The sequence below is a fragment of the Geobacter hydrogenophilus genome, assembly GCF_018501225.1.
Classification (GTDB): domain Bacteria; phylum Desulfobacterota; class Desulfuromonadia; order Geobacterales; family Geobacteraceae; genus Geobacter; species Geobacter hydrogenophilus.
In genome coordinates, this window is record NZ_JAHCZI010000001.1 from 747,225 (window position 1) to 788,862 (window position 41,638).

The window sequence follows — 41,638 nt, forward strand, 5'->3', positions numbered from 1 at the left end:
CAGACTCCTATGGTCTATTTCTTCTTACCTGCAACCGTTCTGGCGGGACCTTTGCGCGTACGGGCATTGGTCTTCGTCCTCTGTCCACGAACGGGAAGTCCCTTCCGGTGACGGAGTCCACGGTAGCACCCGAGGTCCATGAGCCGCTTGATGTTCATGGATATATCACGACGAAGGTCACCTTCTACCTTGACATTCTTATCGATATATTCCCTGATCTTCGCGACTTCGGCCTCGGTCAGGTTGTCTGTTCTCGTATCCGAGTTGACCCCTGATTCAGCCAGGATCTTTTGCGCTGTTGTACGCCCGATCCCGTAGATATAAGTGAGCGCGATTTCTATCCGCTTGTTTCTTGGTAGGTCAATGCCTGCGATGCGTGCCAATGCGCGGTCCTCCTCTGTAGTCTCTTAGCCTTGTCTCTGGGTATGCTTGGGGGTTTCGCAGATTACACGAACAATTCCCTTGCGCTTGATTATCTTACATTTGTCACAAATTTTCTTTACTGACGCCCTAACTTTCATTGTCAATCCTTTCGATGCCTCGAATGCGACTAGAGTATACTGAGTATTTCCGGACCATGCTCCGTTATAGCAACAGTATGTTCAAAATGAGCAGACAGACCACCATCACATGTGACGGCCGTCCAGCCATCATCCAACACCTTCACCTGATAGCCCCGTTCATTGATCATAGGCTCTATGGCGAGAACCATTCCCGGCTTCAACCTGACCCCCCGGCCAGGCTCGCCAAAATTCGGAACCTGTGGACTTTCGTGAAGTTTCTTTCCGATCCCGTGCCCCACGAAATCCCTGACGACCGAAAAGCCGTGGCGTTCTACATAGCCTTGAACTGAATGCGAAATATCAGATAGTCTATTGCCAGGAACTGCCGCCTCAATTGCACAATAGAGAGACTCTTCAGTTACCTTGACAAGGCGTTCCGCTTGGGCAGTAACCTTCGAAACGGGCACTGTTATGGCGGCATCAGCGTAATATCCGCCGTAAACAACACCGAAATCGAGGCTGACTATGTCCCCCTCGACTAATTCACGCTTACTTGGCATGCCATGAACAACCTGCTCATTGAGAGAGCAGCAAAGAGCATAAGGAAACCCCCCATACCCCTTGAATGCAGCCACCGCTTTGCGCTTTCGCGCTTCCGACTCTGCAAGTCCGTCAAGAAATAGAGTGGTAACGCCGGCCCGTACCTCAGACCTCAAAATTTCGAGAATCTCCGCCACGATCTGTCCAGCGGAGCGCATTTTTTCAATTTCCTGGGGTGACTTTAGAACAATCACCCTACCTACTCGCCACAATGTTCTGGATTGATTGAGAAACGGATTCTATTGAGCCGAGAGCATCGATCTTCCTCAGCAGTGATGCACGCTCATAATACAACTTAAGGGGAACAGTCTGCTCGTCATAAACATCAAGACGGCGGCGGATTGTCTCCACCCTATCATCATCTCTCTGATACAGTTCCCCGCCGCAACTATCACAGCGTCCTTCCACGGATGGCCGATCATACAGAACATGAAAACCACGACCACACGCCCTACACATGCGCCGTCCCGTCAGACGATCAACCAACACCGCATAGTCCACTTCAAACGATATAACATGGGCAATCGACCGACCAGCCCCCTGCAGCATGCCACCCAGCGCATCAGCCTGGGCCACAGTCCGCGGGAATCCGTCAAGAATAAAACCAGCGGCACAATCATCAGCCGCAAGCCGCTCATTAACAATACCCACAACAACTTCATCAGGAACAAGAGAACCGGCATCCATATAGGACTTAGCCTTGATCCCCAGCAACGTCTGATCCGCAACGGCCGACCGCAGGATATCGCCGGTCGAAATCTGTGGGATGCCATATTTACGAACAAGAAGGTTAGCCTGCGTTCCCTTGCCTGCGCCAGGAGGACCAAGGAAAATCAAATTCATCGCATTTTCATTCCCAGACACTACTTCCTCCCCCTAACCCTTACCCCCTTCATAAACCCTTCATAACTCCGGGTTATCAAATGGGACTCAATCTGAGCAGCGGTATCCATCCCTACACCCACCGCAATAAGGAGCGCCGTTCCTCCAAAGTAGAAAGGCAAATTAAATTTACCTATAAGTATAGAAGGTAGAACGCAAACAGCTGAAATATAAATCGCGCCTGCAAACGTCAACTTCGTGAGGACTCGATCCAAATACTCGGAGGTTTCCTTACCGGGGCGAATGCCCGGTATATAACCGCCGTGCTTTTTAACATTATCGGCCACATCGACGGGGTTAAAAGAAACAGCCGTGTAGAAATAACAAAAGAATACAATAAAAGCAACATAAAATATGTCATATACCCAGTTACCGGGCGTCAGACTCTTTGCTGCGGATTGGACCCAAGGAATATTAATAAAGTTTGCCACTGTTGCTGGGAACATAATTATCGAAGAAGCAAAGATCGGCGGTATTACCCCCGCCATATTTACCTTGAGAGGCAGGTGGGATGTCTGACCACCGTAGGTCTTCAGACCTACGACACGTTTAGCATAGTGTATTGGCAATCGGCGTTGGCCGCGCTCGACAAATACAATCGCAGCAATAACCAAGAACATAAGAACAGCTATAAACAAGATTACAAAAAGAGAAAGTTGCCCCGTCTTGAGCAGGCGCACCGAGTTGCCCAGCGCAACCGGAATCCTTGCAACAATACCGGCAAAAATGATCAAGGAAATACCGTTACCAATGCCCTTCTCCGACATCTGTTCGCCAAGCCACATAATAAAGGCTGTACCAGCTGTCAGAGTGATGACGGTCATAAATCTAAAACCCCAGCCAGGACTCGGCACAACGAGCTCACCTGCTGGTCCACGCATGCTCTCAAGACCGATACTAATGCCCAGAGCCTGGACAACGCTCAACACGATAGTTCCATACCGCGTATACTGAATAATCTTCTTACGGCCAGATTCGCCTTCTTTAGAAAGTTTTTCAATGGCAGGAACAACTACCGTCAACAGCTGAAAGATAATAGAGGACGAGATGTACGGCATAATGCCCAGAGCAAATACCGTGAGTTTCTCCAGTGCACCACCCGAAAACATGTCGAAAAGCCCGAGGAGTGTACCACGGGCTTGTGCAAAGAAGTGAGCAAGTGCGGTGCTATCGATACCGGGAGTCGGAATATGGCACCCTACCCGATACACAGCGAGCATTCCTAATGAAAAAAGCACTCGCTTTTTAAGTTCAGGTATTCTGAAGATGTTTTGAAACGCCTCTATCAAAGCGTGATCTCCTCAATTTTACCGCCTACTGCTTCTATCTTCTCTTTTGCTTTTGCACTGAATTTGTGCACTTTGACAACGAGAGGCTTGGTGACATCGCCATCAGCAAGGACCTTGATCCCGTCCTTAACGCCGCTTATCAAACCGGCATTCAGAAGAGCCTCTGCATCCACTGTAGACCCGCTTTCAAATACGTCCAGCTGACCAATGTTGACGATGGCATAATCCTTACGCGTAAGCGGAGTGAAGCCGCGCTTGGGAAGACGACGTTGCATCGGCATCTGCCCTCCCTCAAAACCGGCTTTTATGCTCCCGCCGCTCCGGGCTTTTTGGCCCTTATGGCCTTTCGTCGCAGTTTTACCATGACCGGAACCAGTTCCACGGCCAATTCTTTTCCTATCTTTAGTCGCACCGATCGCCGGCTTGAGATTATTCAGTTCCATCACAGACACCTCTGAGTAGATTACTCTTCAACCTTAACCATATGGGAAACCTTGGCAATCATGCCAACGATCTCTGGCGTATTCTTCAAGACAACAGTTTTATTGAGCTTATTGAGCCCCATCCCGTTCAGAACAGCTTTCTGTGCCGTGGTGGCTCCAATTTGACTCTTGACCAGTGTTATTTTCAGTCCGGCAGACATGCTTACCCTCCGTGAATGTGTCCTATTCAGCCATTCCGCGCCGCGCCATGATTTCTTCTGGGCTCCGAAGTTGTTTTAGCCCGTCAAAAGCAGCCTTCACGACGTTGTGCGGATTGTTTGAGCCAAGGCACTTGGAGAGGACATTGTGAAGTCCCGCTGATTCGAAAACTGCACGGGCTGCGCCACCGGCGATAACACCAGTACCTGCGGAAGCCGGTTTGATAAGCACACGACCGGCACCAAAGTGTCCTAAAACTTCATAAGGAATTGTCTGGCCTTCAACAATCGGTACCTTGATCAGATTTTTCTTTGCCTGTTCCACGCCCTTGCGGATGGCTTCGGGAACTTCATTAGCCTTTCCCAAACCATATCCAACAAAGCCACTTCCGTCGCCGACAACAACAAGCGCCGAAAAGCTGAACCGCCTACCACCTTTAACAACCTTCGCGACCCGACTGATATGGACAACTTTGTCAGTAAGGTTCAATTCATTTGGATTGATCTTCTGCAAGTTCACGCCTCCTTGTTGTTCCTTCTAGAAGGACAAACCGTTCTCACGAGCTGAATCAGCAAGGGCCTTGACCCTTCCATGATACAAAAACCCGTTACGGTCGAATACAACGGAAGTAATATTCTTTTCCAGTGCCTTCTTTGCGATCATAGCACCGACACATTTCGCCGCCTCGACGTTGCCAGTGTACTTGAGGGCATCACTTTCATCTTGTACAGTTGATGCAGATACAAGTGTTACACCCGTTGCATCATCAATTATCTGTGCATAGATGTGACGGGCGCTCTTATATACATTCAACCTTGGCCGGTCAGTCGTACCACGAATTTTCTTCCTCACCCGCGTCTTCCGCTTGAGGTGAGCCACTTTCTTCTGAGCGAGAGGACTCACGTTACTTCTCCTTAAGGCTATTTTTTGCCGGTCTTGCCGGCCTTTCTCAGAATTCTCTCATCGGCATACTTTATACCCTTGCCTTTATAAGGCTCGGGACCGCGGAAAGAACGAATCTTAGCTGCAGTCTGGCCGACGAGCTCTTTATCAATCCCTCTGACAAAGACCTTGGTCATTTTATCCACCTCAACCGTTATGCCTTTAGGGAGAGGAAAATTAATTGGATGAGAGTAACCAAGGCTAAGGCTAAGAACATCACCCTTTGCTTCTGCCCTATAACCAACGCCGTTTATCTCAAGTATTTTTTCGAACCCTTTAGTGACACCAACGACCATGTTATTGATCAGCGTTCTTGTCAAGCCATGGGCTGAACGTGACTTTATAGCATCATCGGCTCTATTAACACTGACACTCTTCTCCTCTATCTCGAGGGCGATGTCGCTCATGATCTCGCGTGAAAGCGACCCCTTCGGCCCCTCGACTTTCAGAATAGGAGTTACGAACGAAACCTTTACCCCGCTTGGTATCTCAATAGGACGTTTGCCGATCCTGGACATGACTTGTATGCTCCTTGCCTTCTCTGTTATTACCAGACAGTACAGATAACTTCACCGCCGACGCCCGCCTCGCGAGCAACCTTGTCGGTGAGGATACCCTTGGACGTTGACAGAATAGCGACCCCCATCCCACTCTTCACGCTGGGAATCTCATCACAACCAACGTACACCCTACTACCAGGTTTACTCACACGCTTTATCTCTCTGATAACAGGTTCTTTCTCATCAATAAATCTGAGATAAACACGCAAAACGCCTTGTTTATTATCAGCGATCACCTTAAAATTCTTGATAAAACCTTCTGCCTTAAGGACATTCGCCAAGCTCACTTTCAAGTTAGAAGACGGAATATCCACCTTCTGGAGCTTTGCCATGCTGGCATTTCGAATCCTTGTGAGCATATCGGCAATAGGGTCAGTCATCGACATTGAGCGTACTCCTCTTTCTTAACGAGTTTACTGCATTACCAGCTTGACTTGATTACTCCCGGAATCTGACCGGTAGTAGCCAGCTTTCTGAGGCAAATCCTGCACATATCGAATTTACGATAATAGGCACGGGGCCGTCCGCAGAGGGGGCAACGGTTATACTCACGGACCTTGAATTTGCTTCCCCGTTGTGCCTTTATGATCATCGATGTTTTAGCCACTGACGTCCTCCAAATATATTAGTTCCTGAAAGGCATCCCAAGTTGCTTGAGCAGTGCCTTGCCTTCTTCATCGCTTCGCGCTGACGTTACTATGGTTATGTTGAGCCCTTTGATCTTGTCGATCTTATCGTATTCGATCTCAGGGAAAATAAGCTGCTCTTTGATGCCAAGGGAATAATTGCCACGACCATCAAAACCCTTGCCCGACACACCCTTAAAGTCTCGCACGCGTGGAAGCGCTACATTTATGAGCCGATCAAGGAATTCGAACATCTTTTCACGGCGAAGCGTAACCATGCAGCCGATAGGCATCCCTTGGCGCAGTTTAAAACTTGCAATGGACTTCTTTGCTTTTGTAATAACCGACTTCTGCCCAGTTATCATAGCGAGCTCTTCAACAGCTGAATCCAGAATCTTGACATTCTGAATTGCCTCTCCGAGGCCCATATTAACAACTATCTTTTCAATCTTGGGGACCTGCATTATGTTCGAGTATCCAAAGTCCTTCGTCAACTGAGGGACGATCTCGTTCTTGTAAACCTCATTCAGCCTGGCCATCTCTTCCTCCGTTCCTATTTATCAAACGAGTCGCCGCATTTGATACAAACACGAACTTTCTTGCCGTCCTCAAGCACGTTCATCTTCGAGCGAACCGGTTTCTTGCACTTATCACAATAGAGCATAACATTTGAAACATGCAGAGGGTTCTCTTTCTCTACGATGCCGCCGGGTTCATTCCCGCGAGCACGCATGTGACGCTTAACCATGTTAAGCCCCTCTACAAGCACACCGTCCTTCTTGGGAAGGATGCGGATTACTTTACCAGTCTTGCTTTTATCTTTGCCGGCGATCACTGAAACGGTGTCGCCTTTTTTAACGTGAAACTTCTTGTCGAGCATGGAATATCTCCTCGAAATGTATTACAGAACCTCAGGTGCAAGAGACACAATTTTCATGAATTTCCGCGCCCTCAGTTCTCTTGCGACCGGGCCGAAGATCCGGGTGCCGACAGGTTCACGCTGATTGTTAATCACCACGGCTGAATTATCGTCAAAACGGATGTACGAACCGTCAAGGCGGCCAATCTCTTTGGCTGTTCTAACAATTACCGCCTTGACGACATCACCCTTTTTCACTTTGGAATTCGGAATCGCTTCTCTTACAGAAGCAACAATAATATCACCAATTCCAGCATATTTTCTTTTGGATCCGCCAAGAACCTTTATACAAAATAGCTTTCTCGCCCCGGAATTATCCGCAACATCCAAAATGGTCTGCATCTGAATCATGGCTTACTCCCGATCACTCGAACCTATCGATTATCTGACGAACTCTCCAGCGCTTGTCCTTACTCAATGGACGAGTCTCTACGATTTGTACCCTATCGCCAGACTTGCAGCTGTTGTCTTCATCATGAGCTTTGTATTTGACACTTCGCTTTATGTACTTGTTATAGACAGGATGCTTCACAAGGTGTGAAACCTGCACTACAACCGTCTTATCCATTTTATCGCTTACAACGATACCAACTTGGGTCTTTCTGTTCCCGCGCTGACTCATAGCTTCTCTAGCCCCTTCTTTCGCTGAGGAAAGTATTTACCCTAGCGATATCTTTCTTAACAGCCGAGATTTTTGCTGTATTCTCGAGTCTTCCGGTATGAAGTTGGAACCTCAAGTTAAATAATTCTTGAGTCAGTTCCGCGTTCTTTGCCGTCAGTTCTTCGACCGACATATTTTTAAGGTCACTAGCTTTCATAACCTTCCTTCCTGGAAATGAATTTCGTCCCGATAGGAAGCTTGTGCGCAGCAAGGCGGAACGCCTCACGTGCGATTTCCTCGCTGACGCCCTCCATTTCGTAGAGCATTTTGCCCGGCTTTACCACACAGACCCATGAATCAGGTGATCCTTTGCCCTTTCCCATCCGTGTTTCAGCCGGCTTTGATGTGAGTGGCTTATCTGGAAACATCCGAATCCAGATTTTTCCACCCCTCTTGATATAACGCGTCATTGCAATACGAGCAGCCTCTATCTGACGGGAATCAACCCATCCACACTCCGTTGCCTGGAGGCCAAACTCACCGTATGACAGTGTGGCCCCGCGCATAGCAGCGCCCGTCATGCGCCCCTTCATTTGCTTTCTATGCTTAACTCTTTTGGGCATCAACATTGGGAAAAACTCCTGTTTCTATTTTTGACCGGGGAGAACTTCACCTTTAAAGATAAGGACCTTTACGCCAATAATCCCGTAGGTGGTCTTGGCTTCAGCAAAGCCATAGTCTATGTCTGCCCGGAGCGTATGCAAAGGCACGCGCCCTTCTCTGTACCACTCGGTCCGGGACATTTCAGCTCCGCCAAGGCGACCAGAGCATGTGATCCTGATCCCCTTCGCACCGAACTTAAGCGCAGAAGTAACGCTTTTCTTCATTGCTCTGCGGAAAGCCACACGCCGCTCTAATTGGAGAGCTACGTTCTCGGACACGAGCTGAGCATCCAGTTCAGGCTTCCTGACTTCCTGTATATTGAGGTAGATCTCTTTGTCAGTAAGCTTGGCAAGCTCCTTCTTGAGAGTTTCCACCTCAGCGCCCTTCTTCCCGATTATAAGCCCAGGCCGAGCAGTAAAGATATTGATCTTCGCCTTACTGGCAGCACGCTCAATCTCGATCTTGGAAACACCCGAGTTAAAAAGACGCTTTTTCAAGAAATTCCTCAGCTTGATATCCTCATGAAGCAGCTTCGCATAATCTGCTTCAGCATACCAACGCGAATCCCATGTTCTGATTACACCAAGCCTGAATCCAATTGGATTTACTTTCTGACCCAAGACATCACCTCCATTCCGATTACTTATCTGCCAGCACTACAGTTACATGGCTGGTAGGCTTTCTGATTTTGCTGGCACGCCCCATAGCACGAGGAGTAAACCTCTTGAGAACCGGTCCCGCGTCAACAAAAATCGTTTTCACGAATAGTCTATCAACGTCTGATGCACCCTTTTGCTCAGCATTTGCCACTGCGGACTGGAGAAGCTTCGATACCAGTTTTGCAGACGGCTGCGGAGAAAAACGAAGTATTGTGAGAGCATCCTGTATGCCTCTACCCCTCACCATATCCACAACCAGACGTGTTTTCCGCGGGGAAAGGCGGGCAAATGACAATTTAGCTCGTGCTTCCATTCTCTAGGCTCCTTTTACCGGTTACTTCTTCTTCAACTTGCTCTTCTTGTCTGCTGCGTGGCCGTAAAACGTTCTCGTCGGAGCAAATTCGCCAAGTTTGTGTCCGACCATATTTTCGGTCACAAAGACAGGAATAAATTTCTTCCCATTGTGAACGGCAAAAGTCAAACCGATAAAATCCGGAGTGATCGTTGAACGACGCGACCAAGTCTTGAGAACTTTTTTGGAGCCGGGCCCTTCGGCGGCAACCTTTTTTGCCAAATGATCATCAACAAAAGGACCTTTTTTGATCGAACGTGCCATGGTCTTTATCCTTTAACCAAGTGGTTATTATTTAGTACGCGGCTTCACGATAAACCGCGAAGATGTCTTGTTTTTCCTGGTCTTATACCCTTTAGTCGGAATACCCCACGGTGTCACAGGGTGACGGCCACCCGAGGTCCGGCCCTCACCACCGCCATGAGGGTGATCCACAGGGTTCATGGCAACACCGCGAACCTTCGGTCTGCGGCCAAGCCAACGCGAGCGACCGGCCTTGCCAATCGTCACGTTTTCATGATCGATATTACCGACCTGCCCAACTGTAGCCATACAATCGAGCAAAACCATCCGTACTTCTCCAGACGGAAGCTTCACCTGAGCGTATTTTCCTTCCTTAGCCATGAGTTGTGCAAAGGTCCCGGCGCTCCGTGCCAGTTGGCCACCTTTACCGATTTTGAGTTCAATATTATGAATAATGGTACCCAGCGGTATGGCGCGAAGAGGAAGCGAGTTACCTGGCTTGATATCTGCACTAGTGCTTGCCAACACCACATCACCGACCTTAAGGTTCAATGGGGCCAGAATATAGCGCTTTTCTCCGTCAGAGTAATGCAGAAGAGCAATACGTGCGCTACGGTTGGGATCATACTCGATGCTCGCAACCTTTGCCGGGATATCAATCTTGTTCCGACGGAAATCCACAAGCCTGTACTTTTGCTTATGACCACCACCAATATGTCGTGATGTTATCCGGCCAAAACTATTACGCCCCCCTGTCTTCTTCAATGTAACAAGAAGGGATTTCTCCGGACTGGAGGTCGTGATCTCATCAAACGCTGAACACGTCTGGTGCCGACGGCCTGCTGATGTTGGTTTGTAAGTCTTTATTGCCATGATGTGCTCACTCCACTGCCAAAGTGTTTATATCTCAAAGAAATCCACATTGTTTCCCTCTTTGAGGGTAACATAGGCTTTTTTCCAGTTCGAACGCTTGCCATAGTGGCGACCAACGCGCTTCAGCTTGCCAGCCACGTTGACAGTATTAACGTCAGAAACTTCAACCTTGAAAAGTTTCTCGACAGCATTCTTGATTTCAATCTTATTTGCGTTACGGTCCACTTCAAAGGAAATCACATTTCTGGCATCCTTTTCAAGAGTGGTCTTTTCCGTTACAAGAGGCTTTTTTAGTACGTCATAAATATTCATGACTGTAGTGCTCCTTCGATCTTCCGAACAGCTGACTGAGTGAGTATGATATTGTTAAACTTAACAATATCGAAGATATTAAGGTGTTCAGCTTTAAGAACCTTAACGTCTTTCACGTTGCGTGCGGACAACTCAAGATTCGCATTCGGCTCATCAATAATAACGAGGGTCTTCGTCACATCGAACGTCTTAAGAACGCCGACAAAACCCTTTGTCGAGATTGATGGCAGCGAAAAACCATCAAGAACTGAAAGCTTATTCTCTTTGAAAAGCATGGAAAGTGCTGACCGAACCGCAGCCTTCCGGGCCTTCTTATTCATCGAAAGTGCATAGGTCTTGGCTTGGGGGCCAAAGGCAACACCTCCGCCGACATAGTGCGGTGCACGTATGCAGCCCTGGCGAGCCTGCCCGGTACCTTTCTGTTTGTAGGGCTTTTTGCCACCACCAGAAACAGCCGCACGGTTCTTTACGCCAACAGTCCCTGCGCGACGGTTTGCAAGCTGAACCTTAACCGCTTCATGAATGAGATATTCTCTGACGTCGCCGTTAAAGACAGCGTCACTGAGGTCCATCTCACCTACCTTGTTTTTATTGATATCGAAAACGTCGATTGTAGCCATAACTATCTCCGGTCCTGCAAGTCTAACGTGCTTTAACACTGTCTTTGAGAAGCAGAATACCATTCTTCGCGCCTGGTATTGCCCCTCTGATCAGCAGCAGATTATCCGCTGCGTCGACACGGACAACCTGAAGACGTTGCACCGTAACACGCTCGTTTCCGAGTTGGCCTGGCATTTTCTTGTTCTTGAATACGCGAGACGGCCACGCGGAACTACCGATCGAACCGGGAGCCCGGTGAAAACAGGAACCATGGGACGAACGGCCGCCACGGAAACCCCACCGTTTAATGACACCCTGGAAACCTTTACCAATGCTTGTCCCGGTCACATCAACATAGTCACCCGGCGCAAAGATCTCAGCGGTAATAGAGTCGCCAATAGTGTACTTGTCGACATCCTCTACCCTGAACTCACGGATATGAGTAAAGACACCTTGGCCAGCGGACTTGCAGTGACCTACGAGTGCACGCCCTGACTTATCGGCATCCTTCGCGAGAAAACCTACCTGAATAGCGCTGTACCCGTCTGTCTCAACGGTCTTTTTTTGCAAGACAACACACGGCCCAGCCTCTACTACAGTCACTGGAATGCGCCTGCCATCATCAGCAAAGATCTGGGTCATACCCAGCTTTTTCGCAATCAATCCCTTCTTCATGGCAAAATTCCTATCCTTACATTCGCATTAGAGCTTGATTTCAACATCTACGCCTGCAGAGAGATCAAGCTTCATGAGAGCGTCAACAGTCTGCTGTGTTGGATCAAGAATATCGATGAGACGCTTATGTGTCCGGATTTCGAACTGCTCTCGAGATTTCTTGTCCACGTGCGGTCCCCGGAGGACGCAATATTTGTTGATTATCGTCGGGAGAGGGATTGGCCCAGCAACCCGCGCACCTGTTCTTTTGGCAGTATCGACTATCTCACCCACTGATTGATCAAGAAGCTTGTGATCAAAAGCTTTAAGGCGGATTCTTATTTTTTGACTTGGCATTTCTTCCTCGTTCCTGCTTTATTCGATAATGGAGCTGACAACACCGGCGCCGACAGTACGCCCACCCTCACGGATAGCGAACCGCAGACCTTCGTCCATGGCGATCGGGGTGATCAGGTTAACCGTTACGGCTACGTTGTCGCCAGGCATGACCATTTCGGTCCCTGCGGGAAGGTCTACTATGCCGGTCACGTCGGTGGTCCGGAAGTAGAACTGCGGACGATAGCCGTTGAAGAACGGTGTGTGGCGCCCGCCTTCTTCCTTGGTCAGGATGTAGGCCTCGGCCTTGAACTTGGTGTGCGGGGTGATGCTCCCCGGCTTCGCCAGCACCTGGCCACGCTCGATGTCTTCACGCTTCACGCCACGGAGCAGAGCGCCGATGTTGTCGCCGGCACGCCCTTCGTCGAGGAGCTTGCGGAACATTTCTACACCGGTGACGGTGGTCTTGGTGGTCGTCTTGATGCCAACGATCTCGACTTCCTCGCCCACCTTGACGATGCCCCGCTCAACCCGACCGGTGGCAACGGTACCGCGACCGGAGATGGAGAAGACGTCTTCGACGGGCATCAGGAACGGCTTGTCGATGGCGCGCTCGGGCTCGGGAATATAGGAGTCGACGGCCTCCATGAGCTTGACGATGGATTCGGAGCCGAGCTCGTCCTTGTCGCCATTAAGGGCCTTGAGGGCGGAACCCTTGATGATGGGAATGTCGTCGCCCGGGAAATCATAGGAGGAGAGCAGTTCGCGAATCTCCAGTTCGACGAGCTCAAGGAGCTCTTCGTCATCGACCATGTCAGCCTTGTTAAGGAACACGACGATGTACGGAACCCCTACCTGACGGGCAAGCAGGATGTGCTCGCGGGTCTGGGGCATGGGGCCGTCGGCGGCGGAGACAACGAGAATCGCGCCGTCCATCTGAGCCGCACCGGTGATCATGTTCTTGACGTAGTCGGCGTGGCCGGGGCAGTCAACGTGAGCATAGTGACGCTTTTCGGTCTCATACTCGACGTGCGAGGTGGCGATGGTGATACCACGCTCACGCTCCTCAGGGGCGTTGTCGATCTGATCAAAGCCCTTGAATTCGGCCTGGCCGCGCTCTGCCAGAACCCGCGTGATGGCGGCGGTCAGCGTGGTCTTGCCATGGTCAACGTGACCAATCGTCCCTATGTTGACGTGCGGTTTTGTTCTCTCGAATTTTGCCTTTGCCATGTAGGATTCCTCCCCCCTATGGAAATAAATTACCCTTTTACTTTAGCGATTATTTCTTCAGATACCGATTTCGGAACCTGCTCGTAGTGATCAAACGTCATGGTGTAGGTAGCACGTCCCTGCGTGGCAGAACGAAGATCAGTTGCATAGCCAAACATCTGCGCCAGCGGAACCATGGCACTTACCACTTGGGCACCGGCACGACCTTCCATGCCCATAATCCTTCCGCGACGAGAGTTGAGGTCACCGATGACATCACCCATATATTCTTCAGGAACAACAACCTCGACCGACATGATCGGCTCAAGGAGTACCGGCGAAGCCTTTGCCGCAGCCTCCTTGAACGCCATCGAGCCAGCGATTTTGAAGGCCATTTCGGAAGAGTCTACCTCGTGGTACGAACCGTCAACCAAGGCAACCTTAAAGTCAACACAGGGGAAACCAGCCAGCACACCCGTGTCCATAGCCTCCTGAATACCCTTATCGACAGCAGGGATATACTCGCGCGGCACAACGCCACCCTTGATGGCATCAACAAACTCGTATCCCTTGCCCGGCTCCTGCGGCTCCATCTCGATCCAGACATGACCATACTGACCACGGCCACCGGACTGACGCACGAATTTACCTTCAACCTTGACCTTTTTGGTCACAGTTTCACGATAGGCAACTTGCGGTTTACCAACATTAGCCTCAACCTTGAACTCACGCATGAGACGGTCAACAATAATCTCAAGATGAAGCTCACCCATACCAGAAATAATGGTCTGACCAGTTTCCTCATCGGTCCGGACACGGAACGAAGGGTCTTCGCTGGCAAGCTTTTGGAGACTGATGCCAAGCTTCTCCTGATCGGCCTTGGTCTTCGGCTCGATGGCAATCGCAATAACAGGCTCGGGGAACTCGATGGACTCAAGAATTACCGGCGCGTCCTCAGGACAGAGTGTATCGCCGGTTGTAGTGTACTTAAGACCTACAGCGGCAGCAATGTCACCAGCAAGAACTTCTTTGATTTCTTCACGCTTGTTTGCGTGCATCTTCAGAAGTCTACCGATCCGTTCCTTTTTACCCTTTGTGGAGTTGTATACATACGAGCCAGAATTGAGGACCCCGGAATAAACCCTAATAAAGCAGAGCTGACCAACAAAAGGGTCAGTCATAATTTTGAAGGCCAACGCCGAAAACGGCTCGCTGTCAGCAGCCTTACGCTCAATCTCGGCGCCAGAATCAGCATCAACACCCTTTATGGCCGGAATATCCACCGGAGAGGGAAGATATTCAACAACTGAGTCAAGGAGATTCTGAACGCCCTTATTTTTGAATGCAGACCCACAAATGACAGGGCATATCTGAATTGCAATAGTAGCATTGCGAATGGCAGCCCTAACCTCATCCACAGTGAGCTCTTCGCCGCCGAGATACTTCTCCATCAAGACATCGTCATGGGAAGAGATTTCCTCAACCATCTTCTCACGGTACTCTTGCGCAAGCTCCTGAAGATCAGCCGGAATCTCTTCTTCATGAAACTTCGCACCAAGAGATTCCTCGTCCCAGACAATCGCCTTCATCTCTACAAGGTCAATTACGCCCCTAAAGGTATCTTCTGCACCAATCGGCAACTGAATTGGCACCGGGTTGGCCTTGAGGCGGTCCCGAATCATAGAAACACCGCGAAAGAAGTCCGCACCAACGCGGTCCATTTTATTAACAAAAGCGATACGCGGAACACCATACTTATCTGCCTGACGCCACACCGTCTCAGACTGGGGCTCTACACCCCCAACCGAACAAAAGACAGCAACCGCACCGTCAAGCACACGCAGCGAACGCTCAACTTCAATAGTAAAGTCAACGTGGCCAGGCGTATCAATAATGTTTATACGATTATCGCCCCAGTTGCAGGTTGTCGCAGCGGACGTAATTGTAATTCCGCGCTCCTGCTCCTGCTCCATCCAGTCCATCGTGGCAGCGCCTTCATGCACCTCACCAATCTTGTGAGTTACGCCAGTATAATAGAGAATACGCTCTGTAGTTGTCGTCTTACCGGCGTCTATGTGCGCCATTATCCCGATGTTTCGGGTTTTTTCCAATGGTACAAGTCGTGCCACAAAATCCTCCAGTTACCCAAACTAACCTATCTAAAACTACCAGCGGTAGTGTGCAAACGCCCTGTTCGCCTCAGCCATCCGGTGCGTATCCTCACGCTTCTTAACCGCAGCACCACGATTGTTATAGGCATCAAGAATCTCGCCAGCAAGCTTATCCGTTACCGTCTTCTCAGAACGGTCATTGGCATACTTAACAAGCCAACGCATTGCAAGCGAAACTCGGCGATCAGCACGGACCTCAACAGGAACCTGATACGTTGAGCCACCAACCCGCCGTGACTTGACCTCAAGAGTCGGCTTAATATTATCAAGACACTTCTTAAGAACCTTAACCGCCTCTTCACCAGTCTTCTGAGAGACCACATCAAGCGCTCCATACAGCGCACGCTCGGCCGTACTCTTTTTTCCACCCAGCATAATAACGTTTACAAGCTTCGCAACAACCCTGTCGTTAAACTTGGGGTCAGGAAGAATAACCCGCTTCGCTACTTCTCTTCTTCTCGGCATATCACCCTCTCACCAAAGTCGATTACTTGGGCCGCTTGGCGCCATACTTGGAACGAGCCTGCTTCCGATCCTTCACACCAACAGAATCCAGCGTACCACGAACAATGTGATACCGAACACCAGGAAGGTCTTTAACCCGACCACCCCGAATAAGGACAACGGAGTGTTCCTGAAGATTATGCCCAACCCCCGGAATATAAGAACTAACCTCAATTCCATTTGTCAGACGAACCCTTGCAACCTTCCTCAACGCAGAGTTCGGCTTCTTAGGGGTTGTAGTATAGACCCGGGTACAGACACCACGCTTCTGAGGGCAACTCTTAAGCGCAGGGGAATTCGACTTTTCTTTCTTACTCTTCCTGCCGATGCGGATCAGCTGGTTAATCGTTGGCATACTCTGTTTCTCCCAATAACGGCTTCTCCAGGGGGTACTCGCCCTGCGGAAGCGACAAAGTTAGCAGCTACACAACACCTTGTCAAGATTTTTTTCATTACTTTCAATCTGACCGTGAGAGCTATTCTTCAATATCGTCAAGCATGTCATCTTCAGGATAATCCTCCTCAACTGCTGGAGGCACAACGGCAACCGGCTCCAGCAGTTCTGCCTGCTCAGCTACGAGTTTGAGGTTCCGATAACGTGACAAACCCGTTCCAGCAGGAATAAGCCGTCCCATAATGACGTTTTCCTTGAGCCCGCGAAGCTGATCCACCTTTCCCTCGATGGCTGCCTGGGTCAGCACCTTGGTCGTCTCTTGGAATGAGGCCGCAGAGATGAATGATTCCGTCGAGAGCGACGCCTTGGTGATGCCAAGCAGAAGCGGCTCGGCAATGGCAGGACGCCCCCCTTTTGCAAAAACCCGTTCGTTCTCTTCCTCGAAGACCCAGCGCTCGAGTTGGTCATCAATGAGCAAGGTAGTGTCCCCCACTTCCTTGATCCGAACCCTGCGGAGCATCTGGCGGACAATGGTCTCAATGTGCTTATCATTGATCTTGACGCCCTGGAGGCGGTAAACCTCCTGAACCTCATCGACCAAGTATTTGGCGAGTTCCTTGATACCCAATACCCGAAGAATGTCGTGGGGGTTGGAGGACCCGTCCATGAGGGGTTCGCCTGCCCGTACGTAGTCGTTCTCATGAACACTGATATGCTTGCCCTTGGGGATCAAATACTCTTTGGGCTCACCCAGCTCCGGAGTAACAATGACCTTGCGCTTCCCCTTGGCGTCCTTACCGAAGGTGACGACACCGTCAATCTCGGATATCACGGCGAAGTCCTTCGGCTTGCGAGCTTCGAAGAGCTCGGCAACCCGTGGGAGACCACCGGTGATATCTTTAGTCTTCGTCGTTTCGCGCGGAATCTTCGCAATAACATCACCGGCATTGACGAACGAGTCTTCCGCCACGGAAATGTTGGCGCCGACCGGCAGATAGTAACGACCGATGGTGCTGCCACCGGACGCGGATTCGGGATCCGACGCCTTGATGGCGATACGCGGCCGCTTGTCGGCATCCCTCGACTCAATGATAACCTTACGGGAAAGACCAGTCACCTCGTCCAGTTGCTCCTCCATGGTTACCCCTTCAACAATGTCGCCGAACTTGACGCGTCCAGCGACCTCGGTGAGGATCGGCATGGTATAGGGGTCCCACTCGGCGAGGGTTTCGCCTGGTTTCACAACCTGATCAGGGCCGAACTTGATCTTAGCGCCGTAGACAATGATGTACTTTTCACGCTCACGGCCAGTTTCGTCAACAATAGCCACCTCACCGTTACGGTTCATGACGATATGGTGTCCCTCAATATTGACTACGCTGTTTATGTTGATGAACTTAACCCGGCCTTCAGTCCTGGCTTCCAGCGAGGTCTGCTCTGCGTGTCGAGATGCCGTACCACCGATATGGAAGGTACGCATGGTCAGCTGGGTGCCCGGTTCGCCTATTGACTGGGCTGCAATGACGCCGACCGCTTCACCCATATTGACGATGTGCCCGCGGGCGAGGTCACGCCCATAACACTTGGCGCAGATGCCGCGCCTGCTCTGGCAGGTGAGCACGGAGCGGATCTTGACCCGTTCGATACCAGCATCTTCGATGCGCTTCACGAGCGTTTCATCGATTTCCAGGTTGGCAGGGACAAGCACATCACCAGTAACTGGATCGAGGATATCGTCAAGGGCGACGCGGCCGAGAATGCGGTCACCAATCTGCTCGATGACTTCGCCACCCTCGGTCAGGGATGAGACGGTAAGGCCATCGAGCGTACCGCAGTCCGCCTCGGTGATAATGGCGTCCTGAGCCACGTCAACCAGACGACGGGTAAGGTAGCCGGAGTTTGCGGTCTTGAGTGCCGTGTCGGCAAGACCCTTCCGAGCACCGTGCGTCGAGATGAAGTACTGAAGAACGTTCAGTCCCTCCCGGAAGTTGGCGGTGATGGGAGTCTCGATGATTTCGCCGGACGGCTTCGCCATGAGCCCCCGCATACCGGCCAGCTGACGGATCTGCTGGGCAGAACCCCGCGCGCCCGAGTCGGCCATCATGTGGATGGCGTTGAAGGAAGGAATCTTCACTTCCTGGCCATCAGGGGAGACGATCGTGTCCTTGGAAAGGTTGTCGAGCATCTGCTTGGCAATGTCTTCCGTGGCCTTGGCCCAGATGTCGATAACTTTGTTGTAGCGCTCCCCGTCGGTGATGAGGCCCTCGGTATACTGGTTCTGGATCTCCTTCACCTCGTCGTTGGCGCTGTCGATAATCGCGGACTTCCCTTCGGGGATCACCATATCATTCATGCAGATGGAAATACCCGCCAGGGTCGAGTAGCGGAATCCTGTCTCCTTGAGCCGGTCGGCCAGGATTACGGTCTCCTTGTTGCCGGCAAGGCGGTAGCAGACATCAATCAGGTTCACAAGCTCCTTCTTGCTCATGACCTTGTTGATGGAGGAGAAGGGGACCATTTCGGGAAGTATTTCGCGAAGCAGGATACGACCGACTGTCGTCTCGATGATGGACTGCTGCTCAGACGCATCGGAGAGAACGTTTTTCATCCGGACGCTGATACGTGCCTGGAGGTCCACCTCGCCGGCATCATACGCTATCCGCACTTCTTCCGGAGACGCGAAGACTTTCCCGTCCCCCTTGGCAAAATGACGCTCCCGGGTCATGTAGTAGATACCGAGAACCATATCCTGCGACGGCACGATGATCGGCTTGCCATGCGCTGGAGACAGGATGTTGTTGGTACTCATCATGAGCACCCGTGCCTCCACCTGGCTCTCGATGGAAAGAGGGAGGTGGACCGCCATCTGGTCGCCGTCGAAGTCAGCGTTAAAGGCGGTACAAACCAGGGGGTGTAGCTGGATGGCCTTCCCTTCGATCAGTACCGGCTCAAAAGCCTGGATGCCGAGGCGGTGGAGGGTAGGAGCGCGGTTCAGCATGACAGGATGCTCTTTGATGACCTCTTCAAGAACGTCCCAGACCTCCGGACGCTCCTTCTCCACCATCTTCTTAGCGCTCTTGATGGTGGTGACGAAACCCCGCTCCTCAAGCTTGTTGTAGATGAACGGCTTAAAGAGCTCCAGGGCCATCTTCTTGGGGAGACCGCACTGGTGGAGACGAAGCTCCGGTCCCACGACAATAACGGAACGGCCCGAGTAGTCGACCCGCTTGCCGAGGAGGTTCTGGCGGAAGCGGCCCGATTTCCCCTTGAGCATGTCGGAGAGTGACTTGAGGGGGCGCTTGTTGGGGCCTGCAATGGCACGGCCGCGGCGACCGTTGTCAAAGAGGGCGTCAACGGCTTCCTGCAGCATCCGCTTCTCGTTGCGTATGATAACCTCGGGAGCCTGCAGTTCCATGAGGCGCTTGAGACGGTTGTTCCGGTTGATCACGCGACGATAGAGGTCGTTGAGATCGCTCGTCGCAAAGCGTCCGCCGTCGAGGGGGACCAGGGGACGCAACTCGGGCGGAAGGACCGGGATACACTCAAGGATCATCCACTCGGGACGGTTGCCGGACTCCTTGAAGGCCTCCACAACCTTGAGCCGCTTGGCGGTCTTCTTCCGCTTCGCCTCGCTCGTTGCCTCGACCATCTCTTGGCGAAGCTGTTCCGCAAGCTGATCCAGATCGATTGCCTTGAGGCAGTCTCGGATGGCTGCTGCCCCCATACCTGCCTCGAACTGGTAATTGTGCTCCTCAAGGGCCTTCAGGTAGCGGTCTTCGGAGAGCACCTCGGCCATGGCCATTCCGGTGTTCTTCGGATCGGTAACCGCATAGGCCTCGAAGTAGAGAACCTTCTCAAGGTCTTTCAACGATATGTCAAGCAGGTTCCCGATTCGCGAGGGAAGCGACTTGAGGAACCAGATGTGGGCAACGGGAGTGGCAAGATCGATATGCCCCAGGCGCTCGCGACGAACCTTTGAGGGGATGACCTCGACGCCACACTTTTCGCAGACGATGCCGCGGTGCTTCATGCGCTTGTACTTGCCGCAGTTGCATTCGTAGTCCTTGGTTGGGCCAAAGATTTTCGCGCAGAACAGACCATCGCGCTCCGGCTTAAAGGTCCGGTAGTTGATGGTTTCAGGTTTCTTTACCTCGCCGAACGAACGCTCCCGAATCTTCTCCGGTGAAGAAACGGAGATGCGGATCGCCGAGAAGTGGAGGGGGTCCTTCGGTTTATCGAAAAAGCTGAAAAAATCTTCCAATGTCTAATCCTCCTCTGTTTAGGAGTGGCTGCTGCTCATGTGATCGTTCAGGCGGTCAACGTTTCGGAAGACCGACACTAATCTTCGTCGCCTTCCAGGAGTTCCACGTCGAGACACAGCGACTGGAGCTCCTTTATCAGGACGTTGAACGACTCCGGGAGTCCCGGCTCGAGGGTATGCTTTCCTTTGACAATGGCCTCGTACATGCGCGTACGGCCTGCCACGTCATCGGACTTCACCGTCAGGAATTCCTGGAGGGCATAGGCGGCGCCGTATGCCTCCATGGCCCAGACCTCCATTTCACCGAGACGCTGGCCACCAAACTGAGCCTTTCCGCCCAGAGGCTGCTGGGTAACGAGGCTGTAGGGACCGATGGACCGGGCGTGGATCTTGTCGTCAACCAGGTGATGGAGCTTGAGGACGTACATAACCCCGACCGTGACCTTGTGCTTGAAGGGTTCTCCGGTCTTGCCGTCGAAAAGTCTGACCTGGGCGGTCTCGTCGAAACCGGCCTTGTCGAGCATGCTCCGAATCTGCTCCTCCGAAGCCCCCTCAAAGACGGGCGACGCCATCGGAACTCCCCGCTGGAGGCGCTTGGCGACGTTTATCAGTTCCTCCTCATTGAGGGAGTCGAGGAACGCATTCATTTCCTTGGTGCCGTAAACCTTCTGGAGATACTCCTTGATCGTGGCAGACGGGGAATGCTTCTCCAGCATTTCCTCGATCTTCCAGCCGATCCCCTTGGCAGCCCATCCCAGATGGGTTTCGAGGATCTGCCCCACGTTCATACGGGAAGGAACACCCAGGGGATTCAGCACGATCTCGACGGGACGGCCATCCTCCATGTACGGCATGTCTTCCTCAGGGAGGATACGGGACACAACACCCTTGTTACCGTGGCGACCGGCCATCTTGTCGCCGACCTGAAGCTTGCGCTTGATGGCAATGTAAACCTTGACCATCTTGATTACGCCCGGGGGAAGGTCATCGCCCCGCTTCAGCTTCTGGACCTTATCGTCAAAGACATATTTTATGATATCAATCTGCTGCTGGAGCGTAGCAAGGATCGCGGCGACTTTCTCCTCGACCCCCTCCCCGCCACTGACGGAAATCTCATCCCACCGGTCTAGGGGGATTGCCGTGAGGGCCTCTTCCGTGATGGCGGCATCCTTGGCGATGACCGTCTTGCCGTTTTTGTCCTCCACCTTCACGGCAGCGGTCTTGCCGACCAGGAGCTTTTTCAGCTTGCCGACAGCAGAATCACGGATAATCCGGATTTCGTCCTGCTCGTCCTTGCGAAGCTTTTCCTCCTCCATGCGCTCAATCATCTCGGTACGGGAGTCTTTGTCGTTCCCTTTGCGGGAAAAGACCTTGGCGCCGATGACGGTCCCCTCGACCCCCGGCGGAACGCGCAGGGAGGTGTCGCGAACATCTCCGGCTTTTTCGCCGAAGATGGCCCGGAGAAGCTTCTCCTCCGGCGAGAGCTGGGTCTCGCCCTTCGGCGTGATCTTCCCGACCATGATGTCACCCGGCTTGACTTCAGCGCCAATCCGGATGATGCCTGACTCGTCCAGGTCCTTGAGGGTTTCCTCGCCCAGGTTCGGGATATCGGAGGTTATCTCTTCCTTGCCGAGTTTGGTGTCGCGGGCAACGCACTCGAACTCCTCGATATGGATCGAGGTATAACGGTCGTCCTTGGTGAGCTTCTCGGAAATAAGGATCGAGTCTTCGAAGTTGTAGCCACCCCAGGGCATGAAGGCGACGACAACGTTCTGCCCCAGAGCCAGTTCGCCCATGTCGGTGGACGGGCCGTCGGCAATGACATCGCCCCGTTTCACATGGTCGCCAACCTTGACCACCGGCCGCTGGTTGATGCACGTGTTCTGGTTGGAGCGGGCAAACTTGATGAGGTTATAGATATCGACGCCGGTGCCGGTCTCGTCATACTCGTCCTCGTCGATCTTGACGACGATGCGGGACGCATCTACCGATTCGACGACGCCGGTGTGTCGCGCCACAACCGAAACGCCCGAATCCTTGGCGACAACCCGCTCCATGCCGGTGCCGACCAGCGGAGAATCGGCCTTCAGGAGCGGTACTGCCTGACGTTGCATGTTGGAGCCCATGAGGGCGCGGTTGGCGTCGTCGTTCTCAAGGAACGGAATAAGCGATGCTGCGACGGAAACAAGCTGCATCGGAGCCACGTCCATGAGCTCCAGTTCGTCCCGATGCACGAGGAGGAACTCGCCCGACTTACGGGCAGAGACATAATCGTTCACAAAGCGGCCATCGGCATCCATCTCGGCGTTGGCCTGGGCAATGGCATGCCCCTCCTCCTCAAGGGCGGAGAAGAACTTCACCTCGGTGGTGACCTTCCCCTCACTCACGATCCGGTACGGCGTCTCCACAAAGCCGTGCTCGTTGATCCGGGCGTAGGTGGAAAGCGACGCAATAAGACCGATATTCGGACCTTCAGGAGTCTCGATCGGACAGACCCGGCCGTAGTGGGTGGGGTGAACGTCACGGACTTCGAAGCCGGCCCGCTCGCGGGTGAGGCCACCTGGTCCGAGGGCAGAGAGGCGCCGCTTGTGGGTAACCTCGGAAAGGGGGTTTGTCTGGTCCATGAACTGGGAGAGTTGCGATGAGCCGAAAAACTCTTTGACCACGGCCGAAACCGGCTTGGAGTTGATCAGGTCGTGGGGCATCAGGTTCTCGACTTCTTGCAGGCTCATCCGCTCCTTGATGGCCCGCTCCATGCGGACGAGACCGATGCGGTACTGGTTTTCCAGCAACTCGCCCACAGCCCGCACCCGCCGGTTGCCCAGATGGTCGATATCGTCGATGGTCCCTCGACCGTTTTTCAGGTCAATGAGATACCGGACCACCTCGAGGATATCCTCCTTGGTGAGCACCTGGCAGTCAAGGGGAACGCCGAGTCCCAGCTTGTAGTTGAGCTTGAGCCGTCCCACGGCCGAGAGATCGTAACGCTCCGCATTGAAAAAGAGGTTGTCGAAAAGTGCCTGGGCGCTCTTGAGAGTCGGGGGATCACCGGGACGAAGGCGACGATAGATCTCGATGAGCGCGTCGTCAGTAGTGTTTATTTTATCGACGAGCAGTGTGTCCCGCAGCGAGGATGTCACATGGAGGTTGTCGATAAAAAGGACCTTGAACTCCGAAATGCCCCGTGCCTTGATCTCGTCAAGCTTAGCCGGGGAGATCTCCTCGTTGCACTCTACCAGCACTTCGCCGGTGGCGGGGTCAACAATATCGGTGGAAGCGAACTTTCCACAGAGCTCTTCGGCTTTAATGGGAATCTCAGTGATGCCGTGCTCCGTCATCTTGCGGATTGCCGCCTTGGTGAACTTTCTGTTCGCCTTGATGATGACTTCACCCGTCTTGGCATCAACGATATCGGAAGAGGTTTTCTGGGTTGTCAGAAGCTCGGCGTCAGCCTTCTTCCACATCCGCTCCCCGTCGAGGCCGATTTCCTCGCTCCGGTAATAGAAGTTGAGAAGCTCCTCCGCACTATTGCCAAGGGCCTTAAGGAGGACCGTTGCCGGCATCTTGCGGCGACGGTCGATCCGGACATAGAGAATGTCCTTGTGGTCGAACTCGAAATCGAGCCACGAGCCACGGTAAGGGATCACCCGGGCGGAATAGAGGACCTTGCCGCTGGAATGGGTCTTGCCCTTGTCATGGTCGTAGAAAACACCGGGAGAGCGGTGAAGCTGGCTCACGATAACACGTTCGGTACCGTTTATGATGAACGTGCCGTTCTCGGTCATGAGCGGGATCTCGCCGAAGTAGACCTCCTGCTCCTTGATATCCCGAATAGAACGGACGCCAGTATCCTTGTTCACGTCCCAAACGACGAGGCGCACCTTCACCTTCATGGGGGCGGCGAAGGTCATCCCGCGCTGGTGGCATTCTTCAACATCGTACTTCGGTGTGCCGAGGCTATAGGAAACATACTCAAGCGAAGCGGTATCGCTGAAGTCCTTAATTGGGAAAACACTTTTGAATACAGCTTCGAGCCCGCTGTTCTTGCGTGCTTCGGGGGGGGTGTCAATCTGCAGGAAACGCTTATAGGAATTTTTTTGAATATCAATAAGATTGGGGATGTCAATGATTTTCTTGATCTTGGCGAAATTCTGGCGTAGAAGCTGGTTATTCGCAATTGAATAAGCCATGTTTTCTCCTTTGGCGAGGCTCATGAAGCCTCTAACCCCCTGGATTTAGCGCCTTCTCCGATATTACCCGGAGCCAGCGGATACGAATTCGGAACTAAAATAGAAGAGCCAAGGCCGCATGGAGCGGCCTTGGCTGATGTGCTGACGCAGTAGACTCGAGCCTTACTTGATCTCGACTTCAGCGCCGGACTCAACGAGTTGCTTCTTGGCGTCCTCGGCCTCTTCCTTGGAAACGCCGGTCTTGACGGGCTTCGGAGCGCCGTCGACCAGATCCTTGGCTTCCTTGAGGCCAAGACCGGTGAGGGCACGGACAACCTTGATGACGCCGATTTTGTTGGCACCGGCACTCTTGAGGATGATGTCAAACTCGGTCTTCTCTTCAGCAGCCTCGGCGGCAGCGGCCGGCGCAGCGGCAGCGGCAACGGCGACCGGCGCAGCGGCGGAGACACCGAACTTCTCTTCGAGTTCTTTCACGAGCTCAGAGAGCTCAAGAACAGTCATATTCTCAATGAAGCTGACGACATCGGCTTTGGTGATTTCTGCCATTTCTGTATTCCTCCGTTAATAACGTTCTTTGTTGATATGACGGAAGGACTAGTTGCCTTCCTTTTGGATTTTGATTGCATTGAGTGCACGAACAAAACTTCCCGGAACTGCTGCCAGCACGCCAACAAAGTTGGCAACCGGAGCATTGATGGTTCCAAGCAGTTTCGCAATAAGTACTTCACGGCTCGGCAGATCGGCCAATGCCTGTATATCGCTGACCGAAATCTGCTTGCCGGACAGCACGGCAGCCTTAAGCTTAAAGGTGTTGGCCTGGGTTTTGGCAAACTTTGACAGTACCTTGGCAGCTGCGACCGGATCATCATAGCTGAGCGCAATGGCGGTCGGCCCGGCGTAGTGGGGAGTGAGCGATTCCTTGTCGGTCTCCTTGGACGCAAGCTCCAGCAACGTGTTCTTGGCAACCTTGTACTCAACTGCAGCTGCACGAAGTTCATTTCTCAGAGTCGTTGCCTGCTCCACGTTCATACCGCGGAAATCGGCGAGAAACACTGCTTTGGCCCGCTTGAGCTTATCGTGCAGTTCCGCTACCTGTTGTTGCTTGTTTTCTCTATTCAAGCGCCTTCCTCCTTTCTGTTCGGGTTGAGGGCCGAAGCCCCAGCCAAAGTCAGAAAGTGCGGGGTTTGGTACTTTCCTGTGACTACCACAAGTCTCGGCAGGCTGCCTGCGCCATTAAGCCCGGCATGCTACCCGGGCACCTGCTGTCTTTGACTTTGGCTTTATATACCTAATGCTCAGACAAGCTTCGACTGGACGTCTGCGATATCCAGATTCAGGCCCGGTCCCATGGTGGAAGAGAGGCTGATCTTTTTGATGTAGGTACCCTTGGCTGCAGACGGCTTCGCCTTAACGAGCGCCTCCACAAGCGCAAGAAGGTTTTCCTTGAGCTTGTCGGCATCAAACGATGCCTTACCGACCGGTGCATGGACAATACCGGCCTTCTCGACCCGGAATTCGACCTTACCGGCCTTGGACTCCTTTACCGCACGGCCCACATCGAACGTGACCGTGCCGACCTTCGGGTTCGGCATGAGCCCGCGGGGACCAAGAAGCTTACCGATCTTGCCGACAACACCCATCATGTCGGGAGTCGCGATGGCGGTGTCGAAGTCGAACCACCCCTCCTGGATTTTGGCAACGAGGTCTTCGGCGCCCACATGGTCAGCACCGGCGTCACGGGCCTCCTTCTCCTTTTCGCCCTTGGCGAAAACGAGCACCCGGACGTCCTTACCGAGACCATTCGGCAGAACTACTGCGCCACGAACCATCTGATCGGCATGGCGGGGGTCAACGCCCAACCGAACAGCGACCTCCACGGTCTCGTCAAATTTGGCGTAGGCTACCGACTTGACGCTCTCTATACCTTCAACGAGGGGGTAGGTCCGGCTTCGGTCTATCTTCGCCAGGGCTTCCCTATGCTTCTTCGCTGTCTTCGGCATCTCTCAATCCACCCTTTCTCTATTGAACAATTTCAACGCCCATGCTGCGGGCGGTCCCTTCGACCGATCTCATGGCAGCTTCAAGCGACGCAGCGTTCATGTCGGGCATCTTCTTGACGGCGATCTCTTTCACCTGCTCCGCAGTCAACTTTCCGACCTTGTTCTTGTTCGGCACACTGGAACCGCTCTCAATCCCGATCGCCTTCTTGATGAGAACCGACATGGGCGGCACTTTAGTGATAAAACTGAACGAACGATCTGCGTAGACAGTGATGACAACGGGAGTAATAGTCCCCTCGTCGCCCTGGGTCTTGGCATTGAACGCCTTGCAGAACTCCATGATATTGACACCATGCTGGCCCAGAGCCGGACCGATCGGGGGCGAAGGGTTTGCTTTGCCCGCCGGAATCTGCAGCTTGATGTATCCCGTGATCTTCTTTGCCATTGCCGTGCTCCTTGTTCTTCTCCTCAGAGAAGGATATACCGTTTATCTGACAGAGGGTTAACCCCTACTGTTTTTCCACCTGCATGAACTCAAGCTCCACAGGAGTAGCGCGTCCGAAAATGCTGACCATAACCCTGAGTTTACCCTTGTCAGGCTTCACATCTTCCACAACTCCGGTAAAGTTAAGGAACGGACCATCCACCACCCGGACCGTCTCTCCAACCTCGAATTGGACCTTGGGCCGCGGCTTCTCAGCACCCTCTTCCATCCTGCGGGTGATCTTCGCAACCTCTTCGTCAGGTATGGCAAAGGGGTTATTCCCCCCGACAAATCCAGTAACCTTGGAAGTCTCCTTCACTACATGCCATGTCTCATCGCTCAACTCCATGTTGACAAGGATATAGCCAGGGAAAAACTTGCGGGAGGACGTCTTTTTCTCCCCTTTTTTCAACTCCACCACTGTTTCTGACGGAATAAGAATCTCGCCGAAGGACTCCTCCAAGCCAAGGTTCTTTATTCGCTCAGAAAGGGAGAGTCTTACTTTATTTTCAAATCCGGAGTACGTATGAACCCCGTACCACTTTTTTGCCATAGTAGTTTGCGTCCTTTAGCCAAGGATAAGGCGCATCAGCTTCGCCAGAATCACGTCACATGCCCCGAGATAGATGGAGATAATGACTACGATAGCCACCACGACCCACGTCGTTGAGATGGTCTCTTTGCGGGTAGGCCAAGTCACCTTGCCCAACTCGGCCTTCACTTCTGTGAGAAAATCTTTGGCTTTTGCGATCACGTAAGAACCCCGGGATGGATAAAAAATGGCAGGCCAGGAGGGATTCGAACCCCCAACATCCGGTTTTGGAGACCGGCGCTCTAGCCGTTAGAGCTACTGGCCTGCGTCCGCTGGAACTGCACATAGCAGCCCCAAACCTGTGACCGTGGTTACTTGGTTTCCTTGTGGACGGTATGGGTACGACAGAAGCGACAATACTTTTTAAACTCAAGCTTCTGCGGAGTATTCTTCTTATTCTTAGTGGTCGTATAGTTCCTCTGCTTGCACTCGGCGCAAGCAAGAGTAATAATGTCTCTCATTGGCTTAACCCTTCATAGTAAAGAATGCGAGCAGACCTAGGCCTGCTCGCGAAATTTCCAGCAATGATTATTCGATAATGGAGCTGACAACACCGGCGCCGACAGTACGCCCACCCTCACGGATAGCGAACCGCAGACCTTCGTCCATGGCGATCGGGGTGATCAGGTTAACCGTTACGGCTACGTTGTCGCCAGGCATGACCATTTCGGTCCCTGCGGGAAGGTCTACTATGCCGGTCACGTCGGTGGTCCGGAAGTAGAACTGCGGACGATAGCCGTTGAAGAACGGTGTGTGGCGCCCGCCTTCTTCCTTGGTCAGGATGTAGGCCTCGGCCTTGAACTTGGTGTGCGGGGTGATGCTCCCCGGCTTCGCCAGCACCTGGCCACGCTCGATGTCTTCACGCTTCACGCCACGGAGCAGAGCGCCGATGTTGTCGCCGGCACGCCCTTCGTCGAGGAGCTTGCGGAACATTTCTACACCGGTGACGGTGGTCTTGGTGGTCGTCTTGATGCCAACGATCTCGACTTCCTCGCCCACCTTGACGATGCCCCGCTCAACCCGACCGGTGGCAACGGTACCGCGACCGGAGATGGAGAAGACGTCTTCGACGGGCATCAGGAACGGCTTGTCGATGGCGCGCTCGGGCTCGGGAATATAGGAGTCGACGGCCTCCATGAGCTTGACGATGGATTCGGAGCCGAGCTCGTCCTTGTCGCCATTAAGGGCCTTGAGGGCGGAACCCTTGATGATGGGAATGTCGTCGCCCGGGAAATCATAGGAGGAGAGCAGTTCGCGAATCTCCAGTTCGACGAGCTCAAGGAGCTCTTCGTCATCGACCATGTCAGCCTTGTTAAGGAACACGACGATGTACGGAACCCCTACCTGACGGGCAAGCAGGATGTGCTCGCGGGTCTGGGGCATGGGGCCGTCGGCGGCGGAGACAACGAGAATCGCGCCGTCCATCTGAGCCGCACCGGTGATCATGTTCTTGACGTAGTCGGCGTGGCCGGGGCAGTCAACGTGAGCATAGTGACGCTTTTCGGTCTCATACTCGACGTGCGAGGTGGCGATGGTGATACCACGCTCACGCTCCTCAGGGGCGTTGTCGATCTGATCAAAGCCCTTGAATTCGGCCTGGCCGCGCTCTGCCAGAACCCGCGTGATGGCGGCGGTCAGCGTGGTCTTGCCATGGTCAACGTGACCAATCGTCCCTATGTTGACGTGCGGTTTTGTTCTCTCGAATTTTGCCTTTGCCATGTAGGATTCCTCCCGGACAATCTATTTTGAGAATTACTTCTCGCTAAAAACGAAAAAAATGGAGCCCACAACCGGATTCGAACCGGTGACCTCTTCCTTACCAAGGAAGTGCTCTACCTACTGAGCTATGTGGGCATGACGCAAAGTATGGAGCGGGAAACGGGACTCGAACCCGCGACCCTCAGCTTGGAAGGCTGACGCTCTAGCCAACTGAGCTATTCCCGCCGAACCGCTCTGAAGCTTTTTGAAGCCCCGCAGCGTCACCGCCCCCAGTACCAACGGCATCAAGGCCTCCTGGGGCACGCCTACGTCACAAGACTTCCGAAGATTGTATGGTGGAGGGAGGAGGATTCGAACCTCCGAAGTCGTACGACGACAGATTTACAGTCTGTTCCCTTTGGCCGCTCGGGAATCCCTCCAGACGGAGATGCGAGTATCAAATGGAGCTGGCGACAGGACTTGAACCCGCAACCTGCTGATTACAAGTCAGCTGCTCTACCAGTTGAGCTACGCCAGCGCGAAAAAATCTATACATGCATTTTATTGCACGGTCAAGCTTTTTAGCACAAAGAAGACACTCTATATAAACCACTGAATAATGCATGTCAAGTCAAATAATCCAACCATCCCCTTTTCACATCAGATACCACCGTCTTTTCCTAGAAGGGAAGCAGGTCCTTGTTCCGCAGGGTTTCCACCATCAGGCGCGCCGTTCCCGCCGGATCGGCTTCGCCGTCTCCGATAATTTGCCCTGTGGCGCGCTCCGGAGAAAATATGCGACTAACCCACGTCGGAGACCCCTTAAGTCCAACGGTTGCTGGATCAAGCCTGAGCACCTCGTTGTTCCACATAGTCACCGGCGAGTCAGCAGCCTCTATGCGCATCGGAACGGCAGGATATCGCGGTCGGTTGATTTCCCGAACAACCGTCAACATGGCTGGCAGTCGTGCCTCCACCATTTCGTAGCGCCCCTCAAGCTTTCGCCGCACCCTGATTCTACGGGTACCGAGATCAAGCTCCTCGACCCGATCGACCAGCGTCAACTGGGTAAACCCGAGCCGTGTGGCGATCCCTGGCCCTACTTGAGCGGTATCGCCGTCAATGGTCTGCTTTCCGCATATCACGAGGACGACCTCCTCCTTTTCACCCAGACGGCTGATGGCAGAAGAGAGGACTTTACTGGTCGCCAGGGTGTCAGCCCCACCAAACGACCGGTCAGAGAGTAGAATTGCCTCGTCGACCCCGAGGGCTATCGCCTTGCGAATGGTTGCCTCGGCATTGGGGGGCCCCATGGAGATGGCCGCAACCCGCAGGCCATAACGGTCCCTGAGACAAAGGCTCTCTTCCAGGGCATGGGTGTCATAGGGATTTACTATGAATGGAATCCCTTCACGCACCAGCGTGTTGGTAACGGGATCAATCTGAACCTGTGTCGTGTCGGGTACTTGCTTGATACAGCATACGACAAGCATGGCGCCCTCCTCCCCGGGGACAGCACGCCCCCTGCATAGGACTAAATTAATTAAATCGCATCCGTGTCCGGAGTCAAGGGCGGCGCTTGCCACCTCTCGGCGCACTGCGGCTTTTTTCCCCCCGCCGGACCTCCCCAAGGAGTTCGGCAGCCGCTTCCTCGCGGCCACAGACTCGAAGTGCCTCAAGAACGTTGCACCGCTCTTCGGGCTGATGCCACAGAAGCAGTGCCTTCTGGAGCCGTTTCTCCCGGTCGCTCCGCGCCACAGAGACTTTTCGCCCGGAGAAGGGATCGATACCCGTATGGTACATGCAGGTGGCAAGGGTTCCGGGGGTAGGTGTAAAGTCCTGCACCTGGTCTACCCGCATGTTGTGGCGCTTGAGAAACAGGGCCAGTTCCACCATGTGATCAAGAGTACACCCCGGATGCCCCGACATCAGGTAGGGAATCACGTACTGTTTTCGCCCCAGGCGCATACTTTCATCCCTGAAGCGGGCAAGAAAGCGCTCGAATGCCTCCTTCCCCGGTTTACGCATCAGATCGGTGACCACATCCACCGTATGCTCCGGAGCTACCTTGAGGAGTCCGCCCACATGGTGGGCTAACAGCTCGCCAAAGTACGCCGGTTGCCGCTCGAGAAGGTCATAGCGGATGCCCGACGACACTGCCACGTGCCTCACTCCCGGAATCGCTCTCACCCGCCTGAGGAGGGTAGCCGCCCGTCGGTCATGGGTGACAAGATGTCGGCAGACCGACGGGAAGAGGCAGCTTTCACGTCGGCAGCTATTCCCTGCATCAGGGCTGCCACAGCGCAGGCCGTACATGTTGGCTGTCGGCCCGCCCACGTCGCTGACACTCCCGCGAAACCAAGGCATCTTCACCATTCGCCCGATTTCCTCCGTAACTGAGCGCTCGCTTCGCGACTGGATAAACTTTCCCTGGTGGTGGGTTATGGCACAGAAGGCGCAGCCGCCGAAGCAGCCGCGATGCGTGGTGATGGATGACTTGATCTGGTCATAGGCGGGGATTGGCTCTTTGTATGACGGATGGAGCGCCCGGGCGAAAGGAAGTGCATAGACAGCGTCTATCTCCGCTTCGGAGAGTGGAGCGGCAGGGGGATTACAAACGAGCAGGCGATCGCCGTGGCGCTGAGCAAGGGTCTTGCCGCCACCGGGATTCATTTCCTGCGTGACGAGTCTGAAGGCTTCGGCATAGCGACGTGGATCAGCCATCACCTCCTCGCAGGAGGGAAGCACTACCGCGCCGGAAGGCACGTCTCCCCGGGCCGCATACGCCGTCCCCGGAATATCGGTAAGCTGCGCGAGGGGCTCTCCGCCGCTCAGCCGCTCGGCCAACTCCAGGATAGGGCGCTCTCCCATGCCGAACACGAGGAGGTCAGCCTTGGCGTCAAAGAGAATGGAGCGACGGACCTTGTCTTCCCAATAGTCGTAGTGGGCAAAACGACGAAGCGAGGCCTCGATGCCGCCTACAACCACCGGTACGTCCTTGAATGCTTCCTTGAGTCGAGAGGTATAGACAATGGTGGCCCGGTTGGGCCGGGCGCCATGGCGGCCCCCAGGGGTATAGGCGTCGTCATGGCGCAATTTCTTGAGGGGGGTATAGTGGGCGACCATGGAATCCATGGCGCCGGCAGAGACGGCAAAGAAGAGACGAGGGCGCCCCAGAGCCATGAACGGCTCCCGGGAGCGCCAATCGGGCTGGGCAATGATCCCGACCCTGAAGCCGCGGGATTCGAGCCATCGGGCCAGAAGCGGAACACCAAAGGCCGGGTGGTCGATGTAGGCATCACCGGTAACGAAAACGACGTCGAGTTCGTGCCACCCCCGTTTCAATGCCTCGGCTCTTGTGGTTGGAAGAAACGGCATAGATACCCGTCAGGGGAAAAGGGGGAGCCCTTCCAGCCCCATCGCCTCAGGGAAGCCGTACATGATGTTCATGTTCTGCACGGCTTGGCCGGCGGCACCTTTCACGAGGTTATCGATGGCGGAAACTACGATGACCCGCCCGGTGCGGCCGTCCACCGCCAAACCGATATCACAGAAGTTGGAGCCGCGCACGTGGGCAGTGGATGGGACGTTTCCGGCGGGAAGCACACGGACAAAGGGCTCCCCGTCGTAGAATTCGGCATAGAGCTTCACCAGTTCGGCGACGGAGACAGTGCCGGTAAGCCGCGCGTAGACCGTGGAGAGAATCCCCCGGTCCATGGGAACCAGGTGGGGAGTAAAGGTGATGGTGATCGGCTTACCGGCAAGAAGCGACAACTCCTGTTCGATCTCGGGGATGTGTCGGTGCACTCCACCCACCCCGTAGGCCTTGAACCCGTCATTCACCTCGCAGTAAAGGTTCTCCACCTTGGCACCCCGGCCTGCACCTGAAACCCCCGACTTGGAGTCGGCAATAACGGTCGACGGGTCGATAAGGCGCTTGTTTAACAGGGGCATGAGCCCCAGAATGACGCTCGTGGGGTAGCAGCCGGGGTTACCCACGAGCCGGGCATCGCCGATCTTCTCCCGCCGGATCTCCGGAAGGCCGTAGACCGCCTCCTTCAGGTTCTCGGGGTTCATGTGGGGTTCGTACCACTTCTCATAAACGGCGGGATCATTGAAGCGATAGTCGGCGGAGAGGTCAACCACCCTCTTCCCCAGCTCAAGAAACGTGGGCACCACTTCCATAGCCGCCTTGTGGGGAAGAGCCGTAAAGATAAGGTCTGCCTTCTGGGCCACCCTGACCGGTTCGAGATTTTCGAGCACCTGTGCGTAGCGGTTGCGCAACGTCGGGAAGACAACGGCGACGGGCCGGCCGGCGCTCTGTTCAGAGGTTATGCAGGTTACAGCCACCTCGGGATGGCAGTAAAGCAGCCTGAGCAGCTCGACTCCGGTGTATCCACTCGCTCCAACGACAGCAACATTCAGCATGGGCAAACTCCTGGGAGAAAAGGTGGCTGACACGAAATATCAAGAGTATAGGGCAAACTCTGGCAAAGCAAAAGGGGAAAACCCGAATGGATTTTCCCCTTGAACAGCCGTGGCTGCAGATGGTGCGCTTAGCGCTTGGAGAACTGGCAGCTTCTCCGGGCGGCGCGCTTACCGTACTTCTTCCGCTCCTTGATGCGGGAGTCACGGGTGATGAAACCGGCTTTCTTGAGGGTGCCGCGGAGGGCGACGTCCACTTCGAGAAGGGCCTTCGTGATGCCGTGCTTGATGGCGCCTGCCTGGCCGGAGTCGCCGCCGCCACGGACGTTCACATAGATGTCGAAGTTGCCTACTTTTTCAACCAGTTCCAAAGGCTGCTTGACGATCATCTTGGAAGTCTCGCGACCGAAGTAGTCGTCGATGGACTTGTTGTTGATGACGATGTTCCCGGTCCCCGGCTTCAGCCAGACCCTGGCGACCGACGATTTCCGCTTACCCGTACCGTAGTAGCTGATTGCTGCCATTCGTTATCTCCTGATCCGTATATTCTCTGATCCGATTAGATTTCGAGAGTCTTGGGCTGCTGGGCCTCGTGCGGATGCGCGGGACCGGCATAGACCTTGAGCTTCTTAAGCATGTGACGGGCAAGCTTGTTTTTCGGAAGCATCCCCTTCACAGCCTTGCGGATAAGGTCTTCGGGCTTCTTCTCGATGAGTTTGCCTGCGGCGATGGACTTAATGCCCCCCGGAAATCCGGAGTGGCTGTAGTACATCTTGTCGGCAAGCTTGTTGCCGGTGAGCTGAATCTTCTCAGCATTGACCACAACGACAAAATCACCGGTGTCCACACTCGGGGTGTAGATCGGCTTCTTCTTGCCGCGGAGGATATTGGCGATCTCGGTGGCCATGCGACCGAGCACCTTGTTATCGGCATCGACCAGGAACCAGTCCCTGGTTACTTCTTCTTTCTTTGCAACCTTCGTCGTCTTCATCGAACCCTCTCAAGCTGGATGGAATAAAGAGTAAACACTTTTCTCAGCGAAGGACGGATAGTACTATGGCCATCAGCGGCTGTCAACCCTAAAATGCATATCAATAATAGACTTCCATGAGGCACAGCCCCTGGGGGGGGGCTGTGGGGCCGGCAAAACGTTCTCCAGGATACCGGAACAGAAGCGCCACATCCTCGGCGCTCCGCCTTCCCCGGCCAACCTCCACCAAGGTGCCAACCATGATCCGGACCATGTTGCGCAGAAATCCGGAACCCTTTACATCAACATGGAGGAGATCCCCTTCCAGGGCTAGGTCCACGGCATCTATCCGCCGGACGGTGGTCCGCGCGGCACACCCCGCCGTGCGAAAAGAGGCGAAATCATGCTCGCCAACCATATGGCTGGCCCCCTTTTCCATGGCTGCCAGATCGAGCGCCCCCCGCACGTGCCAGGCATAGTGGCGGCAAAGGGGTGAGCGGCGCTCCCCCCGGTGAATGGTATAGCGGTAGTGCTTGCCTGCGGCGTCAAAGCGCGGATTAAAGCCGTCCGGGGCCTCCAGCGCTTCCATCACGGCTATATCGGGAGGGAGAAGCGCATTGAGCCCATCGGAGAAGGCCCGAATCGGCAGCCCTTTGTCGGTGGTGAAGGCGGCAACCATGCCCCGGGCGTGGACACCAGCATCGGTGCGGCCAGAGGAATGCACGCGAACCGGTTCCGTCAGCAGCCTCGCCAACGCCTCTTCGACCACCTGCTGGACAGAGATGCCGTTGGGCTGAATCTGCCAGCCAGCGTAGTTTGTGCCGTCGTATTCGAGAATGAGCTTGATTGTGGGCATAAAACGGAAAGACGCCCCAGAGGGGCGTCCCACTGGCTGAATGGCCCCATTGCATACCGCATCTACCGGCACGCACGGGGGGACGAGATTATTTCAAATACTTGTCGATCAGGATCTCGGCGATCTGGACGGCATTCGTGGCCGCACCCTTGCGAATATTGTCCGCCACCACCCAGAGGTTGAGGCCGTTGGCGATGGACTCGTCCTCACGGATGCGCCCCACAAGGATCAGGTCCTGACCGGCGGCGTCGATGGCCATGGGATAGGATGACGTGACCGGATCATCCACCAGTTCCACCCCGGGCGCCTTCGCCAGAAGTTCGCGGGCCATGGCCACGGTCAGCTTGTTCTCGGTTTCGATATTCACTGACTCTGAGTGGCCATAGAAGACTGGCACACGGACCGCGGTGGCGGTTACCCCTATGTTCGCCTCAAGAATCTTCCGGGTTTCATGCACCATCTTCATCTCTTCCTTCGTATAACCGTTGTCACCGAAGGAGTCGATCTGAGGAAGGCAGTTGAAGGCGATCTGGTGGGGGTAGGTCGCCACATCCGGCGACTTCCCCTGAAAAAGGGAGACCACCTGTTTCTGCAGCTCTTCAATGGCTTTCTTGCCGGTGCCGGAAACCGCCTGATAGGTGGAGACCACGACCCGCCTGATGACGGCGTAGTCGTGGAGCGGCTTCAGGGCCACCACCATCTGGATGGTGGAGCAGTTGGGGTTGGCGATGATGCCCTTCTTCCGGTAACCGGCGATGGCGTGGGGATTCACCTCGGGAACCACCAGCGGCACATCAGGGTCCATGCGCCAGGCGCTGGAGTTGTCGATGCAGACGGCCCCGGCCGCGGCGGCCGCTGGGCAGAACTCCCGGGAGCGGTCGCCGCCGGCCGAAAAGAGGGCAATGTCGATCCCCTCGAAGGAGTCGCGGGTCAGTTCCTCCACCATTACCGACTTTCCCTTGAACTCCAGCACCTCGCCGGCGCTCCGAGAACTGGCCAGGTAGCGGATCGTCCCCACGGGGAAGCTGCGCTCTTCGAGGCATTCGATCATCTGCCCGCCGACGGCGCCGGTGGCGCCGACGACGGCCACATTCCACAGTTTTGCCATTCGTTACTTCTCCACGAGGATGCGGAGCATCCGGCGCAGGGGCTCGGCGGCGCCCCAGAGGAGCTGATCGCCGCAGGTGAAGGCCTGCACGTACTGGGGACCCATCTTCATCTTGCGAACCCGTCCGATGGGGACCGTCAGAAGCCCGGAAACCGCGGCGGGGGTCAGGTCGGCCAGGGTGTCAGCCTTGGTGTTGGGGACAAACTTGACCCACTGGTTGTCGTTCTTGATCAGCTCTTCGATGTCGGCCAAGGGGACGTCCTTGTTCAGCTTGATGGTCAGGGCCTGGCTGTGGCAGCGCATGGCGCCGACGCGGACGCAGATGCCGTCCACCGGGATGGGCGTGGAAGCACCGAGGATCTTATTGGTCTCGGCAAACCCCTTCCACTCCTCCCGACTCTGGCCGTCCTCCACCTCCCGGTCGATCCAGGGGAGAACGCTGCCTGCCAAGGGAAAGCCGAACTCCTTCTTCGGCAGGGTATCACCACGCAGGGTGGCGGTAACATCCCGGTCGATATCAAGGATGGCCGACGAAGGGTTCTTGAGGTGCTCGGCCACGGAACCGTGGAGGGCTCCCATCTGGGAGAGAAGTTCACGCATATTGGGGGCGCCGGCGCCGGAAGCGGCCTGATAGGTCATGGAGGAGAGCCACTCCACGAGACCGGCCCGGAAGAGCCCCCCCAAGGCCATGAGCATGAGGCTCACAGTGCAGTTACCGCCGATGAAATCCTTCTGCCCCTTGGCCAGGGCAGCGTCGATGACATTGCGGTTCACCGGATCGAGGATGATGACCGCATCCGGCTCCATCCGGAGGGTGGAGGCCGCGTCGATCCAGTACCCCTGCCACCCCTGCTTGCGCAGCTCCGGGTGGACCGCCTTGGTGTAGTCGCCACCCTGACAGGTAATGATGATGTCGAGCTTCTTCAGTTCTTCAATATCATCGGCACTCTTGAGGATTCCCGCATTCATGGGGGCAGACTGCCCCGCCTGGGAGGTGCTGAAGAATACCGGCTCGATGCCGATGTTGAAATCCCCCTCCTCCACCATCCGCTGGAGAAGAACCGAACCGACCATGCCGCGCCAACCGACGATTCCGACTTTCATAGGCAGAACTCCTTTTTCGGGAAAGATGTAAATACGTTACAGGGCCGCAATAATCGCGTCGCCCATCTCTTTGGTGTTGACGAGCTTTTCGCCCGGCTTCTCCTGGAAGATGTCGCGGGTCCGACATCCCTGGTCGAGCACCTTGGCCACGGCGTTGTCAATGGCATCGGCCGCATCCACCATGCCAAAGGAGAAGCGGAGCATCATTCCCATGGAGAGGATCTGGGCGATGGGGTTCGCAATCCCTTGCCCCGCAATGTCCGGGGCGCTGCCGCCGGAGGGCTCGTACATGCCGAAGGTCCCCTCGGCAAGCGACGCGGAGGGGAGCATCCCCAGGGAGCCGGTCAGCATGGCCGCCTCATCGGAGAGGATATCGCCGAACATATTCTCGCAGAGGATGACATCGAACTGCTTGGGCCAGCGGACCAGCTGCATGGCAGCATTGTCCACGTACATGTGGGAGAGCTCCACGTCCGGGTATTCCTTGGCAATGCCGGTGACCACCTCGCGCCAGAGAACCGACGAGGAGAGAACGTTGGCCTTGTCGATGGAGCAGACCCTCTTGCCCCGCTTGCGGGCCGCCTGGAAGGCAACGTGGGTGATCCGTTCGATTTCGGGAACGCTGTAGCGCATGGTGTCGAAGCCGACCCGGTCGCGCCCCTCGCCTTCGATCCCCTTGGGCTGCGCAAAGTAGATGCCGCCGGTCAGCTCGCGGATGACCAGCACGTTGAAGCCGCCGGCGATGACCTCTTCCTTGAGGGACGAGGCACCGGTCAGGGACGGGAAGATGATGGCCGGCCGCAGATTGGCGTAAAGGCCGAAGATCTTTCTGAGGGGAAGGAGTGCGCCACGCTCGGGCTGCTCGTCCGGGGGAAGCGTCTCCCACTTGGGGCCGCCCACGGAGCCGAAGAGGATGGCATCGGACGACTTGCAGATAGCAACAGTAGTTTCGGGGAGGGCCTTCCCTTCAAGGTCAATGCCGGCACCCCCGACATTGGCGTGGGTCCGCTCGAATTTCACGTCGTACTTCTTCTCTATGGCGTCCAGCACCCGGAGCGCCTCGGCCATAACCTCGGGACCAATGCCGTCACCGGGAAGAACCGCCACCTTGAACACCTGAGACATCCCTACACCCCCGCACAAGAAATATACAAAAGTACTTAATACTATTGAGCAAACACCTCATTGTCAACAAAAAAGGCGGCACCATGACCGCAACCGGAAGCGCCCCGCGATAACAAAAGCAAACGGCCGGGAGGATCTCTCTCCCGGCCGCACCCCGATTCCTCGGATCAAATCTCTCCTACCAGGTTTCGCCCCCTGATATGGAACCATGCTCACCGCAGTTGGTGCTGCAGCTGGACTCGCTGTATCTTCCCGAAGCCGCTTTCTTGAACCCGGTGACGTGAGGCATCTCGCCCCCTTTGCCATCGCCCGAGTAGCGGGCCGGCAATCCGGCAGTGGCCGTCCCGATGAGCCGCGACACCTTGCCGCCGTGGGGCACCCGGATATGGCAGTCGATACATTTGACACTGTCATGATCACCGGTAGTGTGAACCTCGCCCGCACCGGAGAAGTTGTGGCAGTTCCAGCAGAACGACATGGAGTTGTTTCTCATTGACTGGAAGGTGCCGGTGGTTACCCCCGCCACGGTGTAGGGCCATGCCTTGTTGGTCCCCTTCAGGGACCAGGTGATTCCCGCTCCCTGAATACCCGTATCCACGAATTCGTGGCAGTCGGCGCAGGTCATCAGCTGGTTACCCACGTTCGTCCACGGGGCCTTCATTTCACTTGTTGTCAGTGCCCGCGGGGCGAGGGAGCCGGTCTGATTGTTGAGGGTGACGATGACCGGGTGGGCTGACCGGTTGCTGGGGCTGAACTCCCAGGCCTGGTCGGTCAGGTTGAGGCCGGAAGGGCCCACGACGGCCGACGTGGCATTGGTTGTGGCACCCAGGCCGTTGGAGGAGTGGCACTTGACGCAGAGCTGGTACATCTTGGCGGCAGGTGCTGCGGGGGTATAACTGGTCGCTCCGGTCCAGTTCGTGGTGCCATAGCCCGGCGCAACCCCGTTGTATGTGGAGTAGTTTGCCGCGTAGCCGGGATGTTTCTCGGCGTGAGACTGCGACCCGTGGCAGTTGGAGCAGGCATACTGCTGGCCGGCTATCCCGGCGGCAATGGTGTCCTTCACGGCGGTTGCCGTGCTGTCGTGGCAGGTCTGGCAGACGGTGGCGGCAAAGCCACCGTGCTGGGTGACCAGGTTGACTTTATGGCAGTAGGAGCAGTTCCCCTGCCCAACCGCGGCGGTGTGCCCCGCCATGGCCGGGGCGGCCATGGCGAGGAGCGCGGCTGTGGTGATGATGATGCGCTTCATTTCTCTCCTCCATTCGGTTCGCTGGATTCTGTTCACGTTGCACCTCCCTTACTGGACCTGGAAGGCACCCTCGGCAACGTAGAGGCTGCTCGAGGTGGTGGTGACACGGAATTTCATCCAGCCGTAGCCGTTCATCCGCTGGGCGATGGAGGTGACGTCAATGTCCTTCCACCCGGTGCTGCTCGTGCTGAGGCTCACGGAGTAGCCGGTGTTCACCGAGGTCCCGTTGGACTGGTACGGGTAGATCCGCAGGGTCCGCGAGGAGCTGATGGAGGAGACGTACACCCGCAGCACCACCTTGGTGGCGGTCAGGGCGTCGCGGTTCAGTTTCATGGCGATGACGTAGTTGCTGCCGAAGCTGCCTGATTGCAGCAGGTAGCGGTCGGTGGTGTTGCCGTCGCGGAAGTTGGCGGTCACGTCGCTGCTGTTGCTGTCGGAGGAGGTGACGCTGCTCAGCCGCTGCATGGACAGAACCTGGTCGGCAAAGACCGAGCTGCTGGTCGGCGCTGCCTGGACCGTGACGAGGACGGTGTCGCTGGCGGTGGCGCCGGCGTTGTCGGTGACGGTCAGGGTCGCGGTGTAGGTGCCGGCCGTGGTGTAGGTCTTGGTGGCGCTGGCGCCGCTGCCGGTGGTGCCGTCGCCGAAGTTCCAGGCGTAGGAGGCGATGGTGCCGTCGGGATCGGTGCCGGTGCCGGTGAAGGTAACCGCCTGATTGACGGTGACGACCTTGTCGGCGCCGGCGTTGGCGGTTGGCGGCAGGTTGTTGCCGGTTACCGTGTGGCAGGCGTTGCAGCTCTGCTGGATGCCGGCCATGCCGTCGTTGATGACCTTGACCACCGTGGCGTTGGTGCTGGTGTGGCAGGCGGTGCAGTAGACCATCTTCTCTTCGTGGGCGGCGATGAAGCCGGTCTGGTCGATGAGGCTGATTTTGTCATGCTGGCCGGCGTGGTTGCCGAAGCCGCCGATGGCGTTGTGGCAGTCGGCGCAGACTACGGGTTGGCCGGCAAGCCCTTTCTGGACGGCCGCGGTTATGGCCGTGTTGGTGC

General features: G+C 54.9%; 52 protein-coding genes and 5 tRNA genes. All 57 read right to left on the reverse strand.

Going from position 1 to position 41,638, the window contains the following annotated elements:
* Positions 1 to 14: 14 nt before the first annotated feature.
* Complete coding sequence (gene rpsM, locus KI811_RS03305) at positions 15 to 383, reverse strand: 30S ribosomal protein S13 (RefSeq protein WP_214185059.1); 369 nt, start codon at positions 381 to 383, stop codon at positions 15 to 17.
* A 24-nt stretch (positions 384 to 407) separates the two neighbouring features.
* Entirely contained in the window at positions 408 to 521 is a 114-nt protein-coding gene (rpmJ, locus tag KI811_RS03310; RefSeq protein WP_011365704.1) for a 50S ribosomal protein L36, read from the reverse strand.
* Between the two features lie 29 nt (positions 522 to 550).
* Positions 551 to 1,297: a type I methionyl aminopeptidase gene (map, locus tag KI811_RS03315; protein WP_214185060.1), complete on the reverse strand. Its 747-nt coding sequence runs from the start codon at positions 1,295 to 1,297 to the stop codon at positions 551 to 553.
* 1 nt (position 1,298) lies between these two features.
* A complete protein-coding gene (locus KI811_RS03320) occupies positions 1,299 to 1,946 on the reverse strand; it encodes an adenylate kinase (protein WP_214185132.1) in 648 nt (215 codons plus the stop codon).
* A gap of 20 nt (positions 1,947 to 1,966) precedes the next feature.
* A complete protein-coding gene (gene secY, locus KI811_RS03325) occupies positions 1,967 to 3,274 on the reverse strand; it encodes a preprotein translocase subunit SecY (protein WP_214185061.1) in 1,308 nt (435 codons plus the stop codon).
* On the reverse strand, positions 3,271 to 3,717 hold the full coding sequence (gene rplO / locus KI811_RS03330; RefSeq protein ID WP_214185062.1) for a 50S ribosomal protein L15: 447 nt from the start codon (positions 3,715 to 3,717) through the stop codon (positions 3,271 to 3,273). The genes secY and rplO overlap by 4 nt, the downstream gene beginning before the upstream one ends.
* A gap of 20 nt (positions 3,718 to 3,737) precedes the next feature.
* Complete coding sequence (gene rpmD, locus KI811_RS03335) at positions 3,738 to 3,917, reverse strand: 50S ribosomal protein L30 (RefSeq protein WP_214185063.1); 180 nt, start codon at positions 3,915 to 3,917, stop codon at positions 3,738 to 3,740.
* 22 nt (positions 3,918 to 3,939) lie between these two features.
* Positions 3,940 to 4,428, reverse strand: a complete 489-nt coding sequence (rpsE, locus tag KI811_RS03340; RefSeq protein ID WP_214185064.1) for a 30S ribosomal protein S5 — start codon at positions 4,426 to 4,428, stop codon at positions 3,940 to 3,942.
* 24 nt (positions 4,429 to 4,452) lie between these two features.
* Entirely contained in the window at positions 4,453 to 4,818 is a 366-nt protein-coding gene (gene rplR, locus KI811_RS03345) for a 50S ribosomal protein L18 (RefSeq protein WP_214185065.1), read from the reverse strand.
* A 17-nt stretch (positions 4,819 to 4,835) separates the two neighbouring features.
* The gene (gene rplF, locus KI811_RS03350) at positions 4,836 to 5,375 is read right to left on the reverse strand and encodes a 50S ribosomal protein L6 (protein WP_214185066.1); all 540 of its coding nucleotides are present in this window, start codon (positions 5,373 to 5,375) and stop codon (positions 4,836 to 4,838) included.
* A 29-nt stretch (positions 5,376 to 5,404) separates the two neighbouring features.
* Positions 5,405 to 5,803, reverse strand: coding sequence for a 30S ribosomal protein S8 (gene rpsH / locus KI811_RS03355; RefSeq protein ID WP_214185067.1), 399 nt, complete (start codon positions 5,801 to 5,803; stop codon positions 5,405 to 5,407).
* 35 nt (positions 5,804 to 5,838) lie between these two features.
* A complete protein-coding gene (locus tag KI811_RS03360; protein WP_214185068.1) occupies positions 5,839 to 6,024 on the reverse strand; it encodes a type Z 30S ribosomal protein S14 in 186 nt (61 codons plus the stop codon).
* 18 nt (positions 6,025 to 6,042) lie between these two features.
* On the reverse strand, positions 6,043 to 6,582 hold the full coding sequence (gene rplE, locus KI811_RS03365; protein ID WP_214185069.1) for a 50S ribosomal protein L5: 540 nt from the start codon (positions 6,580 to 6,582) through the stop codon (positions 6,043 to 6,045).
* A gap of 14 nt (positions 6,583 to 6,596) precedes the next feature.
* Entirely contained in the window at positions 6,597 to 6,923 is a 327-nt protein-coding gene (gene rplX, locus KI811_RS03370; protein WP_004514247.1) for a 50S ribosomal protein L24, read from the reverse strand.
* Between the two features lie 21 nt (positions 6,924 to 6,944).
* On the reverse strand, positions 6,945 to 7,313 hold the full coding sequence (gene rplN, locus KI811_RS03375; protein WP_214185070.1) for a 50S ribosomal protein L14: 369 nt from the start codon (positions 7,311 to 7,313) through the stop codon (positions 6,945 to 6,947).
* 13 nt (positions 7,314 to 7,326) lie between these two features.
* Complete coding sequence (gene rpsQ, locus KI811_RS03380; RefSeq protein WP_214185071.1) at positions 7,327 to 7,584, reverse strand: 30S ribosomal protein S17; 258 nt, start codon at positions 7,582 to 7,584, stop codon at positions 7,327 to 7,329.
* A 7-nt stretch (positions 7,585 to 7,591) separates the two neighbouring features.
* The gene (rpmC, locus tag KI811_RS03385; protein WP_214185072.1) at positions 7,592 to 7,780 is read right to left on the reverse strand and encodes a 50S ribosomal protein L29; all 189 of its coding nucleotides are present in this window, start codon (positions 7,778 to 7,780) and stop codon (positions 7,592 to 7,594) included.
* The gene (rplP, locus tag KI811_RS03390; protein WP_214185073.1) at positions 7,770 to 8,192 is read right to left on the reverse strand and encodes a 50S ribosomal protein L16; all 423 of its coding nucleotides are present in this window, start codon (positions 8,190 to 8,192) and stop codon (positions 7,770 to 7,772) included. Before rplP ends, rpmC begins: the two co-directional genes overlap by 11 nt.
* A gap of 18 nt (positions 8,193 to 8,210) precedes the next feature.
* Positions 8,211 to 8,846 carry a 30S ribosomal protein S3 gene (gene rpsC / locus KI811_RS03395; RefSeq protein ID WP_004514242.1) on the reverse strand — a complete coding sequence of 212 codons (636 nt, stop codon included), beginning with the start codon at positions 8,844 to 8,846 and terminating at the stop codon, positions 8,211 to 8,213.
* Positions 8,847 to 8,865: 19 nt separating this feature from the next.
* Positions 8,866 to 9,198 (reverse strand): 50S ribosomal protein L22, encoded by a 333-nt coding sequence (gene rplV, locus KI811_RS03400; RefSeq protein WP_011365700.1) that lies wholly within the window; start codon positions 9,196 to 9,198, stop codon positions 8,866 to 8,868.
* Between the two features lie 21 nt (positions 9,199 to 9,219).
* A complete protein-coding gene (gene rpsS / locus KI811_RS03405; RefSeq protein ID WP_214185074.1) occupies positions 9,220 to 9,501 on the reverse strand; it encodes a 30S ribosomal protein S19 in 282 nt (93 codons plus the stop codon).
* Between the two features lie 27 nt (positions 9,502 to 9,528).
* Entirely contained in the window at positions 9,529 to 10,353 is an 825-nt protein-coding gene (rplB, locus tag KI811_RS03410; RefSeq protein ID WP_214185076.1) for a 50S ribosomal protein L2, read from the reverse strand.
* Positions 10,354 to 10,380: 27 nt separating this feature from the next.
* Complete coding sequence (locus tag KI811_RS03415) at positions 10,381 to 10,665, reverse strand: 50S ribosomal protein L23 (RefSeq protein WP_214185077.1); 285 nt, start codon at positions 10,663 to 10,665, stop codon at positions 10,381 to 10,383.
* The gene (rplD, locus tag KI811_RS03420) at positions 10,662 to 11,285 is read right to left on the reverse strand and encodes a 50S ribosomal protein L4 (RefSeq protein ID WP_214185078.1); all 624 of its coding nucleotides are present in this window, start codon (positions 11,283 to 11,285) and stop codon (positions 10,662 to 10,664) included. Before rplD ends, KI811_RS03415 begins: the two co-directional genes overlap by 4 nt.
* 22 nt (positions 11,286 to 11,307) lie before the next feature.
* Complete coding sequence (gene rplC / locus KI811_RS03425; protein ID WP_214185079.1) at positions 11,308 to 11,940, reverse strand: 50S ribosomal protein L3; 633 nt, start codon at positions 11,938 to 11,940, stop codon at positions 11,308 to 11,310.
* Between the two features lie 27 nt (positions 11,941 to 11,967).
* A complete protein-coding gene (gene rpsJ, locus KI811_RS03430) occupies positions 11,968 to 12,276 on the reverse strand; it encodes a 30S ribosomal protein S10 (RefSeq protein ID WP_004514236.1) in 309 nt (102 codons plus the stop codon).
* A gap of 18 nt (positions 12,277 to 12,294) precedes the next feature.
* Positions 12,295 to 13,485 (reverse strand): elongation factor Tu, encoded by a 1,191-nt coding sequence (tuf, locus tag KI811_RS03435; protein WP_214185080.1) that lies wholly within the window; start codon positions 13,483 to 13,485, stop codon positions 12,295 to 12,297.
* 29 nt (positions 13,486 to 13,514) lie between these two features.
* On the reverse strand, positions 13,515 to 15,593 hold the full coding sequence (gene fusA / locus KI811_RS03440) for an elongation factor G (protein WP_214185081.1): 2,079 nt from the start codon (positions 15,591 to 15,593) through the stop codon (positions 13,515 to 13,517).
* 36 nt (positions 15,594 to 15,629) lie between these two features.
* A complete protein-coding gene (gene rpsG / locus KI811_RS03445; protein WP_214185085.1) occupies positions 15,630 to 16,100 on the reverse strand; it encodes a 30S ribosomal protein S7 in 471 nt (156 codons plus the stop codon).
* A 22-nt stretch (positions 16,101 to 16,122) separates the two neighbouring features.
* Positions 16,123 to 16,494, reverse strand: coding sequence for a 30S ribosomal protein S12 (rpsL, locus tag KI811_RS03450; RefSeq protein WP_011365696.1), 372 nt, complete (start codon positions 16,492 to 16,494; stop codon positions 16,123 to 16,125).
* Between the two features lie 121 nt (positions 16,495 to 16,615).
* Positions 16,616 to 20,794 carry a DNA-directed RNA polymerase subunit beta' gene (gene rpoC / locus KI811_RS03455; RefSeq protein WP_214185086.1) on the reverse strand — a complete coding sequence of 1,393 codons (4,179 nt, stop codon included), beginning with the start codon at positions 20,792 to 20,794 and terminating at the stop codon, positions 16,616 to 16,618.
* A gap of 77 nt (positions 20,795 to 20,871) precedes the next feature.
* Complete coding sequence (gene rpoB, locus KI811_RS03460; protein ID WP_214185089.1) at positions 20,872 to 24,984, reverse strand: DNA-directed RNA polymerase subunit beta; 4,113 nt, start codon at positions 24,982 to 24,984, stop codon at positions 20,872 to 20,874.
* Between the two features lie 162 nt (positions 24,985 to 25,146).
* On the reverse strand, positions 25,147 to 25,530 hold the full coding sequence (gene rplL, locus KI811_RS03465; RefSeq protein WP_214185091.1) for a 50S ribosomal protein L7/L12: 384 nt from the start codon (positions 25,528 to 25,530) through the stop codon (positions 25,147 to 25,149).
* A 48-nt stretch (positions 25,531 to 25,578) separates the two neighbouring features.
* Positions 25,579 to 26,103 carry a 50S ribosomal protein L10 gene (gene rplJ / locus KI811_RS03470; RefSeq protein WP_214185093.1) on the reverse strand — a complete coding sequence of 175 codons (525 nt, stop codon included), beginning with the start codon at positions 26,101 to 26,103 and terminating at the stop codon, positions 25,579 to 25,581.
* Between the two features lie 176 nt (positions 26,104 to 26,279).
* The gene (rplA, locus tag KI811_RS03475; RefSeq protein ID WP_004514632.1) at positions 26,280 to 26,984 is read right to left on the reverse strand and encodes a 50S ribosomal protein L1; all 705 of its coding nucleotides are present in this window, start codon (positions 26,982 to 26,984) and stop codon (positions 26,280 to 26,282) included.
* A gap of 19 nt (positions 26,985 to 27,003) precedes the next feature.
* Positions 27,004 to 27,429: a 50S ribosomal protein L11 gene (gene rplK, locus KI811_RS03480; RefSeq protein ID WP_214185094.1), complete on the reverse strand. Its 426-nt coding sequence runs from the start codon at positions 27,427 to 27,429 to the stop codon at positions 27,004 to 27,006.
* 64 nt (positions 27,430 to 27,493) lie between these two features.
* Complete coding sequence (gene nusG / locus KI811_RS03485) at positions 27,494 to 28,021, reverse strand: transcription termination/antitermination protein NusG (protein WP_004514630.1); 528 nt, start codon at positions 28,019 to 28,021, stop codon at positions 27,494 to 27,496.
* Between the two features lie 15 nt (positions 28,022 to 28,036).
* Positions 28,037 to 28,222, reverse strand: coding sequence for a preprotein translocase subunit SecE (secE, locus tag KI811_RS03490; protein WP_004514629.1), 186 nt, complete (start codon positions 28,220 to 28,222; stop codon positions 28,037 to 28,039).
* A 26-nt stretch (positions 28,223 to 28,248) separates the two neighbouring features.
* Positions 28,249 to 28,325: transfer RNA gene (locus KI811_RS03495), tRNA-Trp, on the reverse strand.
* Positions 28,326 to 28,371: 46 nt separating this feature from the next.
* A complete protein-coding gene (rpmG, locus tag KI811_RS03500; protein WP_214185096.1) occupies positions 28,372 to 28,521 on the reverse strand; it encodes a 50S ribosomal protein L33 in 150 nt (49 codons plus the stop codon).
* A gap of 67 nt (positions 28,522 to 28,588) precedes the next feature.
* Complete coding sequence (gene tuf / locus KI811_RS03505) at positions 28,589 to 29,779, reverse strand: elongation factor Tu (RefSeq protein WP_214185080.1); 1,191 nt, start codon at positions 29,777 to 29,779, stop codon at positions 28,589 to 28,591.
* Positions 29,734 to 29,883, reverse strand: coding sequence for a CRISPR-associated protein Cas5 (gene cas5, locus KI811_RS18945; RefSeq protein ID WP_148206089.1), 150 nt, complete (start codon positions 29,881 to 29,883; stop codon positions 29,734 to 29,736). The genes tuf (KI811_RS03505) and cas5 overlap by 46 nt, the downstream gene beginning before the upstream one ends.
* A tRNA-Thr gene (locus KI811_RS03515) sits at positions 29,839 to 29,914 on the reverse strand. The genes cas5 and KI811_RS03515 overlap by 45 nt, the downstream gene beginning before the upstream one ends.
* A gap of 13 nt (positions 29,915 to 29,927) precedes the next feature.
* Positions 29,928 to 30,004, reverse strand: a tRNA-Gly gene (locus KI811_RS03520).
* Positions 30,005 to 30,112: 108 nt separating this feature from the next.
* Positions 30,113 to 30,198 (reverse strand) — tRNA-Tyr (locus KI811_RS03525).
* 22 nt (positions 30,199 to 30,220) lie between these two features.
* A tRNA-Thr gene (locus KI811_RS03530) sits at positions 30,221 to 30,296 on the reverse strand.
* 142 nt (positions 30,297 to 30,438) lie between these two features.
* A complete protein-coding gene (locus tag KI811_RS03535) occupies positions 30,439 to 31,251 on the reverse strand; it encodes an electron transfer flavoprotein subunit beta/FixA family protein (protein ID WP_214185097.1) in 813 nt (270 codons plus the stop codon).
* Positions 31,252 to 31,324: 73 nt separating this feature from the next.
* Positions 31,325 to 33,136, reverse strand: coding sequence for a YgiQ family radical SAM protein (locus KI811_RS03540; RefSeq protein ID WP_214185098.1), 1,812 nt, complete (start codon positions 33,134 to 33,136; stop codon positions 31,325 to 31,327).
* 9 nt (positions 33,137 to 33,145) lie between these two features.
* Complete coding sequence (argC, locus tag KI811_RS03545; protein ID WP_214185099.1) at positions 33,146 to 34,186, reverse strand: N-acetyl-gamma-glutamyl-phosphate reductase; 1,041 nt, start codon at positions 34,184 to 34,186, stop codon at positions 33,146 to 33,148.
* Between the two features lie 128 nt (positions 34,187 to 34,314).
* Positions 34,315 to 34,707, reverse strand: coding sequence for a 30S ribosomal protein S9 (gene rpsI / locus KI811_RS03550; protein WP_214185100.1), 393 nt, complete (start codon positions 34,705 to 34,707; stop codon positions 34,315 to 34,317).
* Between the two features lie 35 nt (positions 34,708 to 34,742).
* On the reverse strand, positions 34,743 to 35,174 hold the full coding sequence (gene rplM / locus KI811_RS03555; RefSeq protein WP_004514736.1) for a 50S ribosomal protein L13: 432 nt from the start codon (positions 35,172 to 35,174) through the stop codon (positions 34,743 to 34,745).
* Between the two features lie 100 nt (positions 35,175 to 35,274).
* Entirely contained in the window at positions 35,275 to 36,009 is a 735-nt protein-coding gene (truA, locus tag KI811_RS03560) for a tRNA pseudouridine(38-40) synthase TruA (RefSeq protein ID WP_214185101.1), read from the reverse strand.
* A gap of 88 nt (positions 36,010 to 36,097) precedes the next feature.
* Complete coding sequence (locus KI811_RS03565; protein WP_214185102.1) at positions 36,098 to 37,117, reverse strand: aspartate-semialdehyde dehydrogenase; 1,020 nt, start codon at positions 37,115 to 37,117, stop codon at positions 36,098 to 36,100.
* A 3-nt stretch (positions 37,118 to 37,120) separates the two neighbouring features.
* The gene (gene asd, locus KI811_RS03570; RefSeq protein ID WP_214185103.1) at positions 37,121 to 38,221 is read right to left on the reverse strand and encodes an aspartate-semialdehyde dehydrogenase; all 1,101 of its coding nucleotides are present in this window, start codon (positions 38,219 to 38,221) and stop codon (positions 37,121 to 37,123) included.
* Between the two features lie 36 nt (positions 38,222 to 38,257).
* Positions 38,258 to 39,346: a 3-isopropylmalate dehydrogenase gene (gene leuB, locus KI811_RS03575; RefSeq protein WP_214185104.1), complete on the reverse strand. Its 1,089-nt coding sequence runs from the start codon at positions 39,344 to 39,346 to the stop codon at positions 38,258 to 38,260.
* A gap of 178 nt (positions 39,347 to 39,524) precedes the next feature.
* Positions 39,525 to 40,592 carry a cytochrome C gene (locus KI811_RS03580; RefSeq protein ID WP_214185105.1) on the reverse strand — a complete coding sequence of 356 codons (1,068 nt, stop codon included), beginning with the start codon at positions 40,590 to 40,592 and terminating at the stop codon, positions 39,525 to 39,527.
* Between the two features lie 48 nt (positions 40,593 to 40,640).
* Positions 40,641 to 41,638, reverse strand: a 998-nt coding sequence (locus KI811_RS03585; protein ID WP_214185106.1) for a PKD domain-containing protein, incomplete at its 5' end; no start/stop codon positions are given.

Coding starts and splice junctions, on each gene's coding strand:
- rpmJ (WP_011365704.1), bottom strand. CDS start 521: ATGAAAGTTAGGGCGTCAGTAAAGAAAATTTGTGACAAATGTAAGATA.
- KI811_RS03320 (WP_214185132.1), bottom strand. CDS start 1,946: ATGAATTTGATTTTCCTTGGTCCTCCTGGCGCAGGCAAGGGAACGCAG.
- rplO (WP_214185062.1), bottom strand. CDS start 3,717: ATGGAACTGAATAATCTCAAGCCGGCGATCGGTGCGACTAAAGATAGG.
- rpmD (WP_214185063.1), bottom strand. CDS start 3,917: ATGTCTGCCGGACTGAAAATAACACTGGTCAAGAGTCAAATTGGAGCC.
- rplF (WP_214185066.1), bottom strand. CDS start 5,375: ATGTCCAGGATCGGCAAACGTCCTATTGAGATACCAAGCGGGGTAAAG.
- rpsH (WP_214185067.1), bottom strand. CDS start 5,803: ATGTCGATGACTGACCCTATTGCCGATATGCTCACAAGGATTCGAAAT.
- rplE (WP_214185069.1), bottom strand. CDS start 6,582: ATGGCCAGGCTGAATGAGGTTTACAAGAACGAGATCGTCCCTCAGTTG.
- rplX (WP_004514247.1), bottom strand. CDS start 6,923: ATGCTCGACAAGAAGTTTCACGTTAAAAAAGGCGACACCGTTTCAGTG.
- rplN (WP_214185070.1), bottom strand. CDS start 7,313: ATGATTCAGATGCAGACCATTTTGGATGTTGCGGATAATTCCGGGGCG.
- rpsQ (WP_214185071.1), bottom strand. CDS start 7,584: ATGAGTCAGCGCGGGAACAGAAAGACCCAAGTTGGTATCGTTGTAAGC.
- rpmC (WP_214185072.1), bottom strand. CDS start 7,780: ATGAAAGCTAGTGACCTTAAAAATATGTCGGTCGAAGAACTGACGGCA.
- rplP (WP_214185073.1), bottom strand. CDS start 8,192: ATGTTGATGCCCAAAAGAGTTAAGCATAGAAAGCAAATGAAGGGGCGC.
- rplV (WP_011365700.1), bottom strand. CDS start 9,198: ATGGAAGCACGAGCTAAATTGTCATTTGCCCGCCTTTCCCCGCGGAAA.
- rpsS (WP_214185074.1), bottom strand. CDS start 9,501: ATGGCACGTTCGATCAAAAAAGGTCCTTTTGTTGATGATCATTTGGCA.
- rplB (WP_214185076.1), bottom strand. CDS start 10,353: ATGGCAATAAAGACTTACAAACCAACATCAGCAGGCCGTCGGCACCAG.
- KI811_RS03415 (WP_214185077.1), bottom strand. CDS start 10,665: ATGAATATTTATGACGTACTAAAAAAGCCTCTTGTAACGGAAAAGACC.
- rplD (WP_214185078.1), bottom strand. CDS start 11,285: ATGGCTACAATCGACGTTTTCGATATCAATAAAAACAAGGTAGGTGAG.
- rplC (WP_214185079.1), bottom strand. CDS start 11,940: ATGAAGAAGGGATTGATTGCGAAAAAGCTGGGTATGACCCAGATCTTT.
- rpsJ (WP_004514236.1), bottom strand. CDS start 12,276: ATGCCAAGTCAAAAAATAAGAATCCGCCTTAAAGCTTTTGATCACAAG.
- tuf (WP_214185080.1), bottom strand. CDS start 13,485: ATGGCAAAGGCAAAATTCGAGAGAACAAAACCGCACGTCAACATAGGG.
- rpsG (WP_214185085.1), bottom strand. CDS start 16,100: ATGCCGAGAAGAAGAGAAGTAGCGAAGCGGGTTATTCTTCCTGACCCC.
- rpsL (WP_011365696.1), bottom strand. CDS start 16,494: ATGCCAACGATTAACCAGCTGATCCGCATCGGCAGGAAGAGTAAGAAA.
- rpoB (WP_214185089.1), bottom strand. CDS start 24,984: ATGGCTTATTCAATTGCGAATAACCAGCTTCTACGCCAGAATTTCGCC.
- rplL (WP_214185091.1), bottom strand. CDS start 25,530: ATGGCAGAAATCACCAAAGCCGATGTCGTCAGCTTCATTGAGAATATG.
- rplA (WP_004514632.1), bottom strand. CDS start 26,984: ATGCCGAAGACAGCGAAGAAGCATAGGGAAGCCCTGGCGAAGATAGAC.
- rplK (WP_214185094.1), bottom strand. CDS start 27,429: ATGGCAAAGAAGATCACGGGATACATCAAGCTGCAGATTCCGGCGGGC.
- nusG (WP_004514630.1), bottom strand. CDS start 28,021: ATGGCAAAAAAGTGGTACGGGGTTCATACGTACTCCGGATTTGAAAAT.
- rpmG (WP_214185096.1), bottom strand. CDS start 28,521: ATGAGAGACATTATTACTCTTGCTTGCGCCGAGTGCAAGCAGAGGAAC.
- tuf (WP_214185080.1), bottom strand. CDS start 29,779: ATGGCAAAGGCAAAATTCGAGAGAACAAAACCGCACGTCAACATAGGG.
- KI811_RS03535 (WP_214185097.1), bottom strand. CDS start 31,251: ATGCTTGTCGTATGCTGTATCAAGCAAGTACCCGACACGACACAGGTT.
- KI811_RS03540 (WP_214185098.1), bottom strand. CDS start 33,136: ATGCCGTTTCTTCCAACCACAAGAGCCGAGGCATTGAAACGGGGGTGG.
- argC (WP_214185099.1), bottom strand. CDS start 34,186: ATGCTGAATGTTGCTGTCGTTGGAGCGAGTGGATACACCGGAGTCGAG.
- rpsI (WP_214185100.1), bottom strand. CDS start 34,707: ATGGCAGCAATCAGCTACTACGGTACGGGTAAGCGGAAATCGTCGGTC.
- rplM (WP_004514736.1), bottom strand. CDS start 35,174: ATGAAGACGACGAAGGTTGCAAAGAAAGAAGAAGTAACCAGGGACTGG.
- truA (WP_214185101.1), bottom strand. CDS start 36,009: ATGCCCACAATCAAGCTCATTCTCGAATACGACGGCACAAACTACGCT.
- KI811_RS03565 (WP_214185102.1), bottom strand. CDS start 37,117: ATGGCAAAACTGTGGAATGTGGCCGTCGTCGGCGCCACCGGCGCCGTC.
- asd (WP_214185103.1), bottom strand. CDS start 38,221: ATGAAAGTCGGAATCGTCGGTTGGCGCGGCATGGTCGGTTCGGTTCTT.
- leuB (WP_214185104.1), bottom strand. CDS start 39,346: ATGTCTCAGGTGTTCAAGGTGGCGGTTCTTCCCGGTGACGGCATTGGT.
- KI811_RS03580 (WP_214185105.1), bottom strand. CDS start 40,592: ATGAAGCGCATCATCATCACCACAGCCGCGCTCCTCGCCATGGCCGCC.